The sequence below is a fragment of the Streptomyces sp. NPDC005423 genome, from assembly GCF_040606415.1.
GTDB lineage: Bacteria > Actinomycetota > Actinomycetes > Streptomycetales > Streptomycetaceae > Streptomyces.
This window is the reverse complement of sequence record NZ_JBEXET010000012.1, coordinates 57,197-106,336: the sequence shown is the minus strand read 5'-3', so window position 1 is coordinate 106,336 and position 49,140 is coordinate 57,197. Positions and strand designations below refer to the sequence as shown.

36 protein-coding genes, 2 tRNA genes and 1 riboswitch (1 of these 39 running past the window's edge) are annotated in these 49,140 nt (G+C 71.9%); of the genes, 10 read left to right on the top strand and 28 right to left on the bottom strand.

Going from position 1 to position 49,140, the window contains the following annotated elements; genetic code table 11:
* The 5 genes from ABZT12_RS15900 to ABZT12_RS15880 form a co-directional block, all read right to left on the bottom strand.
* A partial coding sequence (locus ABZT12_RS15900) for an FAD-dependent monooxygenase (RefSeq protein WP_356383711.1) occupies positions 1 to 129 on the bottom strand: 129 nt, incomplete at its 3' end.
* A gap of 207 nt (positions 130 to 336) precedes the next feature.
* Complete coding sequence (locus ABZT12_RS15895; protein ID WP_356383534.1) at positions 337 to 1,023, bottom strand: hypothetical protein; 687 nt, start codon at positions 1,021 to 1,023, stop codon at positions 337 to 339.
* Positions 1,024 to 1,232: 209 nt separating this feature from the next.
* Positions 1,233 to 3,197 carry a hypothetical protein gene (locus ABZT12_RS15890; protein ID WP_356383531.1) on the bottom strand — a complete coding sequence of 655 codons (1,965 nt, stop codon included), beginning with the start codon at positions 3,195 to 3,197 and terminating at the stop codon, positions 1,233 to 1,235.
* An 88-nt stretch (positions 3,198 to 3,285) separates the two neighbouring features.
* Positions 3,286 to 3,504, bottom strand: a complete 219-nt coding sequence (locus ABZT12_RS15885) for a hypothetical protein (protein WP_356383528.1) — start codon at positions 3,502 to 3,504, stop codon at positions 3,286 to 3,288.
* A gap of 63 nt (positions 3,505 to 3,567) precedes the next feature.
* Positions 3,568 to 3,783, bottom strand: coding sequence for a hypothetical protein (locus tag ABZT12_RS15880; RefSeq protein WP_356383525.1), 216 nt, complete (start codon positions 3,781 to 3,783; stop codon positions 3,568 to 3,570).
* 267 nt (positions 3,784 to 4,050) lie between these two features.
* Here ABZT12_RS15880 and ABZT12_RS15875 point away from each other — a divergent pair, with 267 nt between their 5' ends.
* Both ABZT12_RS15875 and ABZT12_RS15870 read left to right on the top strand, forming a co-directional pair.
* Positions 4,051 to 4,443 (top strand): helix-turn-helix transcriptional regulator, encoded by a 393-nt coding sequence (locus ABZT12_RS15875; protein WP_356383522.1) that lies wholly within the window; start codon positions 4,051 to 4,053, stop codon positions 4,441 to 4,443.
* Positions 4,444 to 4,631: 188 nt separating this feature from the next.
* Positions 4,632 to 4,892 (top strand): hypothetical protein, encoded by a 261-nt coding sequence (locus ABZT12_RS15870; RefSeq protein WP_356383519.1) that lies wholly within the window; start codon positions 4,632 to 4,634, stop codon positions 4,890 to 4,892.
* Between the two features lie 35 nt (positions 4,893 to 4,927).
* On the opposite strand, the gene ABZT12_RS15865 is transcribed toward ABZT12_RS15870, so the two are convergent.
* Positions 4,928 to 5,013: transfer RNA gene (locus tag ABZT12_RS15865), tRNA-Leu, on the bottom strand.
* A gap of 399 nt (positions 5,014 to 5,412) precedes the next feature.
* On the opposite strand from ABZT12_RS15865, the gene ABZT12_RS15860 reads away from it, so the two are divergent.
* Together ABZT12_RS15860 and ABZT12_RS15855 are read left to right on the top strand one after the other, a co-directional pair.
* A complete protein-coding gene (locus tag ABZT12_RS15860; RefSeq protein ID WP_356383516.1) occupies positions 5,413 to 6,183 on the top strand; it encodes an ABC transporter ATP-binding protein in 771 nt (256 codons plus the stop codon).
* 87 nt (positions 6,184 to 6,270) lie between these two features.
* Positions 6,271 to 8,799, top strand: coding sequence for an FtsX-like permease family protein (locus ABZT12_RS15855; RefSeq protein ID WP_356383512.1), 2,529 nt, complete (start codon positions 6,271 to 6,273; stop codon positions 8,797 to 8,799).
* An 80-nt stretch (positions 8,800 to 8,879) separates the two neighbouring features.
* Here the strand turns inward: ABZT12_RS15855 and ABZT12_RS15850 are convergent, their stop codons facing one another.
* The 14 genes from ABZT12_RS15850 to ABZT12_RS15785 form a co-directional block, all read right to left on the bottom strand.
* Positions 8,880 to 10,169 (bottom strand): cyclopropane-fatty-acyl-phospholipid synthase family protein, encoded by a 1,290-nt coding sequence (locus tag ABZT12_RS15850; RefSeq protein ID WP_356383509.1) that lies wholly within the window; start codon positions 10,167 to 10,169, stop codon positions 8,880 to 8,882.
* A 224-nt stretch (positions 10,170 to 10,393) separates the two neighbouring features.
* Positions 10,394 to 11,776 (bottom strand): NAD(P)/FAD-dependent oxidoreductase, encoded by a 1,383-nt coding sequence (locus tag ABZT12_RS15845; RefSeq protein WP_356383506.1) that lies wholly within the window; start codon positions 11,774 to 11,776, stop codon positions 10,394 to 10,396.
* Between the two features lie 543 nt (positions 11,777 to 12,319).
* On the bottom strand, positions 12,320 to 13,270 hold the full coding sequence (locus tag ABZT12_RS15840) for a Ppx/GppA phosphatase family protein (RefSeq protein ID WP_356383503.1): 951 nt from the start codon (positions 13,268 to 13,270) through the stop codon (positions 12,320 to 12,322).
* Complete coding sequence (locus tag ABZT12_RS15835) at positions 13,267 to 13,875, bottom strand: DUF501 domain-containing protein (protein ID WP_356383500.1); 609 nt, start codon at positions 13,873 to 13,875, stop codon at positions 13,267 to 13,269. The genes ABZT12_RS15840 and ABZT12_RS15835 overlap by 4 nt, the downstream gene beginning before the upstream one ends.
* A gap of 36 nt (positions 13,876 to 13,911) precedes the next feature.
* Complete coding sequence (locus tag ABZT12_RS15830) at positions 13,912 to 14,388, bottom strand: septum formation initiator family protein (protein WP_356383497.1); 477 nt, start codon at positions 14,386 to 14,388, stop codon at positions 13,912 to 13,914.
* Between the two features lie 97 nt (positions 14,389 to 14,485).
* The gene (gene eno / locus ABZT12_RS15825; RefSeq protein ID WP_356383494.1) at positions 14,486 to 15,772 is read right to left on the bottom strand and encodes a phosphopyruvate hydratase; all 1,287 of its coding nucleotides are present in this window, start codon (positions 15,770 to 15,772) and stop codon (positions 14,486 to 14,488) included.
* Positions 15,773 to 16,082: 310 nt separating this feature from the next.
* Complete coding sequence (locus tag ABZT12_RS15820; protein WP_356383491.1) at positions 16,083 to 16,814, bottom strand: transglycosylase family protein; 732 nt, start codon at positions 16,812 to 16,814, stop codon at positions 16,083 to 16,085.
* Between the two features lie 3 nt (positions 16,815 to 16,817).
* A riboswitch (cyclic di-AMP (ydaO/yuaA leader) is annotated at positions 16,818 to 17,002 on the bottom strand.
* A 182-nt stretch (positions 17,003 to 17,184) separates the two neighbouring features.
* Positions 17,185 to 18,249 carry a transglycosylase family protein gene (locus tag ABZT12_RS15815; RefSeq protein WP_356383708.1) on the bottom strand — a complete coding sequence of 355 codons (1,065 nt, stop codon included), beginning with the start codon at positions 18,247 to 18,249 and terminating at the stop codon, positions 17,185 to 17,187.
* Positions 18,250 to 18,453: 204 nt separating this feature from the next.
* A complete protein-coding gene (locus ABZT12_RS15810; protein WP_356383488.1) occupies positions 18,454 to 19,746 on the bottom strand; it encodes a cytochrome P450 in 1,293 nt (430 codons plus the stop codon).
* A gap of 495 nt (positions 19,747 to 20,241) precedes the next feature.
* Positions 20,242 to 21,243 (bottom strand): nucleoside triphosphate pyrophosphohydrolase, encoded by a 1,002-nt coding sequence (locus ABZT12_RS15805; RefSeq protein ID WP_356383485.1) that lies wholly within the window; start codon positions 21,241 to 21,243, stop codon positions 20,242 to 20,244.
* A 143-nt stretch (positions 21,244 to 21,386) separates the two neighbouring features.
* On the bottom strand, positions 21,387 to 22,031 hold the full coding sequence (locus tag ABZT12_RS15800; RefSeq protein WP_356383482.1) for a SurA N-terminal domain-containing protein: 645 nt from the start codon (positions 22,029 to 22,031) through the stop codon (positions 21,387 to 21,389).
* 373 nt (positions 22,032 to 22,404) lie between these two features.
* Positions 22,405 to 23,925, bottom strand: a complete 1,521-nt coding sequence (locus tag ABZT12_RS15795; protein WP_356383479.1) for a protein kinase — start codon at positions 23,923 to 23,925, stop codon at positions 22,405 to 22,407.
* Positions 23,926 to 23,936: 11 nt separating this feature from the next.
* Positions 23,937 to 24,545 carry a hypothetical protein gene (locus tag ABZT12_RS15790; RefSeq protein WP_356383476.1) on the bottom strand — a complete coding sequence of 203 codons (609 nt, stop codon included), beginning with the start codon at positions 24,543 to 24,545 and terminating at the stop codon, positions 23,937 to 23,939.
* Between the two features lie 334 nt (positions 24,546 to 24,879).
* Positions 24,880 to 27,546 (bottom strand): N-6 DNA methylase, encoded by a 2,667-nt coding sequence (locus ABZT12_RS15785; RefSeq protein WP_356383473.1) that lies wholly within the window; start codon positions 27,544 to 27,546, stop codon positions 24,880 to 24,882.
* Positions 27,547 to 28,445: 899 nt separating this feature from the next.
* Here ABZT12_RS15785 and ABZT12_RS15780 point away from each other — a divergent pair.
* On the top strand, positions 28,446 to 29,195 hold the full coding sequence (locus ABZT12_RS15780) for a hypothetical protein (RefSeq protein WP_356383470.1): 750 nt from the start codon (positions 28,446 to 28,448) through the stop codon (positions 29,193 to 29,195).
* A 165-nt stretch (positions 29,196 to 29,360) separates the two neighbouring features.
* Here the strand turns inward: ABZT12_RS15780 and ABZT12_RS15775 are convergent, their stop codons facing one another.
* From ABZT12_RS15775 to ABZT12_RS15745, 7 genes are all read right to left on the bottom strand, one after another.
* On the bottom strand, positions 29,361 to 30,098 hold the full coding sequence (locus ABZT12_RS15775) for an HNH endonuclease family protein (protein WP_356383467.1): 738 nt from the start codon (positions 30,096 to 30,098) through the stop codon (positions 29,361 to 29,363).
* A gap of 414 nt (positions 30,099 to 30,512) precedes the next feature.
* Complete coding sequence (mfd, locus tag ABZT12_RS15770) at positions 30,513 to 34,067, bottom strand: transcription-repair coupling factor (RefSeq protein WP_356383464.1); 3,555 nt, start codon at positions 34,065 to 34,067, stop codon at positions 30,513 to 30,515.
* A 389-nt stretch (positions 34,068 to 34,456) separates the two neighbouring features.
* Positions 34,457 to 37,027, bottom strand: coding sequence for an FtsX-like permease family protein (locus ABZT12_RS15765; RefSeq protein ID WP_356383461.1), 2,571 nt, complete (start codon positions 37,025 to 37,027; stop codon positions 34,457 to 34,459).
* On the bottom strand, positions 37,024 to 37,812 hold the full coding sequence (locus tag ABZT12_RS15760; RefSeq protein WP_356383457.1) for an ABC transporter ATP-binding protein: 789 nt from the start codon (positions 37,810 to 37,812) through the stop codon (positions 37,024 to 37,026). Before ABZT12_RS15760 ends, ABZT12_RS15765 begins: the two co-directional genes overlap by 4 nt.
* 842 nt (positions 37,813 to 38,654) lie before the next feature.
* Positions 38,655 to 39,542 (bottom strand): cellulose-binding protein, encoded by an 888-nt coding sequence (locus ABZT12_RS15755; protein WP_356383454.1) that lies wholly within the window; start codon positions 39,540 to 39,542, stop codon positions 38,655 to 38,657.
* A gap of 203 nt (positions 39,543 to 39,745) precedes the next feature.
* The gene (locus ABZT12_RS15750) at positions 39,746 to 42,670 is read right to left on the bottom strand and encodes an SUKH-4 family immunity protein (RefSeq protein ID WP_356383705.1); all 2,925 of its coding nucleotides are present in this window, start codon (positions 42,668 to 42,670) and stop codon (positions 39,746 to 39,748) included.
* An 8-nt stretch (positions 42,671 to 42,678) separates the two neighbouring features.
* Positions 42,679 to 43,734: an SMI1/KNR4 family protein gene (locus ABZT12_RS15745; RefSeq protein WP_356383451.1), complete on the bottom strand. Its 1,056-nt coding sequence runs from the start codon at positions 43,732 to 43,734 to the stop codon at positions 42,679 to 42,681.
* Between the two features lie 329 nt (positions 43,735 to 44,063).
* Here ABZT12_RS15745 and ABZT12_RS15740 point away from each other — a divergent pair, with 329 nt between their 5' ends.
* Both ABZT12_RS15740 and ABZT12_RS15735 read left to right on the top strand, forming a co-directional pair.
* Positions 44,064 to 44,588, top strand: coding sequence for a YwqJ-related putative deaminase (locus ABZT12_RS15740; RefSeq protein WP_356383448.1), 525 nt, complete (start codon positions 44,064 to 44,066; stop codon positions 44,586 to 44,588).
* 134 nt (positions 44,589 to 44,722) lie between these two features.
* Complete coding sequence (locus tag ABZT12_RS15735) at positions 44,723 to 45,217, top strand: SUKH-3 domain-containing protein (protein WP_356383445.1); 495 nt, start codon at positions 44,723 to 44,725, stop codon at positions 45,215 to 45,217.
* Positions 45,218 to 45,340: 123 nt separating this feature from the next.
* Here the strand turns inward: ABZT12_RS15735 and ABZT12_RS15730 are convergent, their stop codons facing one another.
* A complete protein-coding gene (locus ABZT12_RS15730; protein WP_356383442.1) occupies positions 45,341 to 46,648 on the bottom strand; it encodes a histidine kinase in 1,308 nt (435 codons plus the stop codon).
* A 161-nt stretch (positions 46,649 to 46,809) separates the two neighbouring features.
* Here ABZT12_RS15730 and ABZT12_RS15725 point away from each other — a divergent pair, with 161 nt between their 5' ends.
* The 3 genes from ABZT12_RS15725 to glmU all read left to right on the top strand — a co-directional run.
* Positions 46,810 to 47,694 (top strand): hypothetical protein, encoded by an 885-nt coding sequence (locus ABZT12_RS15725; RefSeq protein ID WP_356383439.1) that lies wholly within the window; start codon positions 46,810 to 46,812, stop codon positions 47,692 to 47,694.
* 9 nt (positions 47,695 to 47,703) lie between these two features.
* Positions 47,704 to 47,775: transfer RNA gene (locus ABZT12_RS15720), tRNA-Gln, on the top strand.
* Positions 47,776 to 47,901: 126 nt separating this feature from the next.
* A protein-coding gene (gene glmU, locus ABZT12_RS15715) for a bifunctional UDP-N-acetylglucosamine diphosphorylase/glucosamine-1-phosphate N-acetyltransferase GlmU (protein WP_356383436.1) crosses the window boundary here: on the top strand, positions 47,902 to 49,140 show its 5' portion. It continues 210 nt past the right edge of the window; the window shows 1,239 of its 1,449 coding nt (coding positions 1–1,239); its start codon is at positions 47,902 to 47,904; its stop codon lies beyond the right edge, outside the window.

The window sequence follows — 49,140 nt, the reverse complement described above, 5'->3', positions numbered from 1 at the left end:
CTGGCGGTGCCCGACGTAGGCGCGGTCGCGGCTCTCCAGCACCACGGAGGCGATGCCGGCCCGGTGGAGCAGCCGGGCGAGGAGCAGGCCGGCCGGACCGGCTCCGATGATGCCGACGGTGGTGCGCATCGGGCGTTCCCTTCGGGTGGGCGTCGTTGCCGCGCCGTGCGGTGTCGTTCGCACGGTGTCGTCCGCTCGCACGGAGCGTTGTTCGCACTGTGAAATTTACTTCACTTGCGGGTCCGCTCCGAGTTTCCGGCCTCGTACGCCCCCTGTCAACGGCCGGCCGGGAGGCGTGGTGCCCGCCACGCCCGCGGCGGGCACCACGCGGTCGGGTCAGTGACCGGGCCAGCCGTCCAGGTGGCGGTGCAGGGTCACTTCGGGCTGCTCGGTGCCCTTCGGCGCGTGGGCCACGGCGTCGCGCAGGATGCCGGTGACCTCGGCGGCCAGCCCGTCGGCCTGCCGCTTGAGGTCGGCGGCGGGCAGCCCCGAGCGGGTCAGCTCGTCCAACTTGCGGTGTACGTCGCCCAGTTGACGCTGGACGTCCCGGTCGAGGTTGACCGGCTTGGGTGTCGAGACGATGAACTGGTAGGCGCCGGCCAGGGTCTGGCAGCCGGTGCAGCTCTTGTTGGTGGCGTCGCTGAGGTTCACGGCGTTGAGGTGGGTGTGCTCGCCGGCGAAGGTGACGATCTGGAAGGAGAGCGCCACCGAACGGCAGGCGTCGTCCGCCGAGCAGCCGGCCGAGACGGCGTCCGCCTGGTTGCGCACGCCGACGGCGTCGGCCGCCCCGAACTGGCGGACCGAGAAGGAGTCCCGGGCCTGGGTGTGGTGCTTGCGGTTGGCGTGGCTGAAGACGTCGTCGGCGGCGAAGGCCGCGTGCCGCCCCCCGCCGGTCGCCGCGCTCGCCGCCTGGGCCGGCACGGTGGCCGCCACCCCGGCGATCCCGGCGGCGAACAGCCCTATGCGGACGGCCCGTTGACCGAGCACGCTCTTGGCCGGGCGTGGTTTGCGATGGTTGTTCACGCGTTTCTCCTGCGGTGGTCCGATGATGCTCGGGTGGTGCTCTGTTCGGCGCCCTGCCGGGTGCCCTGGCGGTGGTGCTTCGGTGCGGGAGACGGGACGGCCGGGCGGGCAACCGGGCCCGGGGCCGGCACCCCTTCAAGTGCGACACCGGGGCCGGAACCGTCCACCCGACCGGCCCCTGCCCCCACCCGGACGGCTATGACGATGCGTCAAGAAAGCCTGGGGCTCGGCGAGTCGGTCGGTGACGGCCCCGTGGTGGCCGACGCGGTCGGCGTGTTCGAGGCGGGCCCGGACGGCTCGGTGGCCGGGGCTCCCATACCCTGCGTCGCCGACGGCGAGCCGGTCTCGACGGGTTCCCCGCTGGGCCCCGCATCGGTGCCCGGCCCCGGGGCGGAGGAGGACGAGCCGGCCGACGGCCGGGAGGTGCCGGACGCGGTCGGCGAGGCCGACGCGTGGGCCGAGGCGCCGGGTGAAGCGCCGGGTGAGGCGTCGGCCGAGGGGCCGGCCGTCCCCGTACCGGCCGAGGAGGCGGCCGTACCCGCCGGTGCGGACGGGCCGGCGGACGGATCCCCGCCCTTCCCCGGCGCCCCGTCCGGTGTGGACGCCCGGCGGACCGGCGGGGGCTCGGTGGAGACCCCGGGCTGGAGGATCGGCGCGATCGGCGGCTGTTTCGGCAGCGGCTGCGGGGTCAGGCCCGACACCCACGCGTAGCTCAGCCCGGTCAGGGAGGCCAGGGCCAGCGCGCACAGGGCGACGCGCAGCCGGGGGCGGCCCGCCGTGGAGCGCTTCGCGGCCCGCAGGATGCGCCCGCCGAGCTTGACCGACAGGTAGATCACGCCCGCCATGGGACAGAGCAGCATGACCGTGCCGATCACGCCGACCAGCCCCTCGGCGATCCGGCCGTCCGCGAACGAGGCACCGGTGCCGAGGAGTTGGCCGGTCAGTGAGCGCACCATCGTGGCGATGATGCGCGGCAGGTTCCACAGCGCGTAGCCGAGTTCGCCGACGATCAGCGGCACCATCGTCAGCACCCAGCAGGCGACGATCGTCCGGGCCGACTTCTTGAGCCCGAGGACCTCCTCGCGCGCCGCCCGCCCCCTCTCGCCGGGGACGATGCTCAGCATGATGGGTTTGATCTTGCCGTAGAGGTCAGGGATGCCCGCCAGGTCGCCCAGGATGTAGTAGCCGTCCAGGCGGACGGCCGGCATCAGCTGCTCCAGGATCTCGAAGTGCCCGAGATAGACGGCGGCCAGGAAGAACTGCGCGCCCGTCGCGAAGTACGACCCGGCCATGGCCAGCATGAAGACGACGTTGAAGTACACCCCGCCGAGGTCGGTACGGAGCCGCCCGGCCCGCCCGATCCGGTAGACGTCGGTGACGTCCGTGTACATCGACGGCCAGATCAGGAAGAGCCCGCAGCCGATGCAGCCGGGGCGGGCCCCGCCGTATCCGCAGGCCGACGCGTGGCCGAACTCGTGGAAGACGAGGGAGGCCACGGTCAGCACGAAGACCAGCAGGATCAGCACCGGCTGGTCGAGGACCTCCAGCACCGGGGCGATCGCCCCGAAGAAGCCGAAGAGCCAGACGTCCATGGCGACGGTCGCGGCCAGCACCAGCGCGACCACGACCGGCCGGTGCAGCCAGGCGAGGGCGCGGGCGATCTTCGCGGTGCGGCGCTCGTCGAAGACGACCCGGTGGCCCTTGAGCGCCAGCAGCAGGTCGGAGCGCGGGGCGTCGACCTCGTCGTCCTCCTGGCCCTCGGGGACCGTCACGCCGAGCGGCCGCAGTTTGTTCTCGACCAGGTAGCGGACGTTCTCCTCGCTCACCTCGCGCCCGAACCGCGCGCTGACCCGGTGGGCGATGACCTCGGTGTCGCGTACGCCGTCGACCGACGACGCGACGAGGTACAGCAGCCGCGTCAGCTGGACGACCTGCCCGTCCCCCCGGCGGGCGATGTACTTGGGCTCGGTGAAGCCCGATCCCTGGTATTCGCCGTGCAGCCGCAGCCCGGCGCTGAGCCGCGGCACCGGCCGGGCCTCCAACGCCGGCGTCGCCGCCGCGGCCCGTCCGGTGCCCGCCACGACCTGCTCGTAGGTCACCGGCCGGCCACCGGGTCCCGGCACCGGTGTCGCTGTGTCGTGCAGGACCGCGGTCCCGTCTCCGAGCACCGTCATCTGTGGTCTCTCCCCGTTCTCCCCCCAGGGGGGCGGACCGCGTCGTCCCTGTGCGGTCCGCCCCCCTGCCGTCGCGGCGGCGGTGCCGCTACTGGGTGACGCTGATGCTCTGGGCCGCCGAGGACGAGGCGTCGGAGTACAGCGAGTGGTCGTTCAGGGCGGCGGACTCGTTGTGCGCCGAGATGTTGGCGACGTGCTTGGTCACGTTCACCGACTTGCCGAAGCTGAACTTCAGGCGGCCCAGGGCCTCGCGGCCCGGCAGCAGTTCGGCGGACTCGGCGTTCAGCTCATTCATGTCCATGCTCATGGTGATGGTCCTTTCGAGAGGTGCGGATGGTGTGCGGCCTACGACGTACCGGCGGGCGCGGTGCTACTGGCTGACGCTGATGCCCTGCGCGGCGCCGGAGTCGGCGAGCGAGCCGATGGAGTGGTCGTTCAGGGCGGCGGACTCGTTGTGCGCCGAGATGTTGGCGACGTGCTTGGTGACGTTCACCGACTTGCCGAAGCTGAACTTCAGGCGGCCCAGGGCCTCGCGGCCCGGCAGCAGTTCGGCGGACTCGGCGTCGAGTTCACGGGCGTTCAGCATGGTCAATTCCCCCTACGGGATGGGCATTTCCGTGCGGACGGGGTCAGGTTCCCCCCCGACTCCGTCCAATCTGGTCGGACGGCTTGTCCAACGAGATTGGACACTAGGCCCTCGAACCACCACCGCGCAACCCGTTCGGAGAACCGGCTCTCGGCCGATCGGTGGCCCGCCCGTAGAATCGGGGGCGCGCACAGAAGATCCAGAAGACCCGGCAGAACCAGCGCCGTCAGCAGACACAGCAGATCCAGCAGCGGGAAGTGACCACCGGTGGCCAACGCACTGCAGCAGATCATCCGTGAGCACCTCGACCGCAACGGCTGGTCCTACGGCGATCTCGCGCGCCGCGGCGGCATCCCGCGCTCCACGGTGCACCACCTGGCCACCACGGAGCGCGTCGTCCGCATGCCCCAGCCGGCCACCCTGGAGGGCCTGTCCAAGGGGCTCGGCGTCCCGTTGGACACCGTCCGCCGGGCCGCCGCCGAGGCCTGCGGCATCCACGTCTACGGCACCGGCACCGCGTCCGCCCCGGACGCCTCCCGGCCCGCCGACCCCGAGGTCGATCTGCTGATCGCCAGCGTCCAGCGGCTCTCGTCCGCCGACCGCCGGCACGTGGCCGCCCTCGTGGAGTCCCTGCTGGACCGCGCCCCGCACGAGAAGTGACCCCACCCGGACGTCCCGCGCGGCCCGGCGGTTGCGTCCGACGTCCGATCTACGACCGTTCTTCCACCGTTTCCCTGCCATCTCGGAAAAAGAATCCAGAGCGCCCGAAAAGCACCGAGATCCACAGCTAGTCTCTCGTCCTGCCCGAGCGGGTGAGCCGCGCGACCACGGGCTTGCAGGGGTGAGACGTGCTGTTCATACATGGCGGAGCGACAACCGCCGTGGTCCGGGGACCGGCGGGCGAATCGGTCGCCCTGCTCTCCGGCGAACTCCCCGAGGTCCTGACCGAGGAGGCGCTCGCCGGCCTCCTCGACCTCGCCGCCGCCATCCTCGGCACGGAGGAACTCGACCTGTTCCGCCGCTGCCTGGAGTCGCTCAGACGCGGCGAACTGCGCGCACCGCGGCGGGTGGAGGTCGACGGGGCCGTACTGACGGTCTACGAAGGCTGAACGAGCGGCGGGGGAATATGCCGCTGTGCGGCCGGTGGTGCCCGGAACCGGACTTGAACCGGTACGCCCGCGAGGGGCAGCGAGGTTTAAGCTCGCCGTGTCTGCATTCCACCATCCGGGCAGGCCATGGGCCCCGCATCGAGTTGCCGAGCCTATCGGGGCGCGTCACCCCAACACCGGGCGGCTGGACCGATGTTGTCTTATTTTATTGATGTCTGAGGGTGCATCAGCCCCCGGTACGGGCCATCCGCACTTGCCAACAGCGTTGCGTGCGGTGCGCGGGCACGTGAGCGGAATGACGGAATTTCACCGCCCGAACGAGGGTGCTCCACCGGTTCTCGACGTCTCGGCGGGCTCCCTCTCGGGGTCGGCCCTCATCCCCAGGTATGAGACGGCCCCCCGCCGTGCGACCGCAGGCTGCCCCCGGAACCGGAACAGCGGCTGACTACACGGCCGTTCACGGCGGCGACGATGGGAGGAAGTCGCCAGCACGATCACCGTCCCGACAGGAGCACCCCTCGTGACCACCACCCCCATCGCCGACCGGGCCACCTCGGTGGCCGCGCGCGCCACGGATCTGTCGAAGATCTACGGACAGGGCGAGACCCAGGTGGTCGCCCTCGACCAGGTCTCCATCGCCTTCCGGCAGGCCGAGTTCACCGCGATCATGGGCCCCTCGGGGTCCGGCAAGTCCACGCTGATGCACTGCGTGGCCGGCCTGGACACCTTCTCCTCCGGCTCCGTACGGATCGGCGAGACCGAGCTGGGGTCCCTGAAGGACAAGCAGCTCACCAAGTTGCGCCGGGACAAGATCGGGTTCATCTTCCAGGCGTTCAACCTGCTGCCGACGCTGACCGCCCTGGAGAACATCACGCTGCCGATGGACATAGCGGGCCGCAAGCCCGACAAGGAGTGGCTGGACTCGGTGATCCGGATGATCGGGCTCTCGGACCGGCTGAGCCACCGCCCCTCGCAGCTCTCGGGCGGCCAGCAGCAGCGGGTCGCGGTGGCCCGGGCACTCGCCTCCCGGCCCGACATCATCTTCGGCGACGAGCCGACCGGAAACCTCGACTCGCGCGCCGGCGCCGAGGTGCTGGGCTTCCTGCGCAACTCCGTAAGGGAGTTGGGGCAGACGGTGGTGATGGTGACCCACGACCCGGTGGCCGCGGCCTACGCGGACCGGGTGGTCTTCCTCGCGGACGGCCGGATCGTCGACGAGGTGTACGAGCCGACGGCCGACTCGGTGCTTGACCGCATGAAGCGGTTCGACGCCAAGGGCCGCACCAGCTGAGCGATGTGACGGTCCGTCACCGCTTCTCCCGGCACCTGATGTGCGCCGCCCCGGCCCGACCCTCGTAGACCTGGACTGATAAAACCCATGTTCCGTACCGCCTTGCGCAACGTACTCGCGCACAAGGCCCGGCTCCTCATGACCGTGCTCGCCGTGATGCTGGGCGTCGCGTTCGTGTCGGGGACCCTGGTCTTCACCAACACCATCTCCCATGCCTACCAACAGAGTTCGGCCAAGGGCTTCGACCAGGTCGACGTCGCCGTCGGGCCCAGGGCCCAGGAGGACACGGGCGACAAGGTCGGCAGGACGCCCGAGCTGACCCAGGCCGTGCTCGACACCAGCGCCAAGGTGCCGGGCGCCGCCTCCGCCACCGGCGTCGTCCAGGGCTTCACCGCGATCGCCGACAAGAAGGGCAAGCTGATCGGCGGCGGCTTCCGCTCGGAGGGCGGCAACTACTGGGGCACCAAGGACGCCCGGTACCCGCTCACCAGCGGCCACGCCCCCAGCGGGAGGAACGAGGTCGCGATCGACTCCGAGACCGCCCGCCGGGCCGGCTACCGGGTCGGCGACACCGTGCGCCTCTCGGTCGACGGCCCGGTCCTCACCCCGACCATCGTCGGCGTCTTCACCACCGACGACGGCAACGTCGCCGCCGGCGGCAGCCTCGCCCTCTACGACACGGCGACCGCGCAGCAGCTGTTCGGCAAGCCCGGCACCTACGACGAGATCGACGTGAAGGCCGCCGCCGGCACCAGCCAGACGGCGCTGAAGGCCGCGCTGGACCAGGCGCTCCCCAAGGGCACCACCGAGACCACCACCGCGCGGCGGCTCGCCGACGACCAGGCGAAGGCGATCTCCGCCTCGATGAGCGGCCTCAAGCAGGGCCTGCTGGTCTTCGCGGGCATCGCGCTCTTCGTCGGCACCTTCATCATCGCCAACACCTTCACCATGCTCGTCGCCCAGCGCACCAGGGAACTCGCGCTGCTGCGCGCGGTCGGCGCCTCCCGCCGGCAGGTCACCCGCTCCGTACTGGTGGAGGCGTTCGTGGTCGGCGCGATCGCCGCCGTCACCGGACTGGTCGCCGGTATCGGCATCGGCATCGGGCTGCGCTCCCTCATGGGTTCCCTCGGCGCGACGGTGCCGGACGGACCGCTCGTCATCACGGCGGGCACGGTGCTCAGCGCCCTCGCCGTCGGCATCCTCATCACCATGCTCGCCGCCTGGCTGCCCGGCCGCCGGGCCGCGAAGATCCCGCCGGTGGCCGCGATGAGCAGCGTGCACGCGCAGGCCACCGCCAAGTCGCTGGTGCTCCGCAACACGCTGGGCGCGCTGTTCTCGGCGGCGGGCGTCGCCATCGTCCTCGCGGCCACCTCGATGAGCGGCTCCAGCGGCCAGGCCCCGATGGGGCTCGGCGCGGTCCTGCTGATCATCGGCGTGTTCATCCTGACCCCGCTGCTCTCCCGCCCGTTGATCGCCGCGTCCGCGCCGGTGCTGCGGATCTTCGGGATCTCCGGCAAGCTGGCCCGCCAGAACTCGGTGCGCAACCCGCGCCGTACGGCCGCCACCGCCTCCGCGCTGATGATCGGCCTCACCCTCATCACCGGCATGACCGTGATGGCGGGCAGCCTGCAGAAGTCGATCGACAAGATGGCCTCGTCCGCGATCAGCGCCGACTACGTGGTCTCCATGGCCAACGGCAACCCGCTCTCCCCGGACGTCGCCGAGAAGCTCGCCGCCACCTCCGGCGTCACCGCCACCAGCCCGCTGCGCAACGCCGCCTCACGCATCGACGGCACCACCGAGTACCTGACGGGCGTCACCGGCAAGGCCATCGGCAGGCTCACCGACCCCACGGTCGACAGCGGCACCTTCGAGGTCGGCGGCAGCCGAGTCGTGGTGGACGACGACACCGCCAAGTCCCATGGCTGGAAGGCCGGTTCGGTCTTCACCGCGCACTACGAGGACGGCCGCGCCGCGCGCCTGACGGTCTCCGGGGTCTACGAGGGCAACGAGCTGATCCAGGGCATCATGCTCGACAACGCCACCCTCACCCCGCACGTCGAGGACCCGGCCGACATGCAGGTCCTGGTGAAGACCGCGGACGGCACGTCGGGCGCCATGAAGGACCGCCTGGAGAAGGCGCTGGGCACCAACCCGGCCATCAAGGTCCAGGACAAGCAGGACCTGTCCAACAGCATCGCCTCGATGTTCACCCTGATCCTGAACATGGTCTACGGACTGCTCGCCATGGCGGTGATCGTGGCGGTCCTCGGCGTCATCAACACCCTGGCCATGTCGGTCTTCGAGCGCTCGCAGGAGATCGGCATGCTGCGCGCGATCGGCCTCGACCGCAAGGCCGTCAAGCGGATGGTGCGGCTGGAGTCGGTGGTCATCTCGCTCTTCGGCGGGGTGCTCGGCATCGGTCTGGGCGTCTTCTTCGGCTGGGCCGCCGGGGAGCTGCTGGGTGCGCACCTGCCGACGTACGAACTGGTCCTGCCGTGGACGCGGATGGCGGTCTTCCTGCTCCTGGCGGCGACGGTCGGTGTCCTGGCGGCACTGTGGCCGGCCCGCCGCGCGGCGGGCCTGAACATGCTGTCGGCGATCCACTCCGAGTGACCGTCGACTCCCGCTCGCAGCACACGAGTCGGGCCCCGTTCCGGTGACGCGGAACGGGGCCCGACTCGTCTCCCGTGCGCTCAGTTCCAGGTGCGGGCGCGCAACGGCATCCCCGAGTCGCCCGGCGCGAAGGCCCGCACCGCCAGTACCTGGTTGACGCCGATCCGGTTGTGCTCGAAGGCGAGCGCGGAGGCCGCCATGTACAGGCGCCACACCCGGGCCCGGCCGGCCCCGGCGAGCCGGGCGGCCCGGTTCCAGTCGCCCTCCAGGTTGGCGACCCAGCGGCGCAGGGTGAGCGCGTAGTGCTCCCGGATCGCCTCGACGTCCCGCACCTCGAACCCGGCGCGCTCCAACTGGGTCACCGTGGTGCCCACCGGCGCGAGTTCACCGTCGGGGAAGACGTAGGCGTCGATGAACTCGTCGATGTCGTACGCCTCCTCGTCGCGGCGCGGGCGCCGCGCGATCTGGTGGTTGAGCAGCCGCCCGCCGGGCTTGAGCAGCCCGTGGAGGACCTGGGCGTACTCCAAGTACCGTTCGGAGCCCACGTGTTCGGCCATCCCGACGGAGGAGATGGCGTCGTAGGGTCCGTCCTCGACCTCCCGGTAGTCCTGTACGCGGATCTCGACCCTGTCGGTGAGTCCCTCGTCGGCGACGCGCTTACGGGCGTAGGCCGCCTGTTCCTGGGAGAGGGTCACGCCGACCACGCTCACGCCGTGCTCACGGGCCGCGTGGATGGCGAGGGAGCCCCAGCCGCAGCCGACGTCCAGGAGACTCATGCCGGGGGTGAGGCCCATCTTGCGGCAGATGAGTTCGAGCTTGTCGGGCTGGGCGCCCTCCAGGTCGCCCGACTCCTCCCAGTAGGCGCAGGAGTAGACCATGGACGGGCCGAGGACGATCTCGTAGAAGTCGTTGCCGACGTCGTAGTGGTGGCTGATGGCGCGTCGGTCGGTGTTCTTGGTGTGCAGGTGGGCCCGGACCCGGCGGACTTCCTCGGGGGGCGGGGCGGGCGGCAGGGGGAGGCCGCCGAGCCGCACCAGACCGCGGACGGCGGCGCGGACCGAGGGGTCGCGCAGCGCCTGCGCGAGGGTCCTGGCGTCCTCGCCGCGGTCCCACACCAGGCCGGAGATCAGGTCGAGGGCGGCATACAGGTCGCCCTCGATGTCGAGGTCGCCGGAGACCCAGGCGCGGGCGAGCCCGAGTTCGCCGGGCTTCCAGAGCAGCCGGCGCAGGGCACGCCGGTTGCGGAGAACCAGGGTGGGCGCACCCGGCGGGCCCGACTGCGAGCCGTCCCAGGCGCGGATGCGCACCGGGAGGGGAGTGCCCAGCAACTGTTCGAAGAGGCTCTTCAGCCGCAACGCGGCGTCAGCCATGGCGCGCACCTCCGACGAGGGTCCCGGAATTGTCCATGACCACGTAAACACCTGCGGGCCCTGGGCGCAGTCCCCCATTTGCGTTACGGCTGGGCAAAATAGTTGTAGCGGGCACGTACATGGCCGACGGAAACGCCGAAGGGGCCGCCCGCACCACGGATGGCGGGCGGCCCCTTCGGGCGGCGTGACTTCTCGGCGTCAGCGTCGGCTGCGACCGGCGAGGGTCAGGAGGCCTTGGCCTTCTCCTCGGCCTTCGCCACGGCCGGGGCCGGGGCGGGCTTGGCTGCCTCGTAGAACTCCTCGCGGGGGTTCTCCATGGCGCCCAGCGACACGACCTCGCGCTTGAGGAACATGCCGAGCGTCCAGTCGGCGAAGATGCGGATCTTGCGGTTCCAGGTCGGCATCGCCAGACCGTGGTAGCCGCGGTGCATGTACCACGCGAGGCGGCCCTTGAGCTTGATCTTCACCTTGCCCATGACGATCATCGCGACGCCCTTGTGGAGGCCGAGACCGGCCACCGCGCCCTTGTTGGCGTGCGCGTACTCCTTCTGCGGGAAGCCCCGCATACCGGAGATCACGTTGTCGCCGAGGACCTTCGCCTGACGCAGCGCGTGCTGGGCGTTCGGCGGGCACCAGGCGTTCTCGACGCCGGCCTTGCGGGCGGCGATGTCGGGCACCTGGGCGTTGTCGCCGGCGGCCCAGATGTAGTCGGTGCCGGTGACCTGGAGCGTCGGCTGGGCGTCGACGTGACCGCGCGGGCCGAGCGGCAGGCCGAAGCGGGAGAGGACCGGGTTGGGCTTGACGCCGGCCGTCCAGACGATCGTGCTGGAGTCGACCTCCAGGCCGTTCTTCAGCACCACGTGACCGTCGACGCAGGAGTCCATCGAGGTCGAGAGGTAGATCTCGATCCCGCGGCTCTCCAGGTGCTCCTTGCCGTAGAGGCCAAGCTTGGGGCCCACCTCGGGAAGGATCTTGTCGGCGGCGTCGACGAGGATGAAGCGCATGTCCTCGCGGGAGACGTTGGTGTAGTACTTGGCCGCGTCCCGGGCCATGTCCTCGACCTCGCCGATGGTCTCCGCGCCGGCGAAACCGCCGCCGACGAAGACGAAGGTGAGCGCCTTGCGGCGGATCTCCTCATCGGTGGTGGAGTCGGCCTTGTCGAGCTGTTCGAGGACGTGGTTGCGCAGGCCGATGGACTCCTCGATGCCCTTCATGCCGATGCCCTGCTCGGCGAGGCCGGGGATCGGGAAGGTGCGGGAGACCGCGCCCATCGCGATGACGAGGTAGTCGAAAGGCAGCTCGTACGCCTCACCCACGAGGGGGGCGATCGTGGCGACCTTGCGGTCCTGGTCGATGGTGGTGACCCGGCCGGTGAGGACCTCCGCCTTCGGCAGCACGCGTCGCAACGGGACGACGACGTGCCGCGGGGAGATGCTGCCGGCGGCGGCTTCGGGGAGGAAGGGCTGGTAGGTCATGTACGACCGGGGGTCGACGACCGTGACGGTCGCCTCGCCGTAGCGCATCTTCTTGAGAATGCGCCGAGCTGCGTACAGGCCTACGTACCCACCGCCTACTACGAGGATCCTGGGACGCTCCGTGGTGCTCATGCCATCGAGTATCCACCCGCCTCTGGGGGGTAGCTCGTGCGCCCCTTCACAAGCTTGGGCAGGGCCTGTGTTATCCTCCGCGATCCCCTTGCTCCGGAACGTACGCGAAGAGGGGGGCCGAGGCCCGTTACGCCCGTTGTCAACACCGCGTGAGCTGCTCGTCCGACCCTTCACGGCCCCTGGACCACCCCTGCGCGACACCGTCCCGAAACCCTCCGGGATCCCTCCGCGACCGGGCCCGGACCCCGCTCCGACGGCCGCCGGACCCCCGGAAAGCCCCGTCGGGACACTTTCTCCGGTCGAGAGGAGAGAAATCCTTGTGAAGAACTTCACGATGTTTCTTCCGACGGCGTTCCAGAGGGGCCCCGCACACCCTCTCCGGGCCGCTCATACGTTGTACGGGCTGCTCAGCCGACCATTACCTGACGGTAACATAGGGGCCGACGGAAGCGGTCCCCGGTCCCCGCGAGCGACCGAGGCACGCGGGTCCTCACGAGCCCGCGAGCCAGCCGACCCCACCGAGGAGCGCCACTTACCGCGTCGTCACGACCTGAGTGCCGTGTGGAACGCGATCCCGTCGAGGATGTCGTGCTCGCTCACCACGACCTCCACCGCCCCGGTCCGCTCCATGATCGACAGCAGGACGAGGGCGCCCGCGCCGATGACGTCGACGCGGCCCGGATGCATGGAGGGGACGGCCGCGCGCTCGGCGTGGGTGGAGCGCAGGAGCGTCTCGGTGATCTCCCGGACGCGGTCGTAGGAGACCCGGGAGTGGTGGATCGCCGCCGAGTCGTACGCGGGCAGGTCCAGGGCGATCGCCGCCACCGTCGTCACCGAACCGGCCAGACCGACCAGGGTGCGGGCCTCGCGGAGCGGGACCGAGCGCTCGGCGAGGTCGAGGGCTGCCTCGATGTCGGCGCGCATCGCGGCGATCTGACCGTCCGTGGGCGGGTCCGTCACCGCGCCGTCGCGGACCAGGTGGCGCTCGGTCATCCGGACGCAGCCGACGTCCACCGAACGCGCCGCGCGCACCCGGTCGTCGCCGACCACGAACTCCGTGGAGCCGCCGCCGATGTCCACCACCAGATAGGGCTTGGCGAACCGCTCCTCGCCCGCCAGCTCCGCGGTCGCCCCGGTGAAGGAGAACTCCGCCTCCTGGTCGCCGGAGACGACCTCGGGCTCGACGCCCAGGATGGACCGGACGCCCCGGACGAAGTCGTCACGGTTCTCGGCGTCCCGGGAGGCGGAGGTGGCGACGAAGCGGAGGCGTTCGGCGCCGTGCTCCTCGATGACGGCCGCGTAGTCACGGCACGCGGCGAAGGTCCGCTCCAGCGCCTCGGGCGCGAGCCGGCCGGTGCGGTCGACCCCCTGGCCGAGCCGCACGATCGTCATCCGCCGGTCCAGATCGACGAGTTGACCCGTGTCCGGGTGCACGTCGGCGACGAGGAGGCGGATCGAGTTCGTACCGCAGTCGATCGCGGCGACCCGGGTCACTGCTCGCCCTCCCCGACCGGCCTGAACGCGAAATGGCCCGTGCCGTCCTCGGTCGTCTCCGTCCGCCACCCCGCACCGGCCGGCCCCCCCCCGGGCACGGTCACGCACGGACCCTTGCTCCACCACGTCGGCAGCATCGCGATCGCCTCGTCGCCGAGCGGGTTGACGCCCGGCCCCGCGGCGAGCGAGTGCGCCACCAGCACATGCAGGCACTTCACCCGGTCCGGCATGCCGCCTGCGCTCGGGAAGCCCGCCAGCACCTCGATCTCGTCCCGGCGGCGGAGGTAGTCCTCGTGCGCGGCCCGGTACGCGGCGGCCAGCTCGGCGTCGGACTCCAGCCGGGCCGTCATCTCCTTCATCACGCCGTTCGCCTCCAGGGTGCCGATCGCCGAGGCGGCCTTGGGGCAGGTCAGGTAGTACGTCGTCGGGAACGGCGTACCGTCGGGCAGCCGCGGTGCCGTCTCCACGACGTCGGGCTGACCGCACGGGCAGCGGTGCGCGATCGCGCGCAGCCCGCGCGGCGGACGCCCGAGCTGCTGCTTGAAGGCCTCGACGTCCGCGTCGGCGGGCTCGGTGCGCGGGGTGGGCGGCGGGGGCGTGTCCATGGCTGTCAGGAAGTCTCTCTGTCAGTTCACTACGGTTCACTGGTCGGAGGCGTCGGACCTGTCGACGCCGTCCCACACGTTCGCGTACCAGGGGCGGTCGGCCGCCCCCAGCTCGGCGCGCGACTGCTTGGCCGCGTCCGGGTCGATCACGACGTAACCCGTCTCCCCGGGCAGCACGTAGTGCAGCCGCTGCCGGATCTGCTGCTCGGCGTACGCGTCGTCCTGCCAGCGCGCCTTCAGGTCGCGCAGCTGCTCGACCCGCTGCCGGGCCCGCGCCTGCTGCCGCTGCAGATCGGAGATCTCGGCGCGCTGGGAGACGTACTGCCTTATCGGGTACGCCAGCGCCACCACCAGCGAGCAGAGCACCAGGGCGAGGAGCGCCGCCCGGCCGGTGAGCCGGGACCGGCGGGCCTGCCGCTTGGTCTGGGAGCGGTAGACGCGGGCCGCCGTCTGCTCGCCGAGCAGTTTCAGCCTGGTCGCGGTGGAGAACCGGTCCCGGTCCTTCACGGCCATGTCCCGCCTCCCGTTCACGCGCGTACGTCCCCGGACACGGTACGGGACCGCGCACGGGGACGTACGTACGACTGGCTCAGGCTTGACCCCTCGTGGGTCAGCCCTTGAAGCGGGGGAAGGCGCTGCGGCCGGCGTAGACCGCCGCGTCGTCGAGGATCTCCTCGATGCGCAGCAGCTGGTTGTACTTGGCGACGCGCTCGGAGCGGGCCGGGGCGCCGGTCTTGATCTGGCCGCAGTTGGTGGCGACGGCGAGGTCGGCGATGGTGACGTCCTCGGTCTCGCCGGAGCGGTGGGACATCATGCACTTGTAGCCGCTGCGCTGGGCCAGTTCGACGGCGTCCAGCGTCTCGGTCAGCGAACCGATCTGGTTGACCTTGACGAGCAGGGCGTTGGCGGTGCCCTCCTCGATGCCGCGGGCCAGCCGCTCGGGGTTGGTGACGAAGAGGTCGTCGCCGACGATCTGCACCTTCTCGCCGAGGCGGTCGGTGAGGACCTTCCAGCCGGCCCAGTCGTCCTCGAAGAGCGGGTCCTCGATGGAGACGAGCGGGTAGGCCGCCACCAGCTCCTCGTAGTACTCCGTCATCTCGGCGGCGGAGCGCTCCTTGCCCTCGAACTGGTACTTGCCGTCCTTGTAGAACTCGGAGGCGGCGACGTCGAGCGCGAGGGCGATCTGCTCGCCCGGGATGTAGCCGGCCTGCTTGACGGCCTCCAGGATGAGGTCGAGCGCGGCGCGGTTGGACTCCAGGTTCGGGGCGAAGCCGCCCTCGTCGCCGAGGCCGGTGGAGAGGCCCTTGGTCTTCAGGACGGACTTGAGGGTGTGGTAGACCTCGGCGCCCCAGCGCAGCGCCTCGGAGAAGGACTCCGCGCCGATCGGGGCGATCATGAACTCCTGGATGTCCACGTTGGAGTCGGCGTGCGAGCCGCCGTTGAGGATGTTCATCATCGGAACGGGCAGCAGGTGCGCGTTCGGGCCGCCCAGGTAGCGGAAGAGCGGGAGGTCGCTGGCCTCGGAGGCGGCGTGCGCGACGGCGAGAGAGACGCCGAGGATGGCGTTGGCGCCGAGCGAGCCCTTGTTGTCGGTGGCGTCCAGGTCGAACATCGCCTGGTCGATCAGGCGCTGCTCGGTGGCGTCGTAGCCGACCAGCTCCGGGCCGATCTGCTCGATGACGGCGAGGACGGCCTTCTCCACGCCCTTGCCCTGGTAACGGTTGGGGTCACCGTCACGCAGCTCGATGGCCTCGAAGGCGCCCGTGGAGGCGCCGGAGGGAACGGCGGCACGACCCGTGCTGCCGTCGTCGAGGCCGACCTCGACCTCGACCGTGGGATTACCTCGGGAGTCCAGGATTTCCCGGGCTACGACGACGTCGATGGACGGCACGAGCATCTCCTTATGGGATGTGACGCGGTGAGCAGGACCGCAGCGGCTCTGCGAGACGAGCCTAACCGGCTCCGGGCGATCGGCCATCCGCCCGACCGCCCCCTGGACAGAAACCGAGGGCAAATTGTTTCCGAACGGAACAAAGAGGGGCCGTGTGCGGCGGCACTCGGGCCGCCCAGAAAAAACCCCGCTCCGGTGCGTACGGGGAACACGCACCGGAGCGGGGAGCCCGTGGGGGCGGGGGGTGGCCCTCACGAGGTCTCCACTATGGGGACCACGGATATGAGGGCGCTGTGGTTCGACTACGAGCCGGATGTCACTTCAGGTGCAGCTGCTGGCCCGGGTAGATGACGTCGGCGTTGTCGACGATGTCCTTGTTCAGCTTGAACAGCTGCTGCCAGCCGCCCTTCACCTTGTGCTTCGCGGCGATGGAGCTGAGGCTGTCGCCCTTGACGACCTTGTACTCGCCGTCGCCCTTCTCGACCTTCTTGCCAGTCGGGGTGGTGACGGTCTTCTTGGCGACCGGGCGCTCGGCGGAGCGGGAGGCCGTCGACGTGCCGGCGGAACGCTCGGTGGTGCCGCTCGACGCGTTGGAGGAGCCCGAGGAGCCGGACGAGCCCGCCGAGTTCGAGGAGCCCGACGACGAGTTCGAGGAAGAGCCGGAGCCGCTGGAGGAGGCGCCCGAGAGGCCGGTGCCGCAGGTCGGCCAGGCACCCTTGCCCTGCGCGGCGAGGACCTTCTCGCCCACGGCGATCTGCTCGGACTTGGACGCCCGGTCCGCGGTGGAGGCGTAGGCGGTGCCACCGTAGGCGGCCCAGGTGGAGGCGGAGAACTGCAGGCCGCCGTAGTAGCCGTTGCCGGTGTTGATGGACCAGTTGCCGCCGGCCTCGCACTGGGCGACGGTGTCCCACTCCGAGGCGGTGGCCGCGGAGGCGTTGCCGACCGCCATCAGCGGGGCGGCGATGGCGACACCGGTGACGCCGGCGAGCGTGGCGACCCGGGTGGCCTTGGACGGACGACGGTGCTTGGCCTTGCTGGAAAACAGCATGGAAGATCCCCTCACCGACGCCTGCGAGGTGAGCTGTCGGGTTCGGGCCGTGTGAGTTGCCCGGCCGCGACTCGTACATCTCTCGTACGAGGCACGGCTTCACCCCTAGCCGGTTCCGTTCGTCTCTCGACTCCCGGGCCCGGCGCCTACCTTGGGTCCCCCGCTCCTGCCTACGGCGCTTGACGCGACGACTGTTCCCGGACGGCCGCTGGCAGGATTCGGCGTTGCGGCTGACGGGGCCCGTGGTGACGAGCGGTCCTGACCGTAGACATGCGATCGTGAGAATTTCAAAGACGATCAGGGCTTCTGAGACTCATCCCACACTTTCCCCAAAGCGGACATTCGAGGCGAAGCGTGACGTCAACTCCCGCTACTTTGCGACCGTTTCGGCACTGACGTCCAGTGTCTGACCGGCGACGATACGGGCCGGGTCGGCGCCTATCGCCTCCTCGTTCGCGGCATAGAGCGCGCGCCATCCGCCGGTGAGGCCAAGGGAGTCGGCGATGGAGCCGAGGGTGTCGCCCGCCCGGACCGTGTACGTCTCCTCGCTCGCCCCCCGGTGCCGCCCGCCGCCGGTGACCGCGTCGGTGTGGGCCGCGCTGCCGCCGGACGCCACGCCGTCGGTCGTCGCGCTCTTGGTCGTAGCGGACTTGGTCGCAGCGTTCTTGGTCACGGTGCCGAGCGAGCCGGTGTCGACGAGGCTCGACTTCGCGGCGGGCTGCACGGAGTTGCCCGGGTAGCTGACGCTGGGCGAGGCCGTGGGCTCACCGTGGGAGCTCCGGGCGCCGCTCGTGCCGGAACCGGACGACTTGTCAGTTCCGCCCGACGTACCGGCGTGGGCGGTACCGGTGGATTTGTCCGTGACGGACGGCGAAGGAGTCGCCGAACCGGCGTCGGACGTACCCGAGTCGGCGGGACCCGAGGAGTCCGACAGGCCGGCGGAGCCGGCGGCGTCCGACGAGTCGGACGAGTCCGAGGAGTCCCCCGCGTCGGACGAACCGGTCGCCGTGGCCGACGGGGAGTCGCTCGCCACCCCGGTGTCGACGCTCGTGGAGCCGGAGGAGGTGGTGAGGCCGGAGAGCAGCGAGCACGTCGTCCACGCGGAGGTGCCCTTGGCGTCGAGGATCTTCTCGGCCACGGCTATCTGCTGGGAACGGCTGGCGAGGTCGGCGCTCGGCGCGTACTCCAGGCCGCCGTACTTCGCCCAGTCGTCCTGGGAGACCTGGAGGCCGCCGTAGTAGCCGTTGCCGCTGTTGGCACTCCACGAGCCGCCGCTCTCGCAGTTGGCCACCTTGTCCCAGGTGGTGCCGTCGGCCGCGTTCGCGGCGCTGGCCGCGAGGAGGGGGATCGCGATGGCCGAGCCGGTCACGCCGGCCGCGACGATGAGTGCCGGAGCCTGACGGGGGCGTCGGTGACGACCGTTCCCGGAGAGCATGCGGAAGCCTTTCATGCGACAGCGATGAACCGCGCGGCCGTTGTTATGAGGCGCCGCGTTGATAGATGAACGTATCCACAGCCGAACACCTGTCACAAGTTAATGCCGCGCGGATCACGTGAAGATCACAGACATGAGGAAGTGTCAGCTTTACCCTGGTGGGGCGAGGTTGAGCCCCCATGGCCGAATTCCCCCGTACGGCCATTACGGCACCGGTGTGAATTCCACGGGCAAGGTGCGCAATCCGCGCATGATGAGTCCTCCACGCCAACGCAAATCGGCTGGTTCCACCGCGAGTCGGAGATCCGGGAGCCGGGTGAGAAGGGTGGCGAGCGCGGTCCGGCCCTCCAGCCGGGCGAGCGGGGCCCCGAGGCAGTAGTGGATGCCGTGCCCGTACCCGAGGTGTTGATTGTCACGCCGCCCGAGATCCAGCACCTCGGGATCGGCGAACCGCTCCGGATCCCGGTCCGCTGCGGCCAGCACGACGAGCACGGGGTCGCCGGCCGCGATCTCCTGGCCGCCGACACTGAGCGCCCGGGTGGCGAAACGCCAGGTCGCCAGCTCCACCGGGCCGTCGTAGCGCAGGAGTTCCTCGACTCCCGTGTCGAGCAGACCGCGTTCGCCGGCCGCCAGCGAACTCTCCAGCCGGGCCCGCTGCCCGGGATGGGTGAGCAGGGCGTAGGTGCCGTTGCCGATGAGGTTGACGGTGGTCTCGAAGCCGGCGAAGAGCAGGATGAAGGCCATCGCCGCGGCCTCGTTCTCGGTGAGGTGCTCGCCCTGGTCGGAGGCGCGGATCAGACCGGAGATCAGGTCCTCGCCGGGAAGGGGCTCCGGGGTGTCGGGGAGGGCCGCGCGCTTGCGGTGGATGAGGTCGGCGAGATAGGCGCGCATCTTCTTGACCGACCGCGCGACCCCGCCCCGCGGGCTGCCTCCCTGTCCCGCCTTTCCGTGGCGGATCATCATCCCCGCCCAGTCCCGGAAGTCGTCCTGGTCCTCACGGGGGACGCCGAGCAGGTCACAGATGGCGTAGATGGGGAGCGGGAAGGCGAAGTCGTGGATGAGGTCGGCGGAGCCGGACCGCGCGAACCCGTCGATCAGGCCGTCCGTCAACTCCTGCACCCGCGGCGCGAATTCGGCGATCCGACGGGGTGTGAACGCCTTGCTGACCAGCCTGCGCAGGCGGGTGTGGTCCGGCGGGTCGATGTTGAGCAGATGCGTCATCAAGTCGGCCTGACGCTCACCGGGAATGCCGGTCCTGCCCCTGGCGTCCGCCGGCCCGCCGTGGTGCGCGGGGTTCTTGGACAGGCGCGGGTCGGCGAGCACCTGCTTCGCGTCGGCATACCGGGTGACCAACCAGGCCTCGACCCCGCTCGGCAACCGCGTCCGATGCACGGGAGCGTGCTCACGGAGCCACGCGTAGGCGGGATAGGGGTTGGTGGCGAACTCCCAGGTGAAGAGTTCCGGAGTGGCGGTCGAGGAGGGCGGCTGGTCTGTCACTCCCCGACGGTATCCGGGCGCCGGTTCCGCGGGGGGACGGGCCGGGGGGGCGGGCCGGGGGGGCGGGCCGGAGGGGACGGGCCGGGTGGGCGGACGGCTGGTGTGGGTGGTGTGGGTGGTGCGGCTGGAGCGGCTGCTCGTCGTGCCCGTCGTCCTCCCTGGGGCCCTCCCCCCCTCCCCTCCCCTCCCCTCCCCTCCCCTTCCCCGCTCCCCTCCTCCATTCGTGCCCGCGCGCCCTCCTCGCCTCGTGCAGCCGCGCCTCGTGCACCTGCGGCCCGCGTCGCAACACAGCCCGCCTTATTTGCTGTTGACCTGTCTTGCGCCGCGGCCACCCCTCGTCCCCGGCGCCCCTCTCGTGGCCCGCGTGCCCCCGCGTGCCCGCGGCGATCCATGCACCCGCGCCCCAACACGCGCCTCACCAAGGGCTGTTGATCCGTCCGCTGCCGCGTCCGCCCTCGACCCCGGCCGGCTGTCCCGCGTCACATCTCGCTTGCTTCACGCCCCGTCGTCCACCCCCTCCGTCTCCCTGATCGCGTCCCGGTACGTGCGGCCCGCCGCCCGTAGCGCGGCCTCCGGGTCGACGCCCTCGGCTTCGGCGCGGACGGCCAGGGCGAGCAGTTCGTAACCGAGGCCCTCCCCCTTGGGCAGCGGGACGTCCAGCTCCGCCGTGCGCACCCGGGAGGCGAGTTTCGCCGCCAGGGCCAGGCCCGGCTGGCCCAGCGGGACGCCGTCGGTGACCGAGGCGCGGTGCTTCTCCTCGGCCTTGGTCCGCAGCCAGTGCTCCTTGACCTCCTCGGGGGTCGAGGCCGTCTCGTCCCCGAAGACGTGCGGGTGGCGGTGGATCAGCTTGGCGACGATGCCGCCCGCCACGTCGTCGACGGAGAAGGGGGCGTCCGGGTCCTCCTCGGCGATGCGCGCGTGGAAGACGACCTGGAGCAGTACGTCGCCGAGTTCCTCGCGCAGTTCGTCACGGTCGCCGTCCTCGATCGCCTCGACCAGTTCGTACGCCTCCTCGATGCCGTACTTGGCCAGGCCCTGGTGGGTCTGGCGGGACGACCAGGGGCACTCGACGCGGATCCGGTCCATCACCTGGACGAGGTCGAGGAGGCGGGCGCCCGGCAGGTCGTAGGAGGCGGGGAGCAGCTCCAGCTCCGGCATGGAGACGCGGCCGGAACCGGCGAGGCGGGCCAGGCCGTCGGTCAGGGCCGGTTCACCGCCGGCCGTGGCGACGACCACCACGGTGCGGCCACCCGCGCAGGCGGTGAGCAGTTCCTCGGCGTCGGGGGACGCCTCCTCGACCGCCGTGCCGGCCTCCCTCAGGTACGGCAGCTGCGGATGGGCGCCGTCCGCGCACAGCACCCGGTCGGCGGTGCGCAGCGCCTGCCAGGCGGGCCAGGAGAGCAGGCCGGGGGCGACGCGGTGGCTGGTGGTGAGCAGGACGATACGGCCGGGGTCGACGGCCGCCGGGGAGGCGTCTTCGGGGCTGATTGCGTTCACCCGTCGAACGTAGCCCACGGCGCCGACGGCCCCCCGAGTTATCCACAGGGACGGGGTGCTCCGGCTCCGCCGGCCCGGTTGTCCACAGGCGGGGCGAAGGCGCCGTACCGCTCATCCACAGGACGGCGGACGGCGCCCCGGCGTCATGTCGTCTGCTCGCTCGGCTCGGCGGTGACCTCGCGTACCCACGGGGTCTTGGCGTCGACCCGGCTGCTCTTCTGGACGTCCCAGGTGCCGTAGCGGGGGTTGAGGTCGACGTGGAGTTCCTTGGAGGCCGTCGAGAGGGCCTTCCAGAAGGCGGGCTTGCTGGTGTCGGTGTTGAGCGCGGTGGCGAGTTTGTGGCCCTCCACCTGGAGGCGGAGGTTGTCGTCGAGGCGCTGCGGCGGGACGCCGTACTGGGCCAGCCAGCTGGCCTCCAGGGCGGTGGCGCCGCCCGCCCGCTCCTCCAGGCCGGCCCGCATCTGCTGGATCTCCTTGCGGGAGACGGCCACTCCGCCGTCCTGGGCGGCGCGGTGCACGACCTGGTCGAAGACCATGCCGTAGAGCGTCTCGCGGGTGAGGCCGCCGGTGGAGGCGATGGCGCGCACGTACTGGGCGTCGTTCTGTACCGCCGCCCGCTGGGCCTTGCGCACTTCGTTGACCCGGGTCTCCAACTGCGACACGGTGATCCGCTGTCCGCCGACGACGGCTGCCGCGCCGGGGTGGGCGTCGCTTCCGCAGGCGGTGAGGAGAGGGGCCGCGGCGGCGATCACGGCGGACAGGACGAGCGCGGTGCGACGGCGGTGCAAGGGAACCTCCCGAGGAGATTGTGCGGCGGTGCACAAAGTCTTGCGGTGATCGATGTTAGGCAGTGGGTCGGCTGTGGCCAACCCATTCGACCAACGATTCACCGGGACTTCGGGCACCGCCCCGCGTCCCTGGGCTCGCGTCCCTGGGCTCGCGTCCCCGGGCTCAGCCGGTGGGGCCACCGGAGCGGTCCGCGCGTCGCGGTCCGCGGTGAACGTGTGACCGCCGGTCGACCGCCTGGCGCTGGAGCGGGAGTTGAAGTCGGAGTTGGAGTTGGAGTTGGAGTCCGAGTTGGAGTCGGAGGTGGTGAGCCGTACTTGATCGTGTCTGTGGCCGGTGGGGGCTGTGCCTGGTCGTGAGCGGGCCGGTCGGGTGCTAGCCGCGGACCTGCCCCAGCCATTCCAGCGTCCGCCGGATGTCCGTCGCGAGCGGGTGGCCCGGGCCGTGCGCGCGCTCCACGTCGAGCAGGAGGCGGCCGAGTGTCTCGCGGGCCGCGCCCCGGTCGCCGAGCGCGAGCAGGAGGTGGCCGATGCGGCGGCGGACCTCGTGGGCGAGTTCGGGGTCGCCGGCCACGTACTGGTTCTCGTAGTACGGCAGCAGGGCCCGGTACTCCGCGAGCGCCGCCGCGGGTTCGCCGAGCTGCTCCAGGCACTGGGCGGCCTCGTAGCGGTAGCGCAGGGACTGCGGGTCGGCCTGGCCCGCCTCGGCGGCGCGTTCGTCGGCGAGGCGGCGCAGTTCGGGCAGTGCGCGCCGGTACTGGCCGTCGTCCATGAGCGTGGCCGCGTACTGCTTGCGCAGGGTGCGCACCACCGGGGAGTGCGCACCGTGCTGTTCGGCGGCGGCGGGCAGGATCGCGCCGAGGATGTCGACGGCCTGGGTGATACGGCCCTCGCCGAGCAGTCGCTTCACCTCGTCCACCGCGCCGGCCACATCGGGCCGCTCGGCGGCCGGTGCGAGGGGGGCGGGCTGGGGCGCGGGCGTCCGTGCCCGGTCCGGCCAGGGAGCGTGCGGGCGCAGGAACGGGCGCGTGGGGTCCAGAGGCGCCCCGCTGGGTATCCCGCGCGCGGGCAGCAGCAGCGCCAGGTGCTCGTAGACCTCCTGCGCGGAGGCGGGCCGGTGCTGCGGGTCCTTGGCGAGCAGTCGCAGCACCACCGCCTCCAGGGCCTCGGGCACCTCGGGGCGCAGCCGGCGCACCGGCACCGGCGGCTCGTACAGATGCCGGTGCAGCACGCCGAGCGCCGTCGAACCCGAGAACGGCACGTCCCCGCTGAGCAGTTCGTGCAGCAGCACCCCGAGCGCGTACAGGTCCGTGTACGGGCCGACCGCGCCGCCCATCGCCTGCTCGGGCGCCATGTAGGCGGGGGAGCCGATGGGCGAACCGGTGTGCGTGAGGCGGGTCGTGTCGGTGTCCATCACGGAGGCGACACCGAGGTCGAGGACGGTGACCGTGCCGTCCTGCTTCACCATCACGTTGCGCGGCTTGAGGTCCCGGTGCACGATCGGCACGGCGTGCACGGCGCTCAGCACGGCGCACAGTTGCGCGGCGACCGCGACCGCCCACTGCCACGGGTAGGGGTCGTGCTCGGCGAGGTGGTCGGAGAGGTCGGCGCCGTCGACGTACTGCATGACGAGGAACAGTTCCTCCCCCTCGCTGCCCGCGTCGTGCACGGTGACGAGACCGGGGTGGTCGACCTGCGCGGTCACCCGGCACTCGCGTACGAAGCGGCGGCGCAGTTCGTCGGCCTCCTGGCCGGCCACCTTGTCGGGGCGCAGCAGTTTCACCGCCACCCGCCGGTCGAGGCGCCGGTCGTACGCCGTCCAGACCTGGCCCATGCCGCCCTGGCCGACGAGGGTGGAGAGTTCGTAGCGGTCCGCGACGACCCGTCCCTCCGTCACCGCCGTCACGCTCACCTGCCGCCCTCGTCGTGCTTGCGCAGATAGTCGCTCAGCTCGTCGAGTTCGGCCCGCACCTGGTCGATCCGGGCGGGCGCGGGGCGCTGCGGCGGGCGCGGGGGCGGGGTGTTCGCCGGCGGCTGCGGGGCGGGGGTGCGGGGCATCGGGGGCGGCGTCTGCCGCGGGTTCGGCGCGGTGTACGGCGCCGGGACCGGGGTCGGCGCCTGCGGGTAGCCGTAGGCCGCCGCCCGGGGCTGCCCCACCGGGTAGGCGGGGTACCGCAGTTGATGGAAGTGACGGATGTCCGCCGCCAGGTAGTACACGCTCCCCACGGCCAGCGTGCCCAGCAGCAGGGTGATGCCCAGGTAGCCGCCCGCCGTGCGGACGTCCTCGCCGGGCTCGGAACCGAGCAGCACGATGCTGAGCACATCGGCCGCCATCGCCGCCACGAACAGGCCCCAGTCCAGGGACTTGCGGGTCACGATGGCCAGCCGCAGCAGCGGCGCCCAGGCCATGAACCCGATGCTGAACACCGCGATCCCCAAGAACAGCACACGCAGGAGGACCAGCAGCCCGGCGGGCGGCGGCGGTTTCACCGGCTGCGTGTAGCCGTGGCCGTACATGGCTGCTCCTGATGCCTGAAAAGGGCGTACGGGCTGGCGACCGACGCGCTCCCCGGGGGGTTTGGGCAACGCCGGTCGCCCTGTTGTCGCGTCGAGCGTATAGGCCGACACCGACGAGCGGTCCCGGGATGTACCGAACCGTTGTCGTGCGGATCACTCCGGCCGGCCCGCCCCGTGACGTCGCAGGTGCCCACCGGTACGGGCGGAGCGGGACCTTCCGGGTGTCGGCCGCGGGAGTTCCCGGGCCGTGGCCGTGCGACCTTCCGGACGCCGGGTGGGGGTCCCTACTCGGGGTCGGAGGGCTGGGCCCTACTCGGGGTCGAGAGGCCGGGCCCTACTCGGGATCCGGCGCGAGAGTCCCGTCCGTCAGGCCGTCGTACATGCCGCGGACGAGCTGTTCGCCGAGCCGGCCGGCCTGCCGCAACGCCCGTTCGAAGTCGTCGAGGGCGCGGAACCGGGCGCCGTAGCGCCGCTGTTCGGCGGGTGGCAGCCGGGGCAACTGAAGGCGGCGCACGTCGAGCCGGGTGGCGGTGGACGCGTAGCTGCTGGCCTGGCGGTGGTTGGCGGTGCCGCGCAGGAACCCGGCGAGGAACCACGGGTCCAGCGCCGCCGGATCGGGGCGCAGCAGCACCAGGTTGCGTCCCAGGACGGCTCCCGCGGTGGCCTCGTCGATCACCCTGGCCATCGAGCCGCCCCCGAGCACCGGGACCACGACATCGCCGGGCTCGGTGCGGACGGCTTCCTCCTCGCTCTCGGGAAGCGTCCCGGAGGGTGCCGTGCCGGCGAGGACGTCGTGGTCGGTGAGGACGGGCACGCGCGCGTGGCCGCGGGTTCCGCCGGTACCACCGGTACGCATCACCAGGGCGCCCCCGCGCGCGAGTTCACCGACCGTGGTGAGCGGCCGGTGTGCGGGGAGCGCCGGATCGGCGGAAGGCCCGGCGGCGGCGGGCGGGGTGAGGTCGGCGGTCAGCCGGAGCGTCTCACCGAGCCGCTCCCGTACGGCCGCGAGCTGGTCCGCGCCGTCGGCCGCAGCGGCGGGCGGGAGACTGCGGGCCGGGGCCAAGTCCACGTCTTCGTCGAGCAGTTCGATGACCGGCACCGAACGCGCCAGCCCCGGCCGCTCCTCCATCCGCCCCGCCCGGTCGAACGCCCGCCACGCGTCGAGCACCGCGTCCCGCACCGCCCGCCAGTCGGGGCCGCCCCGCCCCTCGGTCGCGAACCGCCCGGTGTCCACGAGCAGCACCTCGGGCTGGGCGGGCGCCCTCTCCGGCCGCCGCAGCACCCACAGGTGCAGCGGGATGTTGTACGGCGGCGCCGCCCCGACCGGCAGCGCGACCACCGCGCGCAGCGCGCCGCGCCGCAACAGGTCAGCCCGGATCCGCCGCCCGGAACGGCGCGACGCCGCGGCCGGCGGCATCAGCAACACGGCGGTGCCGCCCTCCCGGAGCCGCGCCAACGCGTGTTGCACCCACGCCAGTTCGGACTCGTTGCGGGCCGGGAATCCGTACTCCCAGCGGGGGTCGTAGGCGAGTTCGTCGTGTCCCCAGTTGCGCTCGTTGAACGGCGGATGGCACAGCACGGCGTCCGCCCGCAGCGCCGGATACGCGTCGGCCCGCAACGTGTCCCCCGTCGCCCCGCGCACGGTGACCCGCGCGTGCAGCGCCAGCCGGAGCGCGGTGAGCGCGGCGAGTTCGGGGGCGTCGTCCTGGGCGTACAACTCCTGCTCCGGCCGTGCCACGACGGCCCGCAGCAACGCGCCGGTGCCACAGGCCGGGTCCAGCACGGTACGGGCGGGTCCGGCCAACTCGGCCATGAGGTGGGCAAGTTCGGGGGGAGTCAGCGTGTACTGGCGCGGATTGGCGTCGAGTTGCCGCCCGAGCAGAAACTCGAACGTCTGCCGGGCGCCCAGCTCCGCCGCCAACTCGGCGGCGCCGCGCAGGAGAGCGACGGAGGGCAGGAGCTCGGGGCCGGTGGGGGTGTGAACGGCGGGGGGGCTGTGGGGGGTGGGGGCGGGGTTCACGGTGGGGCGGGTGTGTGTGGGCGGCGGGGTGTGCGCGGACGGGCGGGTGTGTACGGGTGACCCGAGGTTCACGGGTGGGGCGGGGTTCACAGGTGGGGCGGAGTTCGCGGCCGGTGCGGGATTCACAGCCGGGGCAGAGTTCACAGGCGGTGCGGAGTTCACGCCCGGGGCGGAGTGCGTCGGCGGGGCGGAGTTCACGCCCTGCGCCGAGTTCACAGGCGGAGGCGGTACGGAGTTGACGCCCGGCGCGGGGTTCACAGGTGAGACAGAGCGCGCGCCTGGTGTCGAGTTCACACCGCGATCGGAGTTCACAGCGAACGCGGGGTTTGTGTTGGCGGTCGGTTGTGCGGAGGTCGAGGTGTTCACAGCTGTCGGCGCGTGAGCGGCGTCCGGCGTGTGAACCGCACCCGGGGTGTTCACAGCCTGCGGACCTGTTCCGTCCCGCATCCTTTCTCCGCCCCACGGCTCGTTACCGCCCTGCGGCTCGTGTACAGCGGACCGACCGTTCACACCAGTTGCACTGTTCACACTCGCGGTCCGAACGTCCCGCGCGTTTCGTCCCCTGTCGGCCCGCCGCTCACGCGCTCCGCCGAAGCGCGGCACGATCACCCGCTCCAGCGCTCCGGGCAGCATCGCGGCCAGGCGTTCGTCGGAGCCGGCGCTCACGTCGAGCCAGACGGTGGGGCGTTCGTGGATGAGCAGCAGGACACAGCCCGTCTGCACCAGCGCGGCGACCGGGCCTTCGGGGTGGCCCACGAGGTGTTGCCAGACGCGCTCGCGGAGCGGGACCCTGGCGAGTTTGCCCTGACCGCGCAGCCAGGCCTCGACCTCGGCGAGGGCGAAAGAGGGGCTGGTCTCGGTGCCGCCGACCGGCTTGGGGAAGTCGGGGTGGCGACGGCGCCAGTTGCTTACGGCGGCGCGGCCGACACCGGCGAGCCGCGCGATGCCGGCGGCGGTCACCTCCGTCGCGTTGTCCTGCATGCGCCCCACTCCCCTCGTCGCGTGTGTGACGGTGAGCATACCGACGTGGGCGTGATACAACCCTTCACAGCCGTGTACATAGACCTTCGGGTGAATCGTGTTGACTCGGTTCACAGGGTCTGGTGTCATTGACCTCGGGAACGAGCGGCCACCTGTGGGGGGCGGTCGCCGCATGGGGGAGGGGACCAAGCCATGGGCATGAAGGGGAAGTTGGCGTTCAGTGCCGTCGTGGGGGTCGTCGTCATCGGGGTCGTGTCGGCGAACGCCGGCACCACCGGCAGTACGGGGAGCACCGGCGGCGCGGGGACCGTCGGCGGCGCCGGCAGTACGGCGAGCGGCGGCGACACGGGGAGCGGGCGCGGTGCGGGGAGCGGCGGCACGGGGAGCGGCGGTGCCGCGACCGGGACGCCGACTTCGTCTCCGGCTCCTACCGGTTCACCGCGACACGGATGACTACTGCCGTTACGGGCACGCGTCGCCGACGCCGGGCGTGAGGATGTGCTGTCCGCGATCGGCTGCGTGACCGGTACGGCCGTCGGAACGGTCGACACCGGGGACGTCTGCCTCAGGACGTTCGGCTGCACGGACCGCAGGAACGCCGGCTGACGTTCGCGTCGCCGCACCATCGCCGTCGCGGCATGCCGTACGCGTCACCGCTTCCGGCTCCGCCTCCACACCGACCTTGGCGCACGCCCACGCCGTCGCCGTCGCCGTCGCCGTCGCCGTCGCGGGATGACGCGCACCTCATGCCGGATTCGTGTGTCACAAATCCGGCATGTGTAACACATTTTCAAGGGCCGTACCCCCCCCCCCGCGCGCCAGACCCCGCGTGCCGCAGACCTTCACACCCCACAACAGACCACCACTCCACTCACCACCTCACTCACCTAGGAACTGTCATGCGTCGCACCGCACTTGCCGCCGTCTGCCTGGTCGCCGCGGCCGCCACAGGGCTCACCGGCTGCCTGCCCGGCCAGGACGAGGTGGACAGCAAACCGAAGGGTCCGTTCGCCGGACTGACCGGAGAGGAGATCGCCGATCGGTCCACGACGGCCACCACCGGGGCGTCGTCGCTCCGGGTGAAGGGCGACATGCGTGACGACGAGAGCAGCGGCACGATCGCGATCGACATGGCCGTGAACAAGAAGGGCGAGTGCGCCGGCACGATGAGCATGGACGGCCAGGGGAAGGCCGACCTCATCAAGACCGGGGAGACCGTCTACCTGAAGTACGACGAGGCGTTCCTGCGCGCGCAGAGCAAGGGCGAGTCCAAGTCGGACACCGACGCGGCCGTTTCCATGCTGGCCGGCAAGTGGACCAAGATGTCCGCGAAGGGCAAGGACGCCAAGGACATCGCCGGCTTCTGTGACCTGAATGCTCTGCTGGGCGGCGCCGCCGACGACAACTCGGGCACGACGCGCGGGAAGACGACCACGGTCGGCGGAGCGCCGGTGGTCGTCCTGCACGAGAAGGACGGCAAGGACGGTTACACGCTCTACGTCGCGACCCAGGGCAAGCCGTATCTGCTGCGGGTCGACAGTCTGGCCGCCAAGGACCCGGGGACGCTGACCTTCAGCGACTACGACAAGCCCGTTCCCGCGCAGAAGCCGGCCGGCAAGATCGTCGATCTGGACGCGCTGAGCAGCTGACAGCTGAGCAGGCTTGCGGGGGCGCGGCGCTCGCGTGACGCGTCCCGTCCCCATTCCTCGCCGGCCCGCACCGCCATCCGCGGCCCCCGTCCGCCCGCCGTCCTCAAAACGCCGTCCTCAAAACGCCACCGTCAACCCGCCGTCGGCAATCCGCCGTCGGCGGCCTCAGTTCGCGTGGAAGCGTGCCGGTGCGTCGGTCGGGTTGCCGCCCGTGGGGAGGGCCTGGTCCGGGCAGTTGGAGAGGGCCTTCTTCATGGCGGCCTTCTCGGCGGCGGTGACCCAGAGGCCGTACTTCTTCTTCACGGCGACCTGGTGGGCGACGTACGTGCACCGGTACGCCTTGTCGTCCGGCAGCCAGGTGGCCGTGTCACCGTCGCCCTTGCCGCGGTTGGCGCTGGCGTCGACGGCCAGCAGGTTGAGCGGGTCGTTGGCGAGCGCTATGCGCTTGCTCGCGTCCCAGTACTTGGCGCCCTTCTGCCAGGCGTCGGAGAGGGCGACGAGGTGGTCGATGTCGACGAGGCTGGCGCCGCGCCGGTAGGTGACGTCGTCGCCGGAGTACGGGTCCGGCTTCAGCACGCCGTACGACACCTTGCAGTCGCCGTCGCTGAACTTCACGTCTTTCAGGTCCCGTTTGAGGATGTCGTCGCGGGTGTCACAGCTGTTGGAGTCGGTGTCGGCCCAGGCCGTGCCGAACCGTTCCCTTGAGTAACCGGTCTTCGGCGCCCGGCCCTTGACGGGCAGGGCCTCCGCCGCGGTGAGTGCCGCTCCGCCTCCGGTGCCGCCTCCGCCGGCCGCGCCGGTCGTCCCGGCGGTGCCGGACGATCCGCCGAGGTCGCTCTTGCAGCCGGTGACGGTGCACACGATCAGGACGGCGATGACCGCCCCGCCCTTCAGACGCGTCACGGTGCGCCCCTCCCCTTGCTCGCCCGGTCCGCCCACCTGGGAGCGGATTGTGCCTGGTGCACACGGTAGCGGCGGAGCGGTCCGGCCCATAGGGGGCCAATACGGCATCAGTCACAACCAGGCTGTATCGAGACCTTGTTGAGACCCGAGTCCCCTGTCGGGATCCGAACACCGGCCAGGACAACCCCCGTCAGGACACGAGCCCGTGTCACGACAGAAGCCGCCCGCGCGGAGACACCCGCCACGAACGGCTCCTTCCCTGCTACGACCCGATCATGGCAAGGCCGACCTCCGGAACTCCCGGAAGCCCAACACCCCAGGACCCCAGGACCCCAACACCCCAACACCCCAGGACCCCAGGACCCCAGGACCCCTGGACCCCTGGACCCCTGGACCCCTGGACCCCTACGACCCCTACGACCCCATGATGGACGTCAGGAACTCGCCCACCCAGCCGAGCAACTCCCGCCCGACAAGCGGCTTTCCGCCGACCTTCGCGGTCTTCGGGCGCGGCACCAGCAGTTGGTGTGCGGTGGGCTTGATGACCGTGCCGGGGTAGAGGCGCTTGAGCCGCAGCTCCTGCGACTCGCGCAACTCCACCGGTGCGAAACGGATGTTGGCGCCTTGCAGGAGGATGTCTCCGACCTCGCAGGAGCGGGCCAGCATCCGCAGCCCGGCCACCAGCAACAGGTTCTCCACGGGTTCGGGCAACTTGCCGTAGCGGTCGACGAGTTCCTCCCGTACGGCCCTGATGTCCTCCTCCGTGGTGGCGGAGGCGATGGAGCGGTAGGCCTGGAGGCGGAGCCGCTCGCCGGGGGCGTACTCGTGCGGGACGTGGGCGTCGACGGGGAGTTCGATCCTGACCTCCAGGGGCGGCTCCTCCTCGACACCGCCCTCCAGGGAGGCGCGGTAGTCCGCCACGGCCTCGCCGACCATACGGACGTAGAGGTCGAAGCCGACGCCCGCGATGTGGCCGGACTGTTCGCCGCCGAGCAGGTTTCCGGCGCCGCGGATCTCCAGGTCCTTCATCGCCACGTACATGCCCGCGCCCATCTCGGTGTGCTGGGCGATGGTGGCGAGGCGCTCGTGGGCCGTCTCCGTCAGGGGCTTCTCCGGCGGGTAGAGGAAGTAGGCGTAACCGCGCTCCCGGCCGCGCCCGACCCGGCCGCGCAACTGGTGGAGCTGGGAGAGACCGAAGTTGTCGCCGCGCTCCACGATGAGAGTGTTGGCGTTGGAGATGTCGATGCCCGACTCGACGATCGTGGTCGACACCAGGACGTCGAACCGCTTCTCCCAGAAGTCCACGACGACCTGTTCCAGGGCCTGTTCGGACATCTGGCCGTGGGCGGTGGCGATGCGGGCCTCCGGGACGATCTCACGGAGGCGGGCCGTCGCGCGGTCGATCGACTCGACCCGGTTGTGAATGTAGAAGACCTGGCCCTCGCGCAGGAGTTCGCGGCGGATGGCGGCGCCGATCTGCCTCTCCTCGTAGGGGCCGACGAAGGTCAGCACCGGGTGCCGCTCCTCCGGCGGGGTGGTGATCGTCGACATCTCACGGATGCCGGTCACCGCCATCTCCAGGGTCCGGGGGATCGGGGTGGCGGACATGGTGAGGACGTCCACGTTGGCGCGCAGCTTCTTCAGCTGCTCCTTGTGCTCGACGCCGAAGCGCTGTTCCTCGTCGACGATGACCAGGCCGAGGTCCTTGAACCTGGTCTCGGAGGAGAACAGCCGGTGGGTGCCGATGACGAGGTCGACGGAGCCCTCACGCAGGCCCTCCAGGACCGCCTTCGCCTCCGTCTCGGTCTGGAAGCGACTCAACGCCCGTACGTTGACCGGGAATTGGGCGTAGCGCTCGCTGAACGTCCCGAAGTGCTGCTGCACCAACAGAGTGGTCGGGACGAGGACCGCGACCTGTTTGCCGTCCTGGACGGCCTTGAAGGCGGCGCGGACGGCGATCTCGGTCTTGCCGTAGCCGACGTCGCCGCAGACCAGCCGGTCCATCGGGACCGACTTCTCCATGTCCTCCTTGACCTCGGCGATGGTGGTCAGCTGGTCGGGGGTCTCCACGTACGGGAAGGCGTCCTCCAGCTCGCGCTGCCAGGGCGTGTCCGCGCCGAAGGCGTGTCCGGGGGCGGCCATGCGCGCGCTGTAGAGCTTGATCAGGTCGGCGGCGATCTCCTTGACGGCCTTCTTGGCGCGCGCCTTGGTCTTGGTCCAGTCGGCGCCGCCCAGCCGGTGCAGGGTGGGGGCCTCGCCGCCGACGTACTTGGTGATCTGCTCCAGCTGGTCGGTGGGGATGTAGAGGCGGTCGCCGGGCTGGCCGCGCTTGGCGGGGGCGTACTCGACGACCAGGTACTCGCGGGTGGCGCTCTGGACGGTGCGCTGCACCATCTCGATGTAGCGGCCGACGCCGTGCTGCTCGTGGACGATGTAGTCGCCCGCCTCCAGGGTGAGGGGGTCGATCGTCTTACGGCGGCGGGCGGGCATGCGGACGCCGTCCTTGCCGGCCGCCTTCTGCCCGGAGAGGTCGGTCTCGGTGAGGACGGCGAGCTTCAGCTCCGTGTCGACGAAGCCGTAGTCGATCGAGCCGCAGGCGACATGGACGACGGACGGGGCGATGGTGCCGAGGTCGGTCGCGAGGCGGGCGGCGACGCCCTCGCCGCCGAGAACCTCGACGGTGCGGGCGGCGGGGCCGTGGGCCTCGGTGACGAAGACCGTGCGCCAGCCGTCGGCGAGCCAGCCCTTGGTGTCGGCGAGGGCCTTCGCGGTGTCGCCCCGGTAGGTGTCGGGGGCATGCATACCGAGCTTCAGGGTGTCGCCCGCCGCGTCCGCGGCATCGGTGTCCGCGAGTTCCTCGTCGGCCGCGAACGGCGACACCGACCACCACATCATGCCCAGTTCGCGCGCCCGGTCCCGGACGTCCGCGATGGCCCACAGGGAGGCCGCGCCGACGTCGATGGGGGCCTCGCCGCCGCCTGCGGTGGCCGCCCACGAGGCCTGGAGGAACTCCTGCGAGGTGGCGACGAGATCGGCGGCGCGGGTACGGACCCGCTCCGGGTCGCACACGACGGTCATCGCGCCCTGGGGCAGCACGTCGAGGAGCAGTTCCATGTCGTCGACGAGGACCGGGGCCAGGGACTCCATGCCCTCCACGGCGATGCCCTCGCCGATCTTGCCGAGGAGTTCGCCCAGCTCCGGGTGGAGCTCGGCCAGGGCACGCGCGCGGGCGCGCACGTCCGCCGTCAGCAGGAGTTCACGGCAGGGGGGTGCCCACAGCCCGTGTTCGGCGACCTCCAGGGAGCGCTGGTCGGCGACCTTGAAGTAGCGGATCTCCTCTACGTCGTCGCCCCAGAACTCGATACGCAGGGGGTGTTCCTCGGTGGGCGGGAACACGTCCAGGATGCCGCCGCGTACGGCGAACTCGCCGCGCTTCTCGACCAGTTCGACGCGCGCGTAGGCGGCGGCGCCGAGGGCGTCGACGACCGCGTTCAGGTCAGCGGACCGACCGGTTCTGAGGGCGACGGGCTCCAGGTCGCCCAGACCCTTGACCTGCGGCTGGAGTACGGAACGCACGGGCGCCACGACGACCGAGACCGGGCCCGTCTCCGGGTCGTCGTCGGTGGGGTGGGCGAGGCGGCGCAGTACCGCGAGGCGGCGGCCCACGGTGTCGCTGCGCGGGCTGAGGCGCTCGTGCGGGAGCGTCTCCCAGGAGGGGTACTCCACGACGCCGTCCGAGGGGAGCAGCGAGCGCAGGGCGGCCGTCAGGTCCTCGGCTTCCCGGCCGGTCGCGGTCACCGCCAGGACGGTGCGGCCGGTCTCCCGGGCGAGCGCGGCGACGGCGAAGGGGCGGGCCGCGGGGGGACCGACCAGATCGACGTGCATGCGGTTGCCGTCGGCGGCCGTCTTGGTCGCTTCGGCGAGGGCGGTGTCCTTGACGACGGCGTCGAGCAGACCGTGCAAGCTCATGGAGGGGTGCTTCCGTCCGAGGGGGGTGGGCAACGCGAAGGGCCCGACACGGGTGGTGGGCCGGGGGTCTCCAGCGTACGTCGGCGCGCTGCCACGCGCCGGGGCTGTGGACAACGCCGGTGCGGTACCCCCGCGGCGAGGGCCGCGGACACCGCCGGCTTCCCGGTGGCCGCCGTCGGACGGCCGCAGGGCCGCCCCCGACCGACCGTACGGCCGCCTCACACGGACGTACGGCCGCCCCGCAGGAGCAAGGCCGCCTCCCACTGGCGTACGGCCGCCTCGGGACGTACCCCCCGCCTCCAGAGCCGCCGCCCGCACCACAACGGGCCCGGCGCCAAGGAGTCCCCCGTGACTCCTCGGTGCCGGGCCCGCTCCCCCGTAGGGGATGGTTATTCGGTCGCGATCGCGTTCAGTACGTTCATCCGGCCCGCCCGGAACGCCGGGATCAGGGCGGCGAAGAGGCCCACGAAGGCCGAGCCGATGAAGACGGCGATGATCGTCGCCCAGGGGATCTCCAGGACCTTGAGGCCCTCCAGGGCGAGGAGTTTCTGGGCGGTGGCGCCCCAGCCCATGCCCAGGCCGAGGCCGAGGAGGGCGCCGAAGAGGGCGATCACCACCGACTCCAGGCGGATCATGCGGCGCAGCTGGCGGCGGGAGAGGCCGATCGCCCGCATGAGGCCGATCTCGCGGGTGCGTTCGACGACGGAGAGGGCGAGGGTGTTCACCACACCGAGGACGGCGACGATGATGGCGAGGGCGAGGAGGCCGTAGACCATGTTCAGGAGCTGGCCGATCTGATCCTTGAGTTCCTGCTTGTAGTCGGTCTGGTCGCGCACCTGGTACTGCGGGTAGGGCTCCATGGACTTCTTCAGGGCCGCGTACGCCTGCTTCTGCTGGCCGTCCTTGGCCTTGGCGAACATGATCACGTTGGGCGGGACCTTGCTCGCGGGCAGGTACTTCGCCATCGTCGCGATGCTGATGTAGCGGGCGTTCTGGTCGATGGCGACGTCGTCGTCGGTGATCGCCGCGACCTTGAGCCGGGCGGTCGAGCCGCCCTTGAAGGCGACGGAGAGCGTGGTGCCGACGTGGACGCCGTGCTTCTTGGCGTACTTGGAGCCGACCGACATCGCGCCGGTGCCGTAGGCGGCGGAGAGGTCGCCCGCGGTGGTGACGCGGCGCAGGTCCTGGGCGTAGGACGGGTCCGCGGCCGTGAGGCCCTCGGTGTCCTTCTGTCCGTCGGGCGAGGTCAGCGTGGCCTCGATGTCCTTGTAGCGGGTGACGTGGGCGAGGCCCGGGCTGTGCTCCATCGCCTTCTCGGCCTGGGGCACGATCCGCTGGGTGCCCTGGACGATGTAGTCGGCGCCGACCGACCTGTCCAGCTCGCTCGTCGCCGAGGCGACCATCGAGGAACCGACCACCGAGAGGCAGGCGACCAGGGCCAGGCCGATCATCAGGGCCGCACCGGTGGCTCCCGTACGCCTGGGGTTGCGGAGCGCGTTGCGCTCGGCCATGCGCCCCACCGGACCGAAGGCCCGCAGCAGCACCGCGCTGAGCACCCGGACCACTCCGCCGGCCAGCAGCGGGCCGATGATGACGAACCCGATCAGGGTGAGCACCACTCCGGCGCCGAGGACCAGCGAACCGTCGGTCGCCTTCTTGGCCGTGGCGGCGGCGATCAGGGCCGCCGCGCCGGCGCCGGTCAGCACCAGGCCGATGAGGGCCCGCACCCAGCCGGCCCTGCCGTCGGCCGGCGTACCAGCGTCGCGCAGTGCGGCCATAGGGGAGATCTTGCCGGCGCGGCGGGCCGGCAGATAGGCGGCCAGGACGGTGACGATCACGCCGAGCAGCACACCGGCGACCGGGGTGGTCGCCTTGACAGTGAGGTCCCGGGTGGACAGGTCCATGCCGGCCGCGCTCATGATCTTCATCAGCCCGATCGCGATGCCGACGCCGGCGCCGACCCCGAGGACCGAGCCGAGGACACCGAGCAGCGTCGCCTCGACCAGCACCGAGCGGTTGACCTGCTTGCGGGAGGAGCCGATCGCCCGCATCAGGCCGATCTCGCGGGTGCGCTGGGCGACCAGCATCGAGAAGGTGTTGATGATCAGGAAGATGCCCACCAGGAACGCGATCCCGGCGAAGCCGAGCATGGCGTACTTGATGACGTCCATGAACTGGCCGACGCCCTGGCGGTTCTCGTCGGCGTTCTCCTTCGCGGTCTGGATCTTGTACGACGTCGATCCGAGGGCGGCGGCGACCTCCCGCTTCAGCCGCGCGTCGCTGACACCGCTCGCGGCGGTGACGTCGACCTGGCTGAACCGGCCAGTGGCGCCGAGGAGTTGGCGCTGTGCGGTGGCGGTGTCGAAGTAGACGACGGCCGCGCCGGGGTTGGTCACCTTGAAGGTGGCGATGCCGACGATCCTGGCGGTGATGTCACCGGTCTGCGCGATGGTGCGCAGTTCGTCGCCCATCTTCAGGTGGTGCTTGTCGGCGGTGTCGGCGTCGACCATCACCTCGGCGGCCCCGCGCGGGGCGTGTCCGGAGGTGATCTCCATCGCGCGCAGGTCGTTCCTGGTCCAGTTGCCGGCGATGGTGGGCGCGCCGGTCGAGGAGCCCATGTTCTTGTTGTGGCTGTCGACGACGGTCACGTTCGTCGAACTGACCGCGCCCGCCGCGGACTTGACTCCCGGCACCGCTCGGGTGCGGGTGAGCAGGGAGGCCGGGAGGGAGTCGGGCAGTCCGTTCTGCGGGGTGCTGCCGTCGCTCTTGGCCGCCTTCGGCATGACCGTGACGTCGGAGGCGGTGGCCGCGAAGAGCTTGTCGAACGTCGTGTTCATCGTGTCGGTGAACACCAGGGTGCCGCACACGAACGCCACCGAGAGCAGCACGGCCGTCGCCGACAGGGCCATCCGGCCCTTGTGCGCGAAGAAGTTGCGCATCGAGGTCTTCAGCACGGTCATGAGGTGCGCCCCCGGGCGTCGAAGTCCTTCATCCGGTCGAGCACGGTGTCGGCGGTGGGCTTGAACATCTCGTCGACGATCCGGCCGTCGGCGAGATAGAGCACCCGGTCCGCGTACGAGGCGGCCACCGGGTCGTGGGTGACCATCACGATGGTCTGGCCGAGGTCGTCGACCGAGCGGCGCAGGAAGCCCAACACCTCGGCGCCCGCACGGGAGTCGAGGTTTCCGGTCGGCTCGTCACCGAAGATGATCTCGGGCCGGGCCGCCAACGCCCTTGCCACGGCGACGCGTTGCTGCTGGCCGCCGGAGAGCTGGTTGGGCCGGTGCTTGAGCCGGCTCGCGAGCCCGACCGTCTCCACGACCTGGGCGAGCCACCCCTTGTCCGGCTTGCGGCCCGCTATGTCCATCGGCAGCGTGATGTTCTCCAGCGCGCTGAGCGTGGGCAGCAGGTTGTACGCCTGGAAGATGAAGCCGATCCGGTCCCGGCGTAGTTGGGTGAGCTTCTTGTCCTTCAGCCCGGTGATCTCGGTGTCGTCGAGGTAGATCTGACCGGACGTCACGGTGTCGAGCCCGGCGAGGCAGTGCATGAGCGTGGACTTGCCGGACCCCGAGGGGCCCATGATCGCGGTGAACTGACCGCGGGAGATGTCCACGTCGACATGGTCGAGGGCGACGACGCGGGTCTCCCCGGCGCCGTACGCCTTGACGACCTGCCGCGCTCGCGCGGCAACGGCCGTACGCCCTCCAGTGCCCCCGTGCCTGGGAATGGTCACAGCCGATGTCACGTAGGTCTCCTAGGTCGGCCGGCACGGTGGGGTGCCGGTGTCCGTCCGGATCGGGCGAGGCGCCCCACCGGTTCGCTGGTTCACGTGGTTCTCGTGCTCTGGTTACGACGATGAGTCTCGTCGTGGGAGGGGGTCCGGCGCGCTGGTGCCCAGCGCAGTCTTTCCCGGGGGAAAACCCCACCCTCTGTGTTTCGGTCCGCCGCCCCCCAGCGGCATAAAGCCAGGTTAAGGACGCCACCGGCAGATCTCGTCCTCCGCCGGTACGAACCCTCCCCGAGCCCGGGTACGGAGGCTCCCCTAGGGGATGTCCACCGCGGGGTGGAGCCGTCATCGGGGTCGCCTCCACCCCCGGGCGCACCCACGCCGCACCCTCCCCCGACGTCAGACGCAACCGGAAACCCGCCCTCCGACCGCCCAACCTGCCGCTCCGCCCCGGCCGTTCACTCCGCCGGGGCTCTTCGTCCGTTCCACCCTGGCCATTCGCTCCGCCGAGGCCGCCCGCTCCGCCGAGGCCACTGTTCGCTCCGCCCCCGCCCTCCTTCGGCCCCCAAGTCCGCCCGCTCCGCCGGGTCCGTCCACTCCGCCGGGGCCGCCCTCCGGCCCCCCAACTTCCGCTCCCACGCGACCATTCGCTCCACCGCGCCGTCCGCTCCGCCGAAGCCGTCCGCTCCACCGGGGCCGCCCTCCGGCCCCCAACTTCCGCTCCCCCACGGCCATTGGCTCCGCCGCGCCACCCGTTCCACCGAGGCCGTTCGCCTTACCGGGGCCGCCCTCCGGCCGCCAGGCACTCCGCTCCGCCCCCGCCTTCCTCCGGCCGCGAGGCCCTCCGCCGCGCCGGTGTCCTACTCCGCCGGTGCTCGTCCGGTGAGCGTCAGCAGGCTGTTCTGCACGTGGTCCATGTGCGCCCGTACGTCGTCCCACCGCTCCCCGTGCTCGCGCAGCACCCGCTCGGTGTTCCGGGCGATCCGCTCCTCCCGCAGCCGGGCCTCCGCCAGGAGTTCGGCGGCGCGGGCCTCCGCCTCCTCCTGCCGGCGCTCCGCCGACGCCTCCCCGTCGGCGACGGACCGTGCCGCCTCGGCGAGCGCCGCTTCCGCCAGCGCCATCCGTTCGGCGACGCGCGCGTCCAGCGCGGCGACCCGCGCCCGGGCCTCGCGCTCGAACGCGGCCACACGTTCCGCGTACTCCCTGGCCCGGTCGTCGACGATCGCGGCGGTGCGCCCGCGCACCTCACGCAGCGCGCCGAGCGCCTCCGTGCGCCCTTCCTTCACCGCACGCCGGGCGGCGATCCGGATCTCGTCGGCTTCGGCGCGGGCCCCGAGAAGCCGTCGGCGGGCGCGTTCCTCGGCCTCCGCGCGGACCGCGTCCGCTGCTTCCCGCGCCGACCGGAGCAGGGTCGCGGCGTGTTCCTCGGCCCGCGCCCGTTCCTCGCGCGCCGCGTCCAGCGCGGCCTCCCGCAGGGCCGCGGCCTCCTCCTCGCCGAGCCGGAGGATCAGCTGGGCGCGCTCCCCGAGCGTGTCGTAGGTCTGCGGGGCGAGCCGGGCCACCGTCGCCCGCAACCGTTCGGCCTCCGCCCCCATGTTCTTGGCCAGCACGGTCAGCCGGGCGGCCCGCTCCCACGCGGCGTCCCGGTCCCGGGAGAGGGCCGCCGCGTACGCGTCCACCTGGTCGGGGCGGTATCCGCGCCCCCGTACTGCCACGAAGCCGCGTGACGACACCGACGCGCTGCTCACCTGGAACCCCTCTCCGCCGAACGGTCGCGATCTGATGATTTCGCGCACATCCTGATGTATCGGACAGAAGTGTTCATAATCCGACACTCCGCGTGCACGTCACGGTCATCTCGCGAACGGGTGCGCACAGGAAAGGGCCGGACCCGGTCACTCGACCAGGTCCGGCCCCTCTGCCCACCGATGTCAGCGGGAGGTCGGCCGCCTCACAGCAGCCCGTCCCACATCTGCTCCAGCAGCACCGACCACCAGCTCTCCGGCGAACCGAGCGCCGCCGGATCGAGCGCGGCCAGCTGGGCCTGGAAGTCGACGGTCCAACGGCCCGCCTGCTCCTGGTTGAGCCCGAACCGCAGCCGCCACATCCGGCCGAGCAGCGCCAGGCAGCGCGTGAACTCGGGCAGCCCCGTGTTCACGAACTGCGGCGGTACGGAGCCGCCGCCCGGCCCCGCCTCCACCGGCACCGCCACGATGTTCGCCGTGCCGTACTGCACGCAGATCGCCCGGCCGAAGTCGCTGCCCATGACGAGGTACGAGCCCGCGTCGGGGGCCGGCCGCACCCCGCGCTCCTGCGCCAGTTCGGCCAGCGTCGGCACCGGGCGGCCCGGCTGGGCCTGCGCCCAGAAGAACGGGCCCATGTCCATCGGCAGCCCCGCCACCACCAGGGTGTGCGCCACCACCGGCGGCACGCCCTGCCGGGACACGGCCGCCTGCTCGAACCGGAAGACCCTCGGACCGAAGGCGCCCGCCAGTTCCTGCGCGATGCCCTCCGGCGGAACCGGCGGCATCGGATGCACCGGCGGCAACGGCGCACGGACCGGCGCGAGCCGCGCGGGACCGTCCGCCACCTGGTGCAACTCGCCCTGGTGCGCGAGGAGTTCCTGCATGCCCTGCTGCCGGCTCGCGTGATCGGTGCCGTACGGCGCGATGCTCGTGATGCGGGCCTGCGGCCACTGCTCGCGGATCATCCGGGCGCAGTAGGCACCCGGCAACTCGCACGACTCCAACTCCGTGTGCAGTTCCAGCACTTGATCCGGCGGGATGTTCATGCCGCGCAGCTCGTGGAAGATCTGCCACTCCGGGTGCGGGGTGCCCGGCGCGGAACGCCGGATCACCTGCTGCTCGGACCCGTCCGGCGCGCGGTAGCGCAGCACGGCCTGGTAGCCGGGGCCCACGGTGGGCAGACCCTGCTGCGGATACCCGTACGCCGGGGGCTGCTGCCCGGGCACCGGCTGGCCCGGAGGCGGCGGCGTCGCACCCGGCGGGGGCATCGCGCCCGGCGCGACTCCCGGCGGCATGCCCGGCGGAACACCCGGCGCCCGCGGCGGCACGGGCACCGCGGGCCCAGCGGCCGGCGGCCCCGCCAGCATGGTCTCCGCGTGGTGGACGGTCCCGGGCGCGGGCGGAACGCCCGGTGCGCCCGGCGCGGCGGGGCCGGGACCCGGTCCGGCGAACATGGTCTCGGCGTGGTGGACACCGCCCGGCGGCGGACCGCCGGGGGTGTACGGCGCACCGGGCCCGTTCGGCGCGCCCGGCGGCGGCGGAACCCCAGGACCGGCCTGACCCGCCGGACCGGCCGGCGGGGGCGGCCCGTCCGGGCCGAGCGCGGAGACGAGTTGCGTCGGTACGTAGCCGCCCGGCGGGGGCGGCGGGGGCGGCGGTGTGCCGCCCGGCCGCGCGCCCGGCGCACCCGGGGCGCCCGGCGGAGGCGGCGGCACGCTCGCCCCGGCGCCGCGCGCCCGGCGCGCCGGCGGCGCGGCCTTGCTCGTCGCGGCGTCGGCGATGTCCCCGGCGTTGGGCGCGAGCGACCGCGCCGGCGCACCGGGTCCGGCGGGCGGCTGAGGCGGGTTCGAGCCGGCGGGCGGCCCCTGGGGATAGCCGTAGGAGGGCGGAGCGGGCGGCGGCGGAGTCCCCGGCGCACCCGCGCCCTGCGGATGGCCGTACTGCGGGCCGCCCGGCGGGGGCGGCGGCGGGGTGCTCCCCTGCGGGTACCCGGGCCGCGGAGCGGCGGGCGGGGACGGCGGCGTACCGCCCGAACCGGCGCCCACCGCACCGGAGTTCTGCGGGTACCCGTACTGCGGAGCAGCAGGCGGAGACGGCGGCGTACTACCCGAAGGGCCGTTAGGCGCAGCGAAGTTGTCCGGGTACCCGTATCGCGGAGCGGCAGGCGGCGGAGTCCCCGGCGCACCCGCGCCCCGCGGACCGCCCGGCGGAGGCGGCGGCGTACTACCCGAAGGGCCGCCCACCGCACCGGAGTTGTTCGGGTACCCGTACTGCGGGGCGCCCTGCGGAGCAGCAGGCGGAGGCGGCGGGGGCGTGCCGTCGGTCACTCCCCGGGCGTCGGACCGCTCGGGGAGGTCGGCGCGTCCGGCGCCGTCGAGCGCCGGGGCCACCGTCGTACGGCCCAACTGGCTGCCGCCGGGGATCAGTTCGGTTCTGGCGTCCGCCGGGGCGTCCTCGTCGCGGTCACCGAGCGGCGGCGCGAAGACCGTCGCGGGCAGCGGTACCGAACGGTCGTCACCGGCGTCGCCGTTGGTGTCCGTCCCCGCCCACGGCGTGGCCCCGGCGGGCGCGGCCGGCGCGCTCGGCGCCCCGGCGGGCGCTCCCGCGGCCGGCTCCGCGCCGGTGTCGTCGCTCCCGCCGGCGGGCGGCCAGGACGCACCGGCACCGGGCACCCCCGCCTGCGTCCGGGGCAACGCGTCGCGCGGCGCGGGGACTTCGGCAGCGGCGGCGGCCGGGGCCGCGTCCCGCCGGTCCGGAATACCCAGCTTGTCGGCCGCCTCCTGCAACCACTCCGGCGGACTCAGCAGGAACGACGTCTGGTTGAGGTCCACCCGGGCGGGAGCCGCCGGCACCGCGTCCTGCACCTCGTCCGGACCGCCGTACTCCTCCTCGTAGCGGCGCACGACCTCGCCCACCGGCAGCGCGGGCCAGAGCGTGGCCTCCCCGCTGTCCCGGGCGATCACCAGCCGCTGCGCGCCGCCGTCGGAACGCGGAACGTCGGCGCGGTCCTCGGCCCAGACGACGAAGCCGAGGTCGAACTCCCGCACCCGCACCTCACGGTGCTGATACGACGGCACGTCCCCGTTGATCCACTCCTCGGCGCGCTCCTGCGCCTGCGCGAAGGTCACCATCGTCCAGTTCACTCCCCCACCGAAGACGCCGAAGACGCCGTCGAAGCCGAAGACGCCGTCGACACCGGCACCGATCGCGCGAACCCGCCGTCCACCATCAGGTTCGCCACCGTCTCCAACTCCGGCGGGCTGCCCGCCAGTCGGGCCAGGAACTCGTCGAAGTCGTCCCCGGCCGGCAGCAGCAGCCGCGCCACGCGGTCGGCCGGCGCCCACGAGGGATCGACGTCGCGGGCGTCGTCGTAGGCGCAGAACCAGACCGAGCCGATCCGCTCGCCGCGCACCTTCACCGCGAGCAGGCCGCCCTGGACGAAGCCGACGGCGAGGTAATCCTTTGTGAGGTGGTCGCGCAGGCACTTGTTGACGTACACCAGGTCGTTTATGGCCGCCTCGTCGCGCACCGTGAAGAACGGCTGGTCGATGAGGAGACCCAGTTCCGCGTCGAGCGCGGTGCCGGCCGGCGCGCAGCCGCCGGCCGCCTTCAGGAACGACCGGTAGGCGCCCGGCAGCCGGTAACCCAGGTCCTCCTCGACGCCCTGCACCTGCGCCTCGGTCACCGCCACCGCCGACTTCGGCAGCCCGAAGTGGGCGGGCCGGGTCTCCTGGAGCGGCCGGGTGCCCCGCTTGCCGTGGTCGACCCCGGACGTGGCGATGCCGCCGTGGTGGCGCAGCAGCGCCTTCACGTCGACCGGGACCAGTTCGAGGCGGCGACCGCCGGCCACGTGGTGCCAGGTCCAGCCGTGCGGGGTCGCGACCGCGGGCACGGTGTCCCACAGTTCGTGGCCGGTCGCGGCGAGGGCCGCGTTGGCCGACACGTAGTCCGTCAGCCGCAGTTCGTCGACGCCGAAACCCTCCGGCGGCTCGGCGATCTCGGCCGCGGCGCGCGCGTAGGGCGAGAAGTCGGGGTAACCGTGCTCGTCCATCCGCACCCCGCGCGGGTGGCGGGCCGCCCGGACCGGGTCCGGGAAGTGCACGACCTGCCCGGCGTAGGCCGCGTTCGGCGGCACGGCTTCTCCCCCGGCCTGAGGGCTGGGAGGCTCCCCCAGCCCGAGCCGACCTGTCGTCATGGCGGTTGCCCCCTGCGGCACTCAGTACGGCCCGTATCGGCCGTCATTGGCCTCTTTACGTTCCGTATCGACTGTGTCGTCCGTATCGTCTGTACATCGTCCGTACCGAACCGTCTCCACGCGACGACCGCGTGGAACGCGGTGCCGACAGCCTATGCGGTACGGCGACACCGGTCACCGGCAGCGGTCCACGGCCCTCCGCTTCCGGTGACCAGCCGTCACCCCACCGTGACAGGCAGCCGAAGCCCGGGCGTGTCGGGACGCCCCAGCTTCCGCACGGGCCACGGCATTTGGCACTCTGTGTCCCGCCGGGGGATGCGCAGGAGGGGATGACGATGATGAACGCGACGCAGACGGGACCGCACACGGGCAGGTCCGGCGACCCACGGATCGGCTGGAGCGCCACCGCGGAAGCCCACGTCCCGGTACTCCTGCACCGCCGCGACGGCATACTCCCCACCGTCGCCGCCGCGCTCTCGGTGCGCGGCGCCACCCTCACCGGCACGGCGGCCCGCGGCGACCAGGCCCCGGCCCTGCACCCGCTCGTCCAGGACTTCCTGGACACGCTCACCAGCGCCCAGCGGGACCGCTTCACCGGGCGCTGCGCCGAGGTGATCCTCATCTCCCGGCACATCGCCACCGCCGACGCCGCGCGCAGCAAGCGGGCCGCCCGCAAACCGATGACCAACGGCGAGGCCCGCAAAGCCCTGAAGCAGGCCAAGCTCACCGCCCGCCGGATCCGGGAGGACGGCGACCCGCTGCACGGCAGCTTCGCCGCGCCGTGCCGTGCCTGCGCGGCCCTCAGCGCCCACTTCGGCGTCCGCGTGGTCGACCCGACGACGACGGACGGCTGACCCCACTCCCAGAACCGCTCCCACCCCGGCCCGGGCGCCGCGCGAACATCGGCGCCCCGCCCAACGTATCCCTCGACAAGCACCACGGCGGCCACCACCGGCGCCCGCTCATGACCTGAACGAACGAAGGGCAGATGCACCCCGACCGCACCTCCACCACGCGTTTCTCCGTACCCGTCGACGCCGCGCTGCGCGCCGCCGGCTGGCTCCCCGGGCGCTGGGACATAAAGCAGGCCGAGATCTGGGCGGACACCCTGCGCGAACACGCCTCTCCGGCCGGACACCGGCACGCCGTGTTCCCGGCCGCCGTGGAGGCCTGGGCCGAGTTCGGCGGACTGCGGCTCGCCCCGCCCGGACCCGGCCGCCAGGTCGCCCCCGCCGCGCTGCACCTCGACCCGCTGCACGGCCTGCACCTGGCCCGCACCCTCGGCGACCTCGGCCGCGCCCTGGACCGCGAGGTCAGCCCACTGGGCGAGGAGTCCGACACCCGGTCGCTGCTCGCCATCGACTCCGAGGGCCGGGTCTACGCCCTCGACCACACAGGCGACTGGTACCTCGGCGCCGACATCGACCAGGCCCTCGCGGCCCTCGTCGGCGGCATAGAGCCGGTACGGCTGACGGCGAGCTGACGGGCGGGAAACGGGGGCCCGGGGCCGGGAGCGGCGGACCGTGAACGGAGGGCCCGGGAGCCGGAACTGCGCGGGAGCAGACGGCAGTTGGCGATCGGCAGTCGGCAGACGGCGCTACGAGTGCTACACGGTCGCCGGGATGACCGCCGACACCCGGAAGCCCCCCGCCTCCGTGGGACCGGAGACGAAGACGCCGCCCAGGGCGAGGACCCGCTCCTTCATGCCCAGCAGGCCGTTGCCGCCGGACGGCAGCCGGGCCGCCGACGCGGAGGCGGGTTCGGGCGGCGGCCCGTTCTCCACCTGCATCGCGAGCTCCGCCATCCGGTGCGCGAGCCGTACGTGGGTCTTCGCGCCCGCCGCGTGCTTGTGGACGTTGGTCAGCGCCTCCTGGACGACCCGGTAGGCGGTCTGCTCGATCTCCGCCGGGTAGGGCCGTACCGTGCCCTCCACGGACAGGTCCACGACCATGCCCGCGGCGGCCGACTGCCCGACCAGCTCGTCCAGTTCGGAGAGACAGGGCCCCTCGCTCTCCCCCTCGGCGACCCGCGAGGCGGCGGCAGCGGCGGCCACCTTGACCGCGACGAGCGGCACCGGGGCGGGCCGCCGCGCGCCGTCCCCGCTGCGCAACACCCCCAGCATCTCCCGCAGCTCGGTGAGGGCCTGCCGGCCCATGTCCCCGACCAGGGCGGCGTTCCGCACCGCTTTCTCCGGGTCCTTGCGGGCCACGGCCTGGAGGGCGGCGGCGTGGACGACCATCAGGCTCACCCGGTGCGCGACGACGTCGTGCATCTCCCGGGCGATCCGGGTCCGTTCCTCGCCGCGCGCCCACTCCGCGCGCTCCTCCGCGCGCTCGGCGAGCAGTTGCAGCTCCCGTTCGAGACTGTCGGCACGCTCGCGCAGGCTCTCCATCAGCCGGCGCCGGGCGCCCACGTAGAGCCCGAGGAGGAGCGGGGGCGCGGTCAGTCCGAGCGAGGTGGTGATGGAGGCGAACGGCACGAACCAGTCGCCGAGGGTCAGATCACCCCGGTTCATGTCCTGCTGCACGCGGACGAAGGAGACGATGAGCGTCCCGACCAGCGCCATGCCGGCGAGCGCGACGATGATCCGGCGCGGCAACTCGGCCGCCGCCAGGGTGTAGAGGCCGACGATCCCCATCAGGAAGCCCATCTGGGCCGGGGTGATGGCGATCGAGACGAGCACGACGGCGATCGGCCATCTGCGGCGGATCAACAGCACCGAGCCGGCCAGCACGCCGAAAACGATCCCCACCGCGGGCGGAATCCCCGCGTCCTGGGCGAACGGGATCCCCTCCGCCCCGCACTCCACCGCCGACAGGAAGGCGAGCCCCCCGTCGAGCGCGGCGCTGCGCCACCTGGCCCACCACCACGGCCCACAGAGGCCCGCGGCGTGCTCTTCCCCCGTCGTGGTCATGCCGTCCAGCCTACGGGCGCCCGCCACCGCTTTTCCGGCGAGTTTCGGGGACCGGCGCGCATCACACTCCGCGTGGGTACGGCGGCGAAACCACCCGAAATCACTCGAACTATTGAATCGCACACTGTTCGAACCCCGAGTGGATCATCCTGCCGGAAGGTATGGCTATGACACACGCGAGCAGCACAAACACGGATTTCGAGGCCCTCCGCACGCAAGCGGTGAGCCCGCGGCGGGCGGGGCTCAGCCGACGCCAGATCCGCGACCGACTGCACGTCGACCACAACGACATCCTCAACCGCCTGCTGGAGGGCGAACCGCCGCCAGATCGGACGAAGCGCCCGAACGCGAAGGACGACCTGCAGAGCAGGGCCCGGGAACTCCGCGTCCAGGGCTGGACGTACGACCGGATCCAGGTGGAGCTCGGCTGCTCGAAGAGTTCGATCTCCTTGTGGGTACGGGACTTGCCGAAGCCGGAGCGGCGCGACCGTGCGGAGCAGGCGAAACTGGCGGCACGCAAGAGGTGGGAGCACGAGCTGCCGGTGCGGGAGGGGCGGCGGCAGGAGGCGAAGGCGGCTGCCGCGCGGGAGATCGGCGCACCGACCGGCCGGGAGTTGTTCCTGGCGGGTGTCGCCCTCTATTGGGCCGAGGGCACGAAGGACAGAGCACACAGCCCGCAACGGCGCGAGAGCCTTCAGTTCATCAACAGCGACCCCGACGTCATCCGCTTCTTTGTGCGCTGGCTCGAGTCCCTGGGAGTGGAGCGCGAGCGCATGCGGTTCCGCCTGAGCATCCATGAAACGGCGGATGCGGTCGGAGCCGAGGAGTTCTGGGCGGAGCTTGTGGGCGTGGACCGTTCGGCGTTCCGGCGGGCCACGCTCAAGAAGCACAACCCCCTGACGAACCGCAGGAACACCGAGGCGGCCTATCGGGGTTGCCTGGTCATCTACGTCACCGGGAGCACCGACTTGTACCGTCGCATGGAAGGCGCCTGGTACGGCATAGTAGAGGGCGCCACTCGCCACCCGGTCGAATGTCCGGTTTAGGTGAGTTATTCCCCTGTGGTGTAATTGGCAGCACTGTGGCTTTTGGTGCCATATGTCCGGGTTCGAGTCCTGGCAGGGGAGCAACCATTTCTTTCGGGTCCTGACCGGTGACAGCCCTGTCAGGGCCCGCTCCCATGTCGCTCACGAAACGCCCCGGTATCCTGCGGATGTCCGCATCCCAGCACCCCGAAGCCGAAGGGCATACCCGTGAGCGCCATTCGCCCGGCAGCCGTCGTCGTTCTCGCAGCGGGTGAGGGCACCCGTATGAAGTCGGCCACACCCAAGGTCCTGCACGAGATCTGCGGCCGCTCCCTGGTCGGTCATGTGCTCGCCGCCGCCCGCGAGTTGGAACCCGGGAACCTGGTCGTCGTGGTGGGTCACGCCCGCGAGAAGGTCACCGCCCACCTCGGCGCGACCCACCCCGGCGTGCGAACGGCCGTACAGGCGGAGCAGAACGGGACCGGGCACGCGGTGCGCATGGCCCTGGAGGAGCTGGGCGGCGGGATCGACGGGACCGTGGTGGTCGTCTGCGGCGACACCCCGCTGCTGCGCGGCGAGACCCTCCGGGCTCTGGCCGCCGCCCACAGCGCCGACGGGAACGCCGTCACCGTCCTGACCGCCGAGGTCCCGGACGCCACCGGGTACGGCCGCATCATCCGCGACGGCGCCTCCGGGGCGGTCACCGCGATCGTCGAGCACAAGGACGCCACCGACTCCCAGCGGGCCGTCCGGGAGATCAACTCCGGTGTCTTCGCCTTCGACGGGCAGCTGCTCGCCGACGCGCTCGGCAAGGTCCGCACCGACAACAGCCAGGGCGAGGAGTACCTCACGGACGTCCTCGGCATCCTGCGCGAGGCCGGTCACCGGGTGGGCGCCTGCGTCGCCGGCGACCACCGGGAGATCGCCGGCATCAACAACCGGGTGCAGCTGGCCGAGGCCCGCCGCTCCCTCAACGACCGGCTGCTGACCGGCGCGATGCTCGCCGGCGTCACCGTCGTCGACCCGGCCACCACCTGGATCGACGCCACGGTCACCTTCAAGCAGGACGCGGTCGTGCACCCCGGCACCCAGCTGCACGGCACCACCCACCTCGGCGAGGGCGCGGAGGTCGGCCCCAACAGCCGCCTCAGGGACACCACCGTGGAGGCGGGCGCCCGTGTCGACAACACCGTCGCCGACGGCGCCCATGTCGGCGCCGGGGCCTCCGTCGGGCCGTACGCCTACCTCCGGCCCGGCACCCGGCTCGGCGTCCGGTCGAAGGTCGGCACGTACGTCGAGACCAAGAACGCCGTGATCGGCGAGGGCACGAAGGTCCCGCACCTGTCCTACGTCGGGGACGCGACGATCGGCGAGCACACCAACATCGGTGCCGCCAGCGTCTTCGTGAACTACGACGGACAGGACAAGCACCACACCACGATCGGCTCACACTGCCGGACCGGTTCG

What these genes read in the sequence shown, in the direction of transcription:
- ABZT12_RS15890 (WP_356383531.1), bottom strand. Translation starts at nt 3,197, where the DNA reads ATGACGGTGCTCGGAGACGGGACCGCGGTCCTGCACGACACAGCGACA.
- ABZT12_RS15885 (WP_356383528.1), bottom strand. Translation starts at nt 3,504, where the DNA reads ATGAGCATGGACATGAATGAGCTGAACGCCGAGTCCGCCGAACTGCTG.
- ABZT12_RS15880 (WP_356383525.1), bottom strand. Translation starts at nt 3,783, where the DNA reads ATGCTGAACGCCCGTGAACTCGACGCCGAGTCCGCCGAACTGCTGCCG.
- ABZT12_RS15855 (WP_356383512.1), top strand. Translation starts at nt 6,271, where the DNA reads ATGTTCCGTACCGCCTTGCGCAACGTACTCGCGCACAAGGCCCGGCTC.
- ABZT12_RS15850 (WP_356383509.1), bottom strand. Translation starts at nt 10,169, where the DNA reads ATGGCTGACGCCGCGTTGCGGCTGAAGAGCCTCTTCGAACAGTTGCTG.
- ABZT12_RS15845 (WP_356383506.1), bottom strand. Translation starts at nt 11,776, where the DNA reads ATGAGCACCACGGAGCGTCCCAGGATCCTCGTAGTAGGCGGTGGGTAC.
- ABZT12_RS15835 (WP_356383500.1), bottom strand. Translation starts at nt 13,875, where the DNA reads ATGGACACGCCCCCGCCGCCCACCCCGCGCACCGAGCCCGCCGACGCG.
- ABZT12_RS15830 (WP_356383497.1), bottom strand. Translation starts at nt 14,388, where the DNA reads ATGGCCGTGAAGGACCGGGACCGGTTCTCCACCGCGACCAGGCTGAAA.
- eno (WP_356383494.1), bottom strand. Translation starts at nt 15,772, where the DNA reads ATGCTCGTGCCGTCCATCGACGTCGTCGTAGCCCGGGAAATCCTGGAC.
- ABZT12_RS15820 (WP_356383491.1), bottom strand. Translation starts at nt 16,814, where the DNA reads ATGCTGTTTTCCAGCAAGGCCAAGCACCGTCGTCCGTCCAAGGCCACC.
- ABZT12_RS15815 (WP_356383708.1), bottom strand. Translation starts at nt 18,249, where the DNA reads ATGCTCTCCGGGAACGGTCGTCACCGACGCCCCCGTCAGGCTCCGGCA.
- ABZT12_RS15790 (WP_356383476.1), bottom strand. Translation starts at nt 24,545, where the DNA reads ATGTACGGCCACGGCTACACGCAGCCGGTGAAACCGCCGCCGCCCGCC.
- ABZT12_RS15785 (WP_356383473.1), bottom strand. Translation starts at nt 27,546, where the DNA reads ATGCAGGACAACGCGACGGAGGTGACCGCCGCCGGCATCGCGCGGCTC.
- ABZT12_RS15780 (WP_356383470.1), top strand. Translation starts at nt 28,446, where the DNA reads ATGCGTCGCACCGCACTTGCCGCCGTCTGCCTGGTCGCCGCGGCCGCC.
- mfd (WP_356383464.1), bottom strand. Translation starts at nt 34,067, where the DNA reads ATGAGCTTGCACGGTCTGCTCGACGCCGTCGTCAAGGACACCGCCCTC.
- ABZT12_RS15765 (WP_356383461.1), bottom strand. Translation starts at nt 37,027, where the DNA reads ATGACCGTGCTGAAGACCTCGATGCGCAACTTCTTCGCGCACAAGGGC.
- ABZT12_RS15750 (WP_356383705.1), bottom strand. Translation starts at nt 42,670, where the DNA reads ATGGTGACCTTCGCGCAGGCGCAGGAGCGCGCCGAGGAGTGGATCAAC.
- ABZT12_RS15745 (WP_356383451.1), bottom strand. Translation starts at nt 43,734, where the DNA reads ATGACGACAGGTCGGCTCGGGCTGGGGGAGCCTCCCAGCCCTCAGGCC.
- ABZT12_RS15740 (WP_356383448.1), top strand. Translation starts at nt 44,064, where the DNA reads ATGACGATGATGAACGCGACGCAGACGGGACCGCACACGGGCAGGTCC.
- ABZT12_RS15735 (WP_356383445.1), top strand. Translation starts at nt 44,723, where the DNA reads ATGCACCCCGACCGCACCTCCACCACGCGTTTCTCCGTACCCGTCGAC.
- ABZT12_RS15730 (WP_356383442.1), bottom strand. Translation starts at nt 46,648, where the DNA reads ATGACCACGACGGGGGAAGAGCACGCCGCGGGCCTCTGTGGGCCGTGG.
- ABZT12_RS15725 (WP_356383439.1), top strand. Translation starts at nt 46,810, where the DNA reads ATGGCTATGACACACGCGAGCAGCACAAACACGGATTTCGAGGCCCTC.